Source organism: Acinetobacter sichuanensis, from assembly GCF_003024515.2.
GTDB lineage: Bacteria > Pseudomonadota > Gammaproteobacteria > Pseudomonadales > Moraxellaceae > Acinetobacter > Acinetobacter sichuanensis.
Window position 1 is genome coordinate 1 of sequence record NZ_PYIX02000013.1, and the last position, 57671, is coordinate 57671.

The following is a 57671-nucleotide window of genomic DNA, read 5'->3' on the forward strand; positions in this document are numbered from 1 at the left end:
ACGTTCATTTTGAAAAATTAAATTCAATCATCTTCTGATTTTTTATATTCATCATTTGAAGCTTTTCTTTCTGCCGAAATTTGATCGAGTGTTTTGAGTTGTATATTTAAATTTGGTGCTGCACTTGGTGAAATTTGATGTGTAATTTCGAGATTTCCTGAACAAGTGAAACCACATTTAAAATTACTACACTGAAAATATAGAATTCGAAATAGTGGATGAATATTTTTACTCGTTCGAATTGACATACTTGATGTGCAATGCGGACATTGATGATTACTCTTTCTCGCCATGACCATTTTCAACACAAATATTTAACCCATTATAAATAAATTGGTGAAATATTTGTTCTTTTTCTTTAGTTTTTATATCATTGCCTTGAATTTTTCCGTAGAAAAGTTTTATGCACAATTTAAAATGCAAATGTTGCTTTAAGCTATTAGCAAAAATAGGCAAATATGATCAGATTGAGATTAAATGCCCACGTTGTAAAACTTTAAATGAATTTCAGAGCACCTTGAGTGCCTTACCTGAACGCCCAGAGCGTCACATCGAAACAGGTAAGATCGATGACAAACATTTCTGTAATACCGCAATACAATCCTAAAAGTCATAGCTTCTCAGGTTGGCTGGGTGGAAAATCACAATTAGCACGAACCATTATTGACATCATGCCCGAACATAAAACATATGTTGAAGTATTTGGGGGTGCAGGTTGGGTACTGTTTAAAAAAGACAGAGTCTCCTGTTGAAGTAATCAATGACATTAATAATGATCTCATCAACCTATATCGGGTGATCAAATTTCACTTTGATGCTTTTCTAAGTGAGTTTGAACATTCATTCTTTTCACGTACGTCATTTAATGAGATGAAAAAAAATAATCGTGGTTTGACTGATATTCAACGTGCAGCCAAGTTCTATTATCTGATTCGTGCTGCATTTGGTTGTCAGTTGGATGGATCTTTTAGTTATAGTCGTGATCGTAAAAGTCGGCTAAAACTGGGCCAAGATCTGCGTAAGCATCTACAGTCGATTCATGATCGTTTGCAAAATGTTGTCATTGAAAATGCCAGTTATGATTATATGCTTAAACGTGTCGATGGTCCTGATACATTATTCTATTTAGATCCACCCTACTGGGACTGTGAAAATGTCTATGGCAAAGGAATTTGGTCAAAACAAGACTTTTATGATTTGAAAGATTATCTAGATAAAATTCAGGGTAAATTTATTTTAAGTTTGAATGACACACCTGAAGTTCGAGAGCTTTTTAAAGACTATAATATTCAACATAAGAAAATACGTTGGTCTGTCAATAATAAAGCAGCACATGAAGAACATAATGGGAATGAGTTAATTATTACCAATTATGTTCTCAATGAAAATTAATTCCTACTGAATTTAAAATATGAAAGGGTCATATTTTAAATTTGACCCTTTTTTTTAATTATCAGCTTTTACTTGCTGTAACATATCTTTTTTTGCATTCAAACGTGGATATTCACGATCTAATGCTTTTTGAGCAGCTAGTTTTGTTTTATAAACTCTATCTAAAATTTTGACATTTGATTGATCCCCAATCGTCAAAATCTGTCGTTTTGTACTACCTTTATTTGTATAAAATGTTTTTAATCCCGTATAGGGTTTAATTTCTAGTTCGTTGTGTGCTGTGAACTTACCCGTTTCAACATCTAATAATGCGTATTCACGGTCTAAACGAGCCTGTGCTCCATCTTTTGTTTTATATAAATATGTGAAATGTTTAGGGTTGGATTGATCACCTTTTGTAAGCTTTTCAGCTTTACTACCATTTTGATAATAAACAACAACTCCTGTCCATTTTTTATCTTTTTCTACCTCAAACTGATCTTCAAATAATTCTGAAACATCATCTGAGTCTGGAGTAAATACTTCTAATTCTAGATCCGTTGTATAACCACTATCTGCATGTAGTTTATGTACAACTTTTGTCCCTAGCCAATGGATTTCATCAATTTCTGCTTTTAACCCCCAAAATAAAAAAGTCATTTCAGGAACAAGATCAGGTTCACCATATGCAAGACTATAACTAAAAGAAAATGCTGATCTTTTAAGTTTATTCAGTTCTGCTTTAGCTGCTAATGTAGCAGACTGTTTATCCTGGTACACATGACGTAAAGTTTTGATATTTTGATTACTCGCATCCCCATATTTAACTTCAAGTTTTTTTGCTAAAGTTGCATCATAATAAAAAGCTTGTACTGCAGATATATCATCCCCACCTGTTACATCAGACCAATAATGTCCGTCCCCTTTATTTCTTGTAATATAATAGGGCTCAAACTCTTGACCTGAAATTGTTTGCCCCTTACCCATTGGCATAAATAATAAAGTACCATTTTTAACAGTTGTCAATGCGTCATGCTCATCTGCTAAACGTGTCAGTAAATTTGCATCTGATTCATTTTGTACCAAGTGAACCACTTTATGTTGCGCTAAATCTTCATGCACCATCACATCTAAGTTATGTGCTAAAGCAATCGTTTCAATGATTGCTTGTAGTGTTACATCACTAAAACTACGTTCTTTTTTTTGTTTTAATGATGTTTTTAAATCTGCTGAAGTAGCTTGAATTGTTAATGTGTCAGGTGCTCCAGAATAGTTTCTTTCTTTGACTAAGTATTTGCCTTTGTAAACTAAGCCTGTATTACTCCATCCAATCCATGCTTCAATTTCAGCTTCTTTAGGTGGAATTTCAAGTAAACCATCATAATCAGATAGTTCTATTTCAATTGAATCTGCCTCTAGACCTCTATTATCCGTAATAGTCATACTAAGTAAACGGTTTTGCAAAGGTGTACCAATATCTGTTCCATTCACGACCAAACGATAAATTGGTTTTGGATAACTATCTAGGGCATCGGCAACACCATTTTTTACACCTTTTGCTGTTTCAATAAAGTTCATAGAATATTACCCACAATATTACCCAAGACATTTCCAACCAAGACACCTGCCGTTTGGGTTTTAGTCAGTTTGAGCGAAAATTCAACTAAGCGTGGTTTGCCATTTTTAAAGAAATAAGTTTGAGTTTCATCAACTGATTCAAGTACCCACATGCCATAAATTTTTCCACTTCCTCCAATCAATGGGAATGATTTTCCTGTATCTCCCATTAACCGCAGAGCAGTTAATGAGAGCTGTGAACCAAACTCTGGAACAATAGATCCATCTAAAGTAATACTATCCTCACCTTTACCTGTATATTGATATGCAGGGGATGTTCCAAATCGACTGTTGTTTGCATGATTCCATGAAGTACTACGCTGCAAACTTTGATATGTTGCTGTGGGTATTGAAAAAACAAACATACCGAAGATCATCATCATTATTATTTTTCCTATTCAAAATCTTTAAAACTGCTACGAATACGGGCTTGTTTTTGTTGATCCCGTTTACTCATGATTTTTTCAATCATATTTTGCAGTTCTTGGATATTTTGTCCGGGTTGTGCGTGAATGTGCATAGTGATGGTGTCACCTGCAATAGTGATACCTTGCCTTGGTGAACTTGGACTGAGCAAAGCAGGAGCTTTCGGTCTAATCTTTTCCAATGCAGGAGCAACATCAATTTTTTGAATTGCAGCAGCTGCATTTGGGTTAAATACTTCAAGTACTTTGACAAATTTATCTTTGAGACCAGGGAATCCAGTTTCCAAACCTACGCCAATTCCGCTCATGATATGCCCACCCATTGCTGCCATCACTCGTGAAGGACTATGGATATCCATTTTCTGTTTCATAAAACTTGGCATATATGCATTAATTGTTCCCCACAGTCCTTTTAATTTTTCAAATCCAGTTTTGATCCCCTCAATCAATCCATCAATAATATTTGAACCAAGATATTTCATGCGGTTATAGAGACTAGATAAAAAACCAAATACCGCATTAAATGCATTTGTTATATAAGGCAAAATAGGGAGTGATGAAAAGATATTACAAATGCCCTGCCATGCTAATAAAACAATAGTTTTAATGCTGTTCCAAATACTGAACACCACATTTTTCGTTGTATTAAATCCATTGCCAACCAACAACATAATGAAGTTAACTGCTGTACTTGTTGCTGTACTGACAGATCCCCAAATCCCACTAAAAAATGCACTGATACTTGACCAATTCGCAATAATTAAACGAGGAATACCAATGATTGGCATAAGTAGATTCAAAATCGGGTTTTCAGCGAATACTGTGTCAATACTTTGAATAATGCTTTTGATAAACATGACACCCGTATTAAATGCATTTTTCACTCCATTCCATAGATCTATAAAAAATGCTTTGATCGGTGCCCAGTTCTTATAAATGACATAGGCTGCAACACCAATGGCTGTAATTAATAAGCCAATTGGGTTCATCATTAATGCTCGCCCAAGCCAAATAAAGACTCGTCCTACTGTTAATAATCCTGTTTTAAGTACATTCATAATGGCAGGCGCAGCTGCAAATACTCGCGATAAAACGGTTGCACCAGTTGCAGTACTTGCCATCATTAATCTTAGACTGAGCATGCTGAGAATTAGCGGTGAAAAAATAAATAATGCACCACCAATCGCCAATAAGCTTGTAGCAATAACAATTAAACCTGTGCCCAGAGCTTTGGCTAATGCAGGGTTCTTTTCCATCCATCCTGTAAATTTTTCTAAAGCATTAGCTGCCATGTCTAAAGCTTTGACATAAATTGGTAAAATAGTCTGACCAAAACGTAAATATGCATTATTTAGTTTTGCTTTTGTTTCTAGTTCTTGTCCTGCTGCTGTATTTCTAGCTTTATCATAAAGTTGATCAACATTATCAGCACCTGCATTCATTTTTGCACTTTTATTAATAATGTCTTGTTGTAAAAACATGTCACCAAATAAATTTGATGCAGTTCTGTTTGTAAAGATACTTCCGATTGCATCTAGTACAGCACCTTTCTCTGTAATTCCTTTTTTAGCTAAAGTTGGTAGAAGAATTTGCTCCATCCATGCAAATTGGTCTTTTTTAAAGATGTCTGCACCTTTAATTGCTCCTACATCTAAGAATGAAATTTGACCAGACTTATCATGTTTTAATTTACTTGGATCTTCAATTAAACCTAGTTTCAACATGTTATTTGCGGCACGCTTGGTGGTTCGACCCTGATAAATATTTTGATATGCAGACATTGCAGCAGTACCATATCTAAAACCACCCCATTCTTGAACAATGGACTCCATTTTGTAGTACAAGGCTTCATCTGAAAGCCCTTTTACAGCAATACCCCCTGTTTTAATTGCATTCAACCATTCGCCACCTTGTACACGTCCACCAGTTGCAGTAATAACTTGTTGAATCTTATTGGCTTGATCATTAAATGTTTTTTCACTCTTTAAACCACCACGCAGCTCAATAACTTTGAGCATATCCATAAACGCACGTTCATTTTCTTCACCTTTCTCATGACCAAACATCGCTTGGTTACCAAACTTCATTTTTGCCAATGTTGGTGCAACCATTTCAGCATGATGCAAGTCGGAAAAAATGGTCATACCATCACGGACTAAAACCATATTGTCATAAATAGATGTACCAAATGTTTTCATTCCCTGAGCGAATTTAATTGCTTGTTTACTGGTTTTTTCACCCAAACCTAATGCATGAATACGATTTCCTTCGACATCGACTCGTTTAGATTCTTCGATCGGTTTTCGCATTGCATATAATGCCCCTGCTCCACCCATTGCTGCAGTCATACCACCCATTGCTGCAGAGCGTAAACGTCCAGATGTTCGTTCATAGTTTTGCTGCATCTGTTGCATTCGTTTTAAACGTTGTTCTTGCTCAAGCATAGATTGATTGGCTTGATTCAGTTGATTTCGTAAACGTTGCTGATGTTCCGCCAAGCGACTGGTTGAAAGCCCTGCTTGGTTCATCTCTGTCCGCATACGTTGTAGTTCTATACGGTTTTTTTCATATTCTTCTTTGAGCTTTCGGGCTTTCGCAACAGACTTATCAAAATCACGTGTCAAATCTGCAGATGGATTTGTTTTCATCTGCTGTCGTAAGTTTTTAATATGATTTTGTAAGTCTTGAAGGGCTTTAGCTTGGTCTTGAACAGCTTTTTTTTGTTTTTGATAGCCGTCTATTTTCTTCTGTTGATCGTTAAGCGCACGGATCTCATCTCTTGTTTTTTTTAATGCCTTCGCAGCAGCATTACTGCTGCTGAGAATGGCTTTGAGTGCAGGACTTAAATTATTTTTTGAGCCAAAAATGACTTCTAATTTTAATTGCTTCATTCGGCATCTGATCCATTTCGTTCAATGGCTTTTTGATGCCATTGCATCAATTCACTGAGGGACATATCTTCAAAGGCTTGCGGTGGCCAGTGAAAAACCACCGCAATATTTGCCATCGCATCTTCTACTGTTGGAGTGCAATTTCCGCACGTACTGATTTCGGTTGCAAAAAAGTAATGATTGCACCACCCATTTGGATAATGTCGACTGGATCAATGAGAGTGTCGAGCTGCTGTTTAGTTAAGGTTGGATTTGTTGTACACAAAGGCAATAACGTACAAATAGAGTTCACATCGCCATTTAAAATGTCTGCAATACGCACTTTACGCAAAGCAGTAACGGATGGTTTTCGTACCTCTACTGATTTGATTTCTACCCCTGCTAATGTAAATGGCGAATCTAAAGTCACAACTTCAATATCTGAGTCTTGTTGGATTGATTTTAAGTTTTCGATTTGTTCTGGGGTTCGCATCGCAAATTCCTTTAATTAAGTTTTAAAAATAGAATGTAAAAAAGCCTTCTGCAGTACTTAACTACAGAAGGATAGGAAAACTAAAGACCAATGTTGGCGCGATGTTTTTCGAGTAAATCGACACCGTTGACCTTTTCGATCATGTTTGGAATATCAATTTCTACAACAACAATGTTGTCGATCGTCAATTTGTAATATGACCAAATTGTTTTAATCGTTTTTTCAGTGTCATCACCTGGTTTTTGATTACCAAAATCAATTTCTTCATGACGACCACGCAATGAAATTTCGAGTGAGCTGGTTTCACCTGTATCATCACGTTGATATGAACCTGCAAAACGTAAACCAATGGCATCAACCGTTGCTGCACCCCATTGGCTCAGAACCAATGGATCAATACCACCTAATTTCCAAGTGAACTCTGAAATATCATCTGCAAGACCTGCGTCCCATTTGATGTTTCCATTCATACCACCGCCACGCCAGTCTTCAAACTTACGTGCGATCTTTGGAATGGTGACTTCGCCTGTTTGACCTTGGTATGAGTTACCCTCATTAAACAGGTTCATCATTTTTAATTTTTTTGGTAAAGCCATGTGCTTTGTTCCTTATTTTTATATTTATTTTGGCTGTTTAAGCAGTCATACGTGATGCAAAGTCTGCTAAGTAGCGGTCAGTGATACGTTGGCGTAAGGTTAAGTCTTCAAGCGGTGGTACTGGGGTATAGTCATAGTCCAGTAATAAACGCCCTGATTTAAGAGATTCTTTGCTGTTTACTTCTGGATCAAACCAACATTCGCCATCAATGATGTAACCTTGATTTTTTAGACTACGGAATTTGGCGTTAATCCCTTCGACAATGTCTTTTGCAAGGCTTGGATGAAGCGGTTTATCGGCTGCCCACATGTGTCCTTCAGCCATCGTGTCAGCAAGGATCTGCGCTGTACGAGTATAGTTTTCAAAAGCAAATAATGGGTCAACTGAACAGGTACGAGAACCCCAGAAGCGAAAGCCTTCACGCTGAATGAGTGTAGTGACTTCGTTTGAGTTTAAATAACCTGCATCTGTGTCCATGCTTTGAAGTAGCCAGAACACATCTTTTGAAATACCTGTTACACCGTTGACAGGGATGTTTGATAAGGTTTTATGCCAACCGATTTCGTTGTCAATCTTTGCTCGTAAACCTAATGCACGTGCAGTCGCATCAAATGTTGTGGTTTTTGATTCAACTGTGTCCCACCCCAAAAAGTCTGGCCAAATGCACATTGTCTCACGGCTGCCAATAGCATCACGATAGGCTGTCGCTTCTTCTTTTGTTTCAGCACCAAAGCAAGAGATGTAGTTAAATGCACGGAGATTTTCAGCAATTGAACCCAAAGCCGTTGCTACTGGTGCTGTATCTAGACCAGGAACACCTAAAATACGTGGGCGTACTTTTAGGTTTTGCTCTGCTGCTAGTAAAGCTTTCATGCCTGTATAACGACCATTTTCTACGCCACCAATAATCGCTGAGTTTTGTTCTGCTTCAGTCGTTTTTTGATCGACACGAACAATAACTGTAACAGCATTGGTCTGGTCTGCAATCGCTTCTAAAGAGCGTGCTAAAGTACCTTTTTCACCTGCTTTGTTTAATGCAGTTTTAATATCGGTGGCAAGAACTGGTGTGTTAAGTGGTAAAGCTGCTGCATCTGCATCTTCTGCAGTTGCTACTAAGCCAATAACAGAAGTTGAAACTGTGCGAATTGGGCGTGTACCTTCATTGAGTTCATAGACTCGTACACCGTGATGATATGAATCTGTAGCCATAATAAGCCTGTGATCTGTTGTTATGTTTTCAGATCACAGGTTTGCAAATTATTTTTTTATTGTCAGCTTGTTTGAGTTGTATTATTGAGTTTTACAACAAGCTAAATTTTAAAAAGGCTAAAGTATATTGATTAAATTAAAATTTAATCAATTAGTTGAAACAATAAGGATAGACAACTTAAATTGTAGTTATAAAAGTCGAAGGATTTACATAATAATTCAAAGGTGACGGATAATTAGTAGCACCCAACCTTGCTCTGCAACCAATACTAAAAATTACATCACCACCTAGATTAGAAAATGCATTCTTATATTCACAATTTATCATACCTTTTTTAGATTCAACGTTTAATAATGCTGCATTTGATAATGTAGTATCATGATCAAATACTACATTTTTATAAATATATTCTGCTGTGCCGATTGGTACTGATATATTTACTTTATTATGTGCTATGACTTTTGAATCAATGACTTCTAACTCTTCAAAGAAAGATGCATCTGCTCTAATATGAACTTTGCCACAATTAGTTATACGCCCTTTGTATGCATACTGACTAACACCAGATTTGAAACCTCGACCAATAATATGTACATAGCCAGCTACATCAATATTTTCAAGATGGTAAGGTGCTGTTCTACCAAACTTATCTGCATTGTCTAATAAAACATTAGATAATGTTAAAACTTTAGAGTTTTGCGCTGAAATATTTTTTATAATCACACTTCGTGGGGCTACCATTTTAGAATACGGTGTAACTGCATAACCATACAGAATTTGCATATCTCCTGTACATTCGATGCCATCGATATCTATCACATCAAAAAGTCGTCTAGGCATTGTATAAAAATCAGCAATTGGTGCTGCACCAAATGATAAAAATGAAATAGACTTAGTTTTTATATTTCTTGCATAGAATTTACCAGAGGCAAAACAGAGATCGCCTCGCACAGAAACATAACCATGCAAATTAATATCTTCAAGTGATAAATTACGCCCATTGAAAGCAATATCTTGAATCTCACAATTTTCAAATTTAAAGTTATTTCCCCAGTGTGAGCCAGCTTTCTTCATTTTCGAATTAAATACAAAAACATTTGCTGCATGCCTTCCATCGAGCTCCGTTCTACACTTCGCTGCTTTAAAATCATAAATAAATGTGTCACAGTTGTATCCAACATTTATTCCGTATCCATAGCCGTCATACGTTGAATCCTTAGCTGTACCATAAATTTTGCAGTTATTTGCAAGAACAGAAAGTAATGTCTTAAACTGACTTGTTGTTGATACAGATCCAATCTTCATCACAGTTGAATCACGTTTAATAATAATTTGTCCTGCAGAAAAATCACCTGCACCAATTGTTCCAATGAACCCAATATTAATCGTAATTTCAGCTTCTTCAGGAATAATTTCTACAGTTGTGGAAGTATCCTTTGTCACATTAAAACTCATATCTAACTCAGGACTTATGTGCCCATCGCTATCTAAAACGTAAAATGTCGTATTTTTATAATATGGAATGTTGGTTGGTGGATTATATCGTTCAGTCAAAATATCACTATTTGAACTAAATCTAACATATTTACCAATTGCAGTTGTAGGTAAGCCAGCCACAGTTGAAGATCCTTCTGTAAGTCCACTTAAACTAGCCAAATCTATAATTTGTGGTATTTTTTTTGTATCAATATAAAGTGCTGGAGCTAGATCTTCAGAAGCTGGAAAAAACAATCCAGCAATATCACACGGGTTATAGACATATACCTTTTTTGTAATGTAATAACCTTTGTTTGACTCACCAACAATTCTTAAATTATTTGTATAAGCAAAATTAGCACATGTTTGAAATGCATTTGAATCATCAGTTATACCATCCCCTAGTGCTCCAAATTGCTCGGGTGATACAATCAGTCCATCTGGTTGTAATAACCATTCATTATTTGAACATTTATAAGTTGCACTTCCGTTACTATTATTTGTATCAGAGTAATATTGTAAAATTCTTACTAGTCGCCCTTCGACTTTTTCAACACTCAATAGATCTATATAGCTATTTTTAATTGAAATTTTTGTATTATCTGCATAGTTTTTAACCTCAAGCTTTGCTTCTTCTAGAGATTGTATCGTTGCCATAACGACAGATGCATCAATTTGTAGTTCAAAATTAGCTGTATTATCAATTTGTAGAACGATACGAATCGTTTTAATTTGTGCTGTACCTTGATCTGCTGACGGCTTAAAAGTGGGTGGATAGTTTGCATAAGCAACCATTATATTACCAGCCCAAAGCCCAACTTCACGAATATTGAAACCACCAACAGCACTTGGAATAACAGCATCTGCTTCTAACCAATTTGGATTGTTTGAAGATGGTGCAAGTCTGTTTAACTCAGTTTTATAAATTTCATTCACTAATGTTTTGAAATTAGCATTCGGCTCAGGTACTTCCCCATTACCATCACCAAATGACATGTGCGTAATTCCAAGTTTTGTGCCATTTTGTATTGCTTCTCTTAGTAAGTTTAAGCCATCTTCAGTAAAAAGAGAGTGATATTGTGCTGCCATATTTTTATGCTCTATTTTGGATAAACTGTTGTAATTTCATGTTCATAAAATCCGAATGCTGAATGAATCAAAGAGTTAGGATCATCAACTTTTGGATAAATCGTTATATCTTCACCGTCATACATCGCTGCTGCGACATTTGTATCACCATTAACTGCAATGACATTGATTTCAATGCCTTTTAATTCACGAGTCAGCGGTTTTGCATCATTTAAAAGCTCTACCAAAGTTTTATAAGTTTTTTCAGTTAAAGCTTTTGAATTTGTATCAATTGTGATTTGAAACGTACCTGGTGCATTCATCGGACTTTCTTGCCACCATTCATGAATGGTTAATGAATACCCAAAACTTTCAACAATTTGACGTAATGCAAAGTTGGTACCTTTGTATGTATGTACTTTGATGCTGTTTTTAATTTGCGTTCGTTTGACTTCATCTGGCCAGTCATCTTGCCAACGATCGACCGAAAACTGCCACGCTAAAATAGATAAAAAATCAGAAGGTGCATCATCGATACGAATCAATGATGTTAAATCTGTGTTGAGATCCGTTGCTTTTGATGTCGTTTCAACGATTTTATTCTCAAAATCAGTCGCATTAGAAGGAAGTAAATTCATCATTCATTCCTTACGCTGAGCTGAATTTTTGTGCATGATGCAGCTTGAAAACTGTTGATATGTAGCTCTGCAACAGGCTGTAAAAGCTCGACACGTTCAACACCTGATACTTTTAATGCTGAATAAATATCTGAAAAATAAACCCCTTTCCCAATTCGTTTAGCTTCTTTTGTATAAGCTTCAATATTTCCTGTAGCAGCAGCAAGTACTGGATCAGTTTCAGGAACATTTTTGGTGACGAGAACAGCCTGCACTTCATAACTGATAATTTCAGCAGACTGTACTTGTACACGATCCCCAGTAGGTCTTTTTTTGTCAGCAGATACATACTTCAATACAATGTTGTTGAGTTCTTCGGTTGAAGCGTTTGTTGGCGTATCACGTTGTAGAATCGTCAAAAGTGCATGTGCAGGTGCAGGTGATGAACATTTAACATCTGAGACACGCCCATCTGCACTGAGCGTATGATATTCATATGACGACTCAGGTCCTGCTGTCGACAATGCATCTAATTTCTTTTGAATACGATAACGAAAATCGTTGTCTAATTCATACACTGCAGGAATAGGTGGAACAACACTCAAGTCAGCAGCTGTAACAATAAGTCGTTGTACATCAAAGTTTGCACCCCACACGTCTAAGTCAGTACCTTTTGCAAATGCCAACTGTGTTGCTAATGCTTTTTCATTGATTTTTTGTCTAAGGATCATTTCTCGGTATGCATTTTCTTGTAAGTACTTATGCAGCGGATCTGACTCACGTTGAAGTTGCATGCGGATAACAGTTTGCTCGTCTTCAGAGTAAAGTGAAATCAAATATTCTTTTCGTTCAAACAAAATTTTTTCATAATCAATCTCTTCAATAAAATTTGGCTTAGGTAAAGATTCAAAGTTTACACTCACGCCTTCGCCCCCATATTTAATGGAATTCTTAAATTCATTTGTTCGCCTGAAACTGTTGAAAAAGCTTCAATGTCAAAAACAAGACCTGAATCTTTGACACTCGACATCACAATCGAACTAATACTGACACGGTCTTCCCAACGAGAGACCGCTGTATAAATTGCGCTGTAACATTTCAAAACTAAACTGTCACTAATTGGTTGATCTAACAATTCAAAAATGAGTGAACCGTACTCTCGACGCATAATACGAGAGCCAATTGGAGTCGTAATAATGTCATCTAGCGACTGTAAAATGGATTCTTGTTCATCCAGTAGTGTACGCCCATTATTTTTATTTATCATTTTGGCTTACCTGTTTCACCACCCGAATCACCAGGATGAGTATGATTCTTTAGACTCGTATTTCCTGCTCTTACATCTCCATTAAGAGAATCAATATTCCCATCCGCATATAGTCGTCCTCTAATAATTGTTTCTGCAAAACTTGCGTCACCTTCGGATCTCAATGTTCCACCAATTTTTGCGTTTTCGCTTATTTGGATTTTTCCATTAATTTGAGTATCTCCATTTACTTCTAAACCGCCATCCATTGCATTTAATGTCACACCGCCAGTAGCATTAACAGTAACACCGCCAGTAGCAGTCAGTGTTACAGTACCTGATTCTGGTAAAACAGCTTCTAAAGCATGTTCTTTTGTATCATAGCTAATCATGCAACCATCTGAAAAAATTGTGATATTTTTATTTAAATCTTCAGAAATTGCAGGAAACTCTGCATTATTAAAACCGCCAAACGCAACGCCCATCTCTAAAACACCATTTGGACTGAATACAATCACTTCCTCGCCAATGCTTGGTGGATTCCACGTTTGATCATCTCCTGATCTTAAATTTAAATAACGGATTTTTGCAGTCGTAATCTCGCCTAAATTGACGGTGACTGTTAAAAAAGGTTTAGACGGATGAATCGTCTTGATTATTCCTATACGGATCATATTTTCAAGACGTTGATGTATTGATAAGCTCATGCTGCAATCGTGGCGCAGTCTTTTTTTTATTGCATTTGAAATTAGTTGTATTATCTCTATTTACAACTTATAAAGATGCAATGTGATGAATTACTTCATCTTCGATCATACGAAACTCTTGTTCTGTAAAGCCTAATAATTCTCGACTTACGTATTTTACAGTAGGACCATCCTTGTTAACTTTATCTTTTAAACCATAATGATGAACTGCAGCAATAAATGCCACTCGTCCTGAAAAGCCAATAGCTATGCCCTGTGGTGTAGTTTGCAGACGCATATATTTGGCATTTTTAATGACATTGAACATCTTATTTTTGATTTTATTTTTTTTATCCCTGAGATGGTTTTTCCGAGGAACATAAGTAGAACCATCTGGGTTTTGTTGTTTAGTGATCCTAGTCTTTTGAGTTACCCGAAGTTTTCGCCCAATCTTTGAACCTAGCTTACGACGTTCAGCCTGACTCAACTGATTGAGCATGGTACCTAAATGTTCTGCTAGATATTCAAGTTCAGCCATTTAAAAATACTCATCAATCGCAGGTCGTGACATCCATTCTGCTAAAACATTTCCAGATTTATGATCGATCATTTTAAACAAAGTTGGATCTGCTGCAGTGTCGTACTGTGGTTCATCTGGAAATATGACATCTAAAGTCCCGTCATCCTTACGTTTAACAATGACTCGTTCAGTGATTGAAAGTATCATCGATAGATCAACAGTATTGTTATCTAATAAAACTGTTTCAAAATTGAATGCATCTTTATTTTTTTCTAAGTTTGCCATTTGTTCATGTTGATTTATACGCATCCAGTCCAGCAGTGGAATCATGACTGCGTCTAGATCACCTGCGTACTCTGTCAGAATAAAGTTGAGTTTGTACTCATATTCAAATGAAAGTCCTGCTGCTAAAGTGCATCGGACTTTGCCATTTTCTGTAAAAATCAGCATGCGGTCAGGATCACGCTGTAACTCAGTTACAGCGTTGATCATGTGAGTTCGTAAACTTTCAGGTTTTTTCATGTACAGTTTGAACTCCATAAATTGGTTCTAAGTGAGCACGTTCTTTTAGGAACTTCGCTTCATAACCTAGTTTTTTATAGTTTGGTCCATTGTATAGACGAAAAACCGTGTCCCAATCTTCTTTTTGAAGTGCAGGCAATAAGCCTTTTTTGGTTTCAATGAATCGGATGAATGCTTCTAACTGTAATGACTCACTGGTTTGCATCTGTTCAACAAATTCATGAATAGACTTGTAACCTAGATCTTGCCAGTTTTCACCCATAATCTGAAACTGACCCCATGAGCAGGACATAAGCGCAGATTCTTCGTGGATATTTTTTGCAAGCGATAATCGAGTATATTCAGCTTCATTACCTTTGTAGCCACCTTTCGCAGAATTGACCAAATTTGGAAGCTTTTTCATTTGCTCGTTTGCAAATGCTTTACCTTTGAATTTAACTAAATGAGCATACATTTTATGGCGTTCAAATAGAATTTTGGCTTTGCCATTATTTAAAAATCCAACGCCTCGAGCTTCGGTTGCACCAAATGCACGAATGTTCAATTCAGGTACATTTAAGCGAAGGGCAGCGGATTTATAATCACTATCTTTTAAGAACTTAGAAGTATTTCCACCGAACAAAGCGGTTCTGGTTTTATCGCCAACCTTACCATCTGCAATTAATCCAGATTTTTTTTGAAACTGAAGTACTGCATATTCAGTGTTAAATCCAAAATGCCCATCGACAACCAACGGCTTGCCCTTTGGATCTGTATAGCTAAGTTTTACCAATTGCTTTTGAATGATAATAACGGCATCACCCTTTCCACCAAATTTAATAATACTCATGATGCACTCCATATCATTTTTGCGACATTGCCTTTTGATTTATAAATAATGACTGCAAGTAATACAGCAAATACAGCATCCCAAAGCGTTACTGGATCTTTGAAATATAAAATATGTACGCTTTGCCCCATAAACGATGCGATCAAAATCGTGGCTAAAACAGAAAACCCTGGTCGATGACGCAAGCCGTTTGAGTTGAAGCAAATAATGCGTAAACCACAAAATAAATAAGCGATGAGAGCCACCGCTTGAAATAGAATTTCGATCATGATGTACCTCCACCACGAAAAAATTTGTTAATGATGTCGCTTAGGTTGGACTGATCCACCCAAACCATAATTTTTAAAATAATTGGTAATGAGAAAATCGCTGCAACCATGCCTGCGGTTGCATCATTACTGATAAATGTCCGAGCAATAATTTCAGGTGTAAGCAAGTAACCAATGCCTGTCGCTAAAATCATTGTTGATAATCGTTGTAATGGTTTTAAATCTTTTTTTGTCGTTGCAAAAAGTGCTGCGCCAAAGACTGCACCCAATAAAGCATTACCGTTGATAAACGGTAAAAGGGATGCTGCACTGAGTGTAAGTGCTGTTGCTGCAGCTGCTGTAGTTGGTTCTGCCATTTTTTATTAATCCCAGAGCTGAATGCTTTGTTTTATTTGTTGTGGTGTTTCAATATCGGGCAGTGTGATTTCTGTTCCCATCGGAATAAATACACCGAAGTCTGCAAGTTTTGGATTCGCTTCTAAAACCAATTCGACTACACCAGAACTGCGACCGTATTCACGCCAACAGATCGCATCGACAGTGTCATTTTGTAGAGCGGCGATTGTTTTCATATCAATTCCACCACAGTATGGTTTTCGCCTTTAAGTTGCTGAATTGCCCATTGCTTGTTGCGACGATAATCATCAACTGTGCATTCAGCTTGCTCAGCTTTTTTTACACCAGTATTTGAACTGTCATAATTGCGATAATTTTCATTGATTTTTGCTGCTAAACCATTCGCGACAGCAGAAAGATATAAATAATCGGTATCAGGTAAATCATCGATCATTGTTTTTGATAAATCTGACAGCTTTTCAACTTGGGTTTGCAATGAAATAAGCAAACGATTTACATCGATAACTTCTTCGATAATGACTTGTTTAAGTCTGTCGTTGGTGACGACCCCATCAATACGCACAATTTTTCGGATGTGATCAAGATCAATACTCGGATAAAACGGGTCACTCTTGATAATGATTTGGCTTGGTGTTGTATTGCCATTTGCGACGAATCCCATGCTATCCCCTGCCGTTGTTTTTATTGAATATTTAGTGCACTGGTGGGAACAATGGCATGGAATGTGTATTACTTTGTAATGACATCACCATTGTTCGCCAGTGCGGTGCGTGGGCACTCTTATGATGGAGACTGATCTCCAGCATTTGGTTAAGTACTTTTTTCTGATTCGCCGTTTTCTTCTAAATCAGGCTTAGGTAAACGATCTGCAAATTTATCAAGAAATTTCTTGGTTGCTTTGAGTTCGCTCAAGGCTCCAGACTTTTCATCTAATTCAAATGCAGTGGTTAAATAAACCAATGCAGATTGAGCATGTACGAGATCTGCATCACTTGGTTCGTCTTTGCTCTGAATCAATTTGACTGTTGCTTTACCTAGAGCCAAATATAGTTTTGCTTTTGCTTGACCAGGCATATCCAATACTTTTGCATCTAAATCGGGATTTAGAATCAATTTTTCAACTTGTTGGATAACCGTAATATCAACAATAGCATCGGTTTTCAGTTGTTTTAAAAACACTTCTGCAATGGTTTCTACAACATACGTTGCTGTATTGCGTTTGAATGAATCAGGCATGATCATGTTGTGACGTAATGCAAATTCAGATAATTGCAAAGCCTTAGCATAATCACCAACATCGATGTACCAAACCAAAACTGTCATAAAGACTTCATCTTGAATCGATTTATCAGCTTCAAGAATTCCTTCAATATATGGCAGATGATTTGGTAATAAAGCTTTTTTTAATACCACTTTGGCATCAGTCGCTTGGATCTGTTTAAGTCGTTGGCGGTCATTATTGAGTTGCATCATTTGCAACTCAAATGCCGTCATGTCTTGCATTGCACCAAACTCAGCAGCTTGTTCAGCTGCTGCACGGGCTTGATGCTTTTTGAAATGTTGACGCGCTAATGACATAATTACACCATTTCAATTTTTTCTGCTAAAGCAGCAAGACCTAAATCTTCGATGTAGTAATCTTCATTTGAAGATTCATAGTTTTCGATTTGGTCACGTTTAGGATTATCAATCACTGTACGACGACGAGAGCCCTCTTGAACATAGATCGAAAGATTGTCAAAAGTGGTTACCAAAATTGCGTCTTCAGGGAAGAATGGCACAGCAGCAACTGGTAAGTTACCCATCCGTTTTTGACTGATAATCATATCTGCAGCTAGTTTTTCAGAATTTTCCTGATCTTTATTGACCAATGGGAAATACTTGTCTGCCAATGTTTTACGATTACACAGTACAACTAGATCGGGATTATCCTGATGTACTTCATCAATCATTTCATTGGTCAGATCCATCACCAATGCATCAATATTTTTATAATCACCTGTTGCCCCAACCGTAATTTTGCCAACAGTTGCACCTGATGACATAACACGTTCAGGATTTTCTTCACGCATTTTTTGCAACCAACCTTTGTTTACATCTTGCAATTTTGGATTTGCAACAATGTCGGTTGTGGTTGCAATCGAAGTACCATTAAAACCAATCATGATACGATCAAGTGCTTGACGTTTTTGGATCTGCCCACTAAAACGTGCATAAAAGTCTTTGAACTTTGCCCATTGGTCTAATTTTTGATATTTGATTGCAGTATCAAAATCAGTTTTACGACACATATAAAAACGCTCATCCATTGAAGTTGGATCTTTGGCTTGGCGGTCTGTGTTGTCTGTGTTGGTACGTGAAGCGATTGGTCGAGAGATTCCAAGACCCACTGCTGAACTTGATTGTTCTTGAACAACGAAAATATTAATTTTCTGTAAAAAAGCAGATGACAATTGGATTTTATCTTCTAATTTTTGTTGTACTGATGGAACAACATTGAATTTTTGTGAAACTTTTTCAACGCCATTCAGTTCAGCCAATTTTGTCATTGCTGCATTGTATTTAAAACGTGTCTCTTTACGCATGATTTTTACTCTTTATATTTATAATTTGAATTAACAATCAACGTCTTCTGAAAAACTGCTGTTGTTAGACTTAGGGCGAGGATCTGAATCATGCTCAGCATCGAGCTTTTTTTTCAGATCGTTGAATTCTGTTTGCAGCTGCTCATGAGATGTATTTAACGTATTGAAATCATTCTCAAGTTTTGAAACTGCTTGACCTTGTGTCGAAGTCTCATCTGCAATTGCAAGAATGGCTTGTTCTTGCTCAGAAAAAGATTCCGCAGACTTCTGTTCTGATTTTTCTTGTTTTGAGAACAGGTTTTTTATTTTTTGTAATAAGCCTGCGGAATGGAATTGCTGTTCTTGAACTTCTTCAAATTCAAGTTTGGTTTCAACAGCAGCTGTAAATAAATTTTCAGGACGTTGTTTTTTATCAGCAAGTGGATTGACTTTTGCACCTGCCGCAAATGCCAACATTTCGGTACCTAACGATGCTGGGCTATCAGTGACAGCTAAGCCAACCAAATATGCAGAACCTTTACCTGCAAAATTTTCATCTACTTCTATCGATGTATAAACTTTTTGTTTTTGTTTATTAAGTTGGATCAAACTTTCAGTTGGTTCGATCTGAGCAAACAATGCATCTTTTTCTTCACCATCGATAGTGACTTTTTCAGTTTTAAGTGCAAGAACATCACCATATGCACCAAACAAACTACCAGGTAATGCACTGCGAATGTGCTCAACATTGATACGAGCACCATAAGTGTTGAGATTATAATTTTGTGCCATTTGGAGAATCCAAGCTGCTTGGATCTCACGGCCATCCGTCGTATCCCCTGCCACAGCTATACGAAACCATTTCGATTTATATTTTTTGTCTTCTTTGCTCATTTGCAAACCTATTCATTTAAAAATGACGGATAAAAATCACGTTTTGGAATAGGTGAAGCATGGACAATTATCTATTGCTCTATCAATCACAGTTGGTTGTATTATCTCTATTTACAACTCAGATAAACTGATTATTAAATTCTTAGCTGCCATCGTTTGCTCATTAAAGCAAACTACAGATAGCAATGAATGATTTATCCCCAATAGCTAATCTGCACTTGATTATGGACAACAAGCTCAAAGGGAAGTTTCTCTACTGGCTTGGTTGGAAAATTGTCGATATTGCAGAAGTACTCGAAGAAAAAGAAAGAACAGTTCAAGCTTGGAAAACAAGAGAAGAATGGGAAAAAGAGAAGCCTGAAAATCGAGTTGAAAGTGCACTCACTGTTCGGTTGATGACACTTATTCTCAAAAATAAAAAGACTTCTGGTGATATTAAAGAAATCGATATGTTGATGCGGACCTATAAAGAATTTGCCCGCATTGAAAAATATCGCTTAGATGGCAGTGAAGCAGATCTTAATCCTGAAATTAGAAAAAGAAATATAGCTAGACATAAAAAAGCACCTAATCATTTTTCTGAAGAACAAATCGAAGAAATGGTATTGGCATTTGAAGATCGTCTCTTTGACTATCAGTGGACATGGTATCGAGCAATGGACCAACGTTCACGCATGATTTTAAAAAGTCGTCAGATTGGTGCAACTTATTATTTTGCTTTTGAAGCTCTAATTGATGCAATTAAAACAGGTCGCAATCAAATTTTCTTATCTGCATCAAAAGCCCAAGCACATATTTTTAAACATTATATAAAAACCTATGCAGAAGAAATTTGTGGTGTGGAACTTACTGGAGATCCTATCGTTCTATCAAATGGTGCAGAGCTTCGATTCTTAGGTACAAACTACAGAACAGCCCAAGGGCATCATGGTAATTTATATTTTGATGAAATTTTCTGGACACATGGTTTTGCAGAACTGGAAAAAGTTGCTTCAGCGATGGCAACCCATGAAACATGGCGTAAAACTTACTTTTCGACCCCCTCCTCGATAACACATGAAGCCTATGAATTTTGGACAGGAACAAGATTTAACAAAGGTAGACCTAAGGATAAGCAATTAAAAATTGATGTCTCACATAAATCATTAAAAAATGGTCGTGTCTGTGAAGACTTGATGTGGCGACAGATTGTTACTGTCGAAGATGCGAAAGCAGGTGGATGTGATCTTTTTAATATTGAGCGTTTGAAATTTGAATATTCACCTGATGATTTTCAGAACTTATTCATGTGTGAATTTGTTGATGATGGTCAATCTATGTTTCCACTGTCAATGTTACAAACATGTATGGTTGACACATGGGATACATGGATAGATTTTAAACCATTCCATAATCGACCATTTGCAAATAAGCCAGTGTGGGTCGGTTATGATCCTGCTCGGACTGGAGACAATGCAGGTCTTGTTGTCGTTGCACCACCAAATGTCGCGGGGGGTAAGTTTCGGGTTTTAGAATGTCATCAATTTAAAGGTGATGATTTTGCACAACAAGCTGAACATATTAGAAATATTACAAATCGTTATAACGTCACATATATTGGTATTGACACAACAGGAATGGGCTATGGTGTTGCTGAATTAGTTCGTCAATTTTTCCCTGCACTAACAACATTCAATTACTCACCAGAAGTTAAATCGAATCTTGTTTATAAAACTTTAGATGTTGCTCGAAATGGACGTCTTGAATTTGATGCAGGAAATAAAGAACTTGCTCAATCTTTAATGAGTATCAAAAAAACATTAACAGCATCGCAAAAACAAATCACTTTTACTGCATGCCGTTCAGAAGAAATCGGACATGCTGATCTTGCATGGGCTCTTATGCACGCAATTTACAACGAACCGTTGGCAGGAATTACACAAACAAATACATCTATGTTGGAGATTTATTCATGAATCCGTTTTCTACTGCGAAAAATGTTTTTTCACAGGCATTAAATTTAATGCCACGGGCAGCTACTCAAAACACAATTTCTAATCATAAAACAGAAGCATTTACATTCGGTGATGCGGTACCAGTATTAGATGGCCATGATTTATCAAATTATATGGAATGTTGGTTCAATGGTCGTTGGTATGAACCTCAGGTCAGTTTAGAAGGTCTATCGAGAAGCTATAAAGCTACGCCTTATCTCAGCAGTGGAATTATTTTTAAACGTAATTTCTTGGCCAATTTATTTATTGAACATAAACATTTGAAAAGAAAGTCATTTGAACAAATGGCATTGGACTTCATTTGGTGCGGTAATACTTATGCTGAAAATATAAAGTCACGCTTAAAAAACACTATTGAATATAAACCTGCTTTGGCAAAATACACACGAGCAGGCGAACATGATGGGCAATATTTTTATATTTATAACAGCCATGAGGGTTATGAAGAATATGAATTTCAACAAGATCGAATCTGCCATATTCGTGAAACGGATATTGATCAGGAAGTCTATGGAACACCTGAATATATCTCAGCATTGCAAAGTGCGTGGCTAAATGAAGCAGCAACATTGTTCCGTCGCAAATATTATAACAATGGTTCACATGCAGGTTTCATTCTCTATGTGAATGATGCTGCGTCAGATCCGAACGATATTGAAAAGCTTCGAACAGCATTGAAAGAAAGCAAGGGACCAGGGAACTTTCGTAATTTATTTTACTACAGCCCAAATGGGAAAAAAGATGGCATCCAAGTTATCCCGACTTCTGAGATAGCCGCAAAAGATGATTTCACAAATATTAAATCTATTACTCGCGATGATACTCTTGCTGCACTTCGTATCCCACCACAACTCATGGGGATTGTACCAAGCAATGCCGGCGGCTTTGGTGATATCAAATCTGCAACAGAAGTGTTTTATCACAACGAAATGAAACCGCTTCAATCACGACTATTACAATTTAATGAGTGGGCAGGTGATGAAGTGATTAAGTTTAAAGATTATGAACTGATCATGCCTAAATAAAAGATCAATAAATAAACCTGCAATTGCAGGTTTATTTTGATTTTAAAAAATAATTAGCAAATGAGAATTTTATCATTTGAACTATCTTATCAGATGATGCCGCGCAGTTACCCGCCCCACCTGCCCGCTCTAAATGTGTCTGTTTTACTACAAAGACAAACAAATTGAAAAAAACTAGAAAGTACGTTGTTAATAGCATGTTTCAAAGCTTCGTCTAATTTTTTAATACTGCATTTCACTACAAGAATACAATTTAAGATAAATCCATTTGATGCCATCTTGTTGATCTCTTCCAGTACTTCTTCATTTGTTAATTTTGAAAATACATATACAAATTTAGATTCACCATTAAAACGAAATTTTTCCAAACGATAACGTTCGGCATTATATATAACTGGAGATGTCTGAGGAGTTGGATCAAAGCACAACTTTTTCGGTAGAGGCTCCAAAACAGGAATTGATATGAATGCATCCAAAAAAGAAATTAATACTCCATCATTTTGGCCACCAATACACATAATCATAAAATTACCAAGTATTTGCATTTTTGACAGTCTAACAAAAATTTCACCGCTCTTTTCAATAGCACATATATAAAACCGACTAATCGTTTAAAGCATATAAAAATGTTTTTTTATAGGATCTGTCTTCAACTTGGAGTAATAAAGTAATAAAAACAGATAAGTTATTGAATTTAAATATTAATAAAGATTACTTATTGAGGTAATTTTTTGTAATTTTAGAAGTAATTTTTTGTAAGTATTTGATTTTATTGATACAAATATTAAAGATATACTACATATTTATACAGTAACAAATTACATCAATATTACTTAAAAATTACTTTTGAAAATATCAATAAGCTATTGAAATATAATATATATTATTGAAATATTACTTTATTACTTAAAATTTTAGATACCCCATATTTATTTTTACTATTGATAAAAACCAAAAAAATAGTGTTTTTTCAATCAAATTGGGGTTTGAACTTGGGAATGAATTGGGAATATATATCAGATATTAATGCTATTAATTAATAATATTAAAAACTACTAATTGTCTAACCTTTGCGTCTATCGCAAGATTCGACCATAAATATTGTTATTAAAATCAATAATATGGTCGGAGCAGTAGGATTCGAACCTACGACCCCCTGGTCCCAAACCAGGTGCACTACCAGGCTGTGCTATGCTCCGAAATTGGGGTGAATGACGGGATTCGAACCCGCGACAACTGGAATCACAATCCAGGGCTCTACCAACTGAGCTACATCCACCATTACAACAAGCTTTAGATTCTACAACATCAAGCAGCAAATTGCGCGCCTGACAGGATTCGAACCTGTGACCATCCGCTTAGAAGGCGGATGCTCTATCCAACTGAGCTACAGGCGCATGACTGATAATTTACATTATCAATTAACCTTTGCCTTGAAGAATTGGTCGGAGCAGTAGGATTCGAACCTACGACCCCCTGGTCCCAAACCAGGTGCACTACCAGGCTGTGCTATGCTCCGATTCATCTCAGCTTTCGTATCGAACATGTCGTTCGGTACGGTGTGCATTCTAGGCGTGACGCCCTTAGACGTCAACACCTATATTGAAAAAAAATCAAAAAAATACGTCAAATGTATATTTATCAAACATTTCTATTATTTTTTATACAATTTTAGCGTTTTAAACTCGCACTGAAGTTCAACATACGATCTAATGGTAGCTTCGCTCGCTCTGCTAATTGAGCATCCACAAAGATTTCTTGATCATTTTTTTGTAAAACGTCTAAGATGCCATCTAATTCATTCATTGCCATCCATGGACAATGTGCACATGAACGACATGATGCCCCTTCTCCTGCGGTAGGTGCTTCAATCAGTGTCTTATTTGGAACAGCTTGTTGCATTTTATAAAAAATACCGCGATCTGTTGCCACGATCAAAGTGTCGTGTGGCAAAGTTTGTGCAGCTTTGATCAGTTGTGATGTACTCCCCACCGCATCTGCAACATCAATAACTGATTCTGGTGACTCAGGATGAACCAATACAGCAGCATTTGGATAAATGGCTTTCATATTGGTAATACCACGTGAGCGAAACTCTTCATGCACAATACAAGAGCCATCCCAAATCAACATTTCTGCGCCTGTTTTCTTTTGGATATAGCGCCCTAAATGCTGATCAGGTGCCCAAATGATTTTTTCACCTAAACTATCTAAATGTTCAATAATCTCAACAGCACAACTTGAAGTCACCACCCAGTCTGCTCGAGCTTTTACAGCAGCTGAAGTATTGGCATAAACAACCACTGTATGATCAGGATGAGCATCACAGAACGCAGTAAACTCATCTACAGGACAACCTAAGTCAAGTGAACAAGTTGCTTCTAAAGTTGGCATTAAAACCTTTTTTTCAGGTGATAAAATTTTAGCGGTTTCCCCCATAAATTTTACGCCTGCCACCACCAATGTTGATGCAGCATGATCTCGTCCAAAACGCGCCATTTCAAGTGAATCAGAGACACAGCCACCTGTTAGCTCTGCAAGTTCTTGTACTTCAGGGTCACAATAGTAATGCGCTACTAAAACAGCATCACGTTTTTCTAGCTCTGCTTTAATTTGTGCAAACTTCGCTTGTTTTGCTTCTTCAGTTAACACATTACTCTTAGATTCACCCAAACGATCTAAATGCGCTTGTACAATTGATTTTGCTTCGTTGGCAATTAAATTGGTCGCATCATTCATAAAACGTATTCTCTATCCGTATGCTTGTGATTAAACAAGCGTTTCATGTCATACACTGGCAATTTTGGCGTTGGCTCATTTGACCAGTTATTAAAAAAACATTGACTTATAAAAAAACCTCACAACGGAGGTTCTTTAAAATTTTTTAATTTTAAGAGCGATAGTCCGCATTGATCTTGACATAATCATATGACAGATCACAGGTATAAACTGTATCTTTCGCTGTACCACGACCAAGATCAATACGAATATTAATCTCTTTTTCAGCCATCACAGCAGCTCCAGCCTCTTCGGTATAGTCAGGATTTGCACCACCATCTAAGCAAATTTGCACATCACCTAACCACACCTGAACCTTGCTAGCGTCAAGGTTTGGCACACCAGCTTTACCAATTGCCATGACAATACGTCCCCAGTTTGGATCTGAAGCGAACAATGCTGTTTTAATCAAAGGTGATTCGGCAACACTATAAGCAACATCACAACACTCTTGTGTGTTTTCACCACCTTCAACATGTACAGTAATAAATTTTGTCGCGCCTTCACCATCACGTACAATCAATTGTGCAAGACGATTCATAATACCTGCAAGTACATCTAATACTTTCTGATAACGAGCATCACTTTGGCTTTGAATTTGAGTACCACCTGCCAAACCAGTCGCAACAAAGATACAAGAATCATTTGTTGAAGTATCACCATCAATAGTAATACGATTAAATGAGTGGGTTACTGTGGTTTGTAATAATGCCTGTGTCATTTCTTGGCTAATAGGTGCATCTGTTGCAACAAAGCTCAACATGGTTGCCATATTCGGGCGAATCATACCCGCGCCTTTAGAAATACCTGTCATCGTATAAGTAATGCCATCTAGCTCAAACTGCTCAGATGCGCCTTTAGGCGTGGTATCTGTTGTCATAATCCCTGATGCAGCATCAGACCAAGCATTTTCATTTAATGTATCTAAAGCAGGTTGTAAACCTTGTGTTAAACGCTCAAGTGGTAATTGCTCACCAATAACACCTGTTGAAAATGGCAAAATTTGATTAACTTGTACACCTGTTAATTCTGCTAATTTTGTGCAAGTTGCTTCGGCATTTTGATAACCAATCACACCTGTTGCCGCATTTGCATTACCTGTATTAATCACTAAATAACGCGGTGTATTTTCAGCTAAGTGCTTTTTACTGATTAAAACAGGAGCAGCAGCAAAGGCACTTTGAGTAAATACGCCTGCGACCGTTGTTCCTTGTGCAAACTCAAAAATAACTAAATCTCGTCGATTTGGATAACGTACATACGCCTCTGCTGAGCCAATTTTTACACCTTGCACCACATGCATGTGTGGCATAGTTACGTCACCAACTGCCATTTTCAAATATCCAGAATGAAATTAATAAAACAACAGCTTATTAGAAAATAGACAAAAAATCGAGTCTATAACGGAGTGAATTGATTTTTATTGTGATAGATCTTAAAAAAAGAAAAAACCAGCGTCCGACAACAACTGGTTTAGATATAGATTTATAACTTTTCAAGCATTATTGCGTAGCGACTTGATTTTGAGCGACCGTACTTTCTGAAACTAAAAGCGCCTGTTTTACTTTTTCTTGACTCGATGCTGATAAAGCTGGATTAGAAGCAACCACACGATTGATCGTTGCAGGTGTTACCGCAGCAATTGCTGCTGTTTTTAGAATAATTGGACGACCACCTGTATTTCCTAAAGTATAGCGAATACCTGTGCGAGGACTGATGACTGTTGTTGAATCATTTTTAATTTCTGCCTGCGCCGTAGTTACACCTGTTGCTGCCTGAACATTGGCAACCGTTGTAGTTTGTGGCTGAGTATCTGCAAAAGTCAGCACTGGCATTGCTAAAGCTGCGACAAATAATGCTTTGAATTGTATTTTCATTATCTTTCCTAAATCTTTAAACATGGACTGAGCAAGTAAATAACATTTAATCGTGAAAGGTGCAATAAATATTCACCTCCTGTAATAACTTGTAAAAAAGCAGAACATTTGCCCTGCTTTTTTTAAAGATTACGCTAACGTTGGTAAATGTTAAATTTTACCGTGACATTGTTTATATTTTAAACCTGAACCACATGGGCATGGTGCATTACGGCTTTCAGGTGGTGTAAATATTTGAGGCTTTTGTAAATTTAAAGGCTCATTTTCAGCTTGAGTACTCGTACTCAACTCACCTGTTAAACCATCAAATTCATCATGTGCAAAGTTCAAACGCATTGCTTCTGCTTGCGCTTGTTGTTGTGCTTCCATCTCTGCTAACTCTTCCGCAGTTGGAATATGCACACGAGAAAGATCAGTCACAACGTCTGACTTAATCACGCCAAGCATATTTACAAATAGATTAAACGCTTCTTTTTTGTATTCTTGCTCTGGATTTTTCTGCGCATAGCCGCGTAAATGAATACCTTGACGTAAATAATCCATTGCAGCTAAATGGTCTTTCCAGTGGCGATCTAATGAACCCAACAAGAAATGACGTTCTAAAGTTGCAGCAGACTCAGCCCCCATATTTTCACGACGTTGGCGATAACGTTGCACGACTTCATCACTGATACGCTCAACCAAAGCTTCTTCATCTAAACGACGATCTTCTTCAAGCCACTGTGATACAGGTAGCTCAATCCCTAAGTCAACACGCAAAGCATTTTCTAGACCTTCAATATCCCACTGATCATGAATTGATTCAGGTGGAATATAAGTTTCGATTAAACCTTTCATGACTTCTTGATGCATTTCTTCAATATAATCTTGAAGAGTTGCTTCTTCTAAAATCTCATCACGTTGTGAATAAATGATTTTACGTTGTTCATTATTGACATCATCGTATTTTAAAAGATTTTTACGAATGTCAAAGTTACGTGCTTCAACTTTACGTTGCGCATTTTCGATTGAACGTGACACCATTTTATGTTCAATGGCTTCATTTTCTTGCAAGCCCATTGCGCGCATCATCGCAATCACACGATCACCTGCGAAAATACGCATGAGGTCATCTTCAAGTGATAAGAAGAAGCGTGATACACCAGGGTCACCTTGACGACCTGAACGACCACGTAACTGGTTGTCAATACGGCGTGATTCATGACGTTCTGAACCGATGATATGTAAACCACCTGAGCTCAACACCATTTCATTGTTTTTTTCCCACTCTGCACGAAGTCGTGCACTATCTTCTGGAGTTGGATTTTCAATTTTTGCAAGTAAGGCTTTCCAGTTACCACCAAGCAAAATGTCTGTACCACGACCCGCCATGTTTGTTGCAATCGTTACAGCATTTGGTGCGCCTGCTTGAGCAATAATATCAGCTTCACGCTCATGTTGTTTTGCATTGAGAACTTCATGGTGAATACCTGCATCGCGCAGTTTATCTGAAAGAATCTCAGAAGCCTCAATCGTCGCTGTACCAATCAAAATTGGCGCTACGCCTGCCGCATGAATTTTTTGAATTTCTTCAATAATTGCATTGTATTTACCCTCACGATTTAAATAAATTAAATCATTTAAGTCCTTACGCAACATTGGGCGATGGGTTGGAATTAACACTACATCTAGGTTGTAGATTTCTTTCATTTCCGCAGCTTCAGTATCAGCAGTACCTGTCATACCTGAAAGCTTTTTATATAAACGGAAATAGTTTTGGAATGTTGTGGTTGCTAAAGTTTGGTTTTCTGGTTGAATTTCTAAACCTTCTTTCGCTTCAACTGCTTGATGCAAACCTTCAGACCAGCGACGACCAGGCATAGTACGACCTGTATTTTCATCAACAATGATCACTTCGCCATCATTGATAATATAATGCACATTACGTTGATATAAGAAATGCGCACGAATTGAAGCAGTTACATGATGAACTAAGTTTAAATTTGCTGCTGAATATAAACTTTCACCTTCAGCCAACAATCCCATTTGAATGAGTTCTTGCTCTACTGTTTCATAACCGACTTCAGTCATTTCAACAGAGCGTTGCTTTTCATCAATCCAGAAATGCCCACCGTCTGCAACTTTTTCTTCTTTCTGTGGAGTTAATTTTGGCGGAATATTATTCATTAATTGATAAAGTTGCGATGAATCTTCGCTTTGACCAGAAATAATCAAAGGTGTACGTGCTTCATCAATTAAAATAGAGTCCACTTCATCAATGATGGCATAACTTAACCCACGTTGTTTTTTCTCTACCATCGAGAAAACCATATTGTCACGTAGATAGTCAAAACCAAATTCGTTATTTGTACCGTAAGTAATGTCTGCACGGTAAGCTTCAGCTTTTTCCATTGGTGCTTGCATGGAATAAATCACACCAACAGTTAAACCTAAGAACTCATACAGTGGACGGTTTAACTCTGCATCACGCTGTGCCAAATAATCATTGACCGTGATGACATGAACACCTGCTTCACTGATTGCATTGAGGTAAACAGCTAAAGTACCCATTAGGGTTTTACCTTCACCTGTACGCATTTCTGCAACTTTACCTTCGTGTAAAGTAATACCGCCAATCAATTGCACGTCATAATGACGCATGCCCATGACGCGTTTACCCGCTTCACGACAAACTGCAAATGCTTCTGGCATTAACTTATCAAGGCTTTCACCCTTTTTATATCTTTGTTTAAATTCTTCAGTTTTTGCAGATAAGTCAGCGTCACTTAAAGCAGATATTGTCGGCTCAAGCGCATTGATCTTATCGACAATTTTACGCATGCGTTTTAGTTCACGCTCGTTTTTAGTACCGAAGATTCCTCCGATCAGGCTTGCCAACATGTATAGACTCTCTAAAACTTGCTTATCAAAATAAATTTTTCTCAGACGTTATTATGGTGTTAGAAATTTGAAGTACAAGGTTTTTACACAAAACCAATTAAAAAAAATCTGTGCACCGACTTTCGCGTGTATGAGCTAAGGCGAACTAATGTAGCAAATTTGCACGATAGACAGATAGAACTATTCAGCAGAAATCGTGAATTTTTACATCTTGTTCAGGTTTTATATCTTATTTTCTCATAAAGAAATACAAAAACACTATTTTTAATTATAAGAAATTTAAGCCATAGTGATTTTGACGAGCTAAACAACAACTTTAAACATTCTAAATTTTGAGGACAATATCATGACAATTCGTTTGGGTGATACAGCACCTGACTTTGAACAGGACTCTAGTGAAGGGAAGATTAATTTTTACGAATTTTTAGGTAATGATTGGGGTATTTTATTTTCTCATCCCGCAGATTATACACCTGTGTGTACAACAGAGCTGGGTTATACAGCAAAACTCAAAGATGAATTTACCAAACGTGGTGTAAAAGCAATTGCGCTTTCTGTAGATGATGTGGAGTCACATCAAGGTTGGATTCAAGATATTAATGAAACACAACATACAACGGTAAATTTTCCAATTTTAGCGGACAAAGATCGTAAAGTTTCAACACTTTATGATTTTATTCATCCCAATGCCAGCGAAACAACCACTGTACGCTCTTTATTAATTATTGATCCTCATAAAAAAGTCCGTTTAATTATTACTTATCCCGCTTCAACAGGACGTAATTTTAATGAAATTCTACGAGTGATTGATTCATTACAACTTACAGACAACTATAAAGTTGCTACACCAGCAAATTGGCAAGAAGGTGAAGATGTTGTTATTGTGCCTTCAATTAAAGATGAAGCTGAACTAAAAGAACGCTTCCCAAAAGGTTATACGGCGGTTAAACCTTATTTACGCTTAACGCCACAACCGAATAAAGACTAAATTAAACTGCAAAAACAAAAATTGTGCTTTCTCCATTGAACTCCACCTTTTTCAGATGGAGTTCTTTTTTTTCAAAAATAGCCAGACACTTTCATCCTTACACTTACACTTGGTACTGAGTGAATTGCATTGAATCACGTGCCTTCACTTGCTCAAACCATGCTGCAAGTTGGCTATATTTTATCTTCCAATCTTGTTCAGGAAATCTAAAATCAATATATGCCAACAAACACGCCACAGAAATTTCACCTATCCCAAAGTTTTTGGTGAAATTATCTAAATGTTGTTCCAACCAAATCAGTGTCGCTACCTGTGTTGCTTGAAAGCGTTGTAACATATCTTGTGATTGTAAATGTTCAGGTTTTTTTAACTCTGCATAGCATCGCCCTACGGCTGCCATAGCACCATCAGCTAATGCTTGTAACCTTAAACTTTTAAAATATTCAACACGTTCAGTGGGATAAATCAGTGCTTTATCTTTTAAGGTACTTAAATATTCACAAATTAATGCCGAATCAAATAAAACTTCTTTATGATTTAAAACCAAAGTTGGAACTTTTGATAATGGATTGATCTGCCTTAAATCTGGGTTTGTCCAAGGATCAATCTTAATCATTTCAAATTGATCCTGAATTTTTAACTCTTGAATCAGCACACAAACTTTACGCGCAAAAGGCGATGTTAAAGAATAATAAAGCTGCATCCGTATTCTCCTTATTATGTTTGTTATATTTATGAGTATGCTATAGAAAATCATAAACATTGCAGCATTAATGACAATGTTTTGTAAGCATTGGTTGATTTGCAAAAATAAGGTATAAGAGATGTAGAATAATTTAACAATCAAAATAGTATGATTTATAAAATCCACCATTTACATTGTGGTAGTTTTTGCCCACTCTGCGCACCTCTCTTTGGGCAAACAGGCTTAAAAGCACACTTTGTCTGTCATTGTTTATTGCTTGAGACAGATCGTGGCTTAGTTTTAGTTGCTACAGGTTTAGGCATACAAGATTATTTACATTCTAAAAAGCGTTTAGGCAAACTCATTCACTATTTTGCCGCAATTGTACCTGATCAACATTTATCTGCTTTCCATCAAATTCAACAACTGGGGTTTAAGCCCAATGATGTTTGGCATATTTTAGTCACGCATTTAGATTTTGATCATGCAGGAGGTATTGCAGACTTTCCAAATGCCACAGTACATATTTTATCGAATGAGTTTAATGCAGCACAAACGCTCTCTGCTAAAAATAAATTACGTTATCGTCCTCAACAATTTCAACAACATGCGTATTGGCACTTTTTAGAACACGCTGCGGGTGAAACTTGGTTTAATTTTCATCGTGTACAAGGTTTTAATATTTTTAAAGATGAAATTTTAATGATTCCATTATTAGGACATACGGCAGGACATTGTGGTATTGCGATAAAACAACAAGAAGGTTATTTACTTTTTTGTGGCGATGCCTATTACTCTCACTTAGAACTTAACCCCAAATATCGTGTCTGGGGTCTAAATTGGGCTGAACAATTACTTGCTTTTGATAATCAACAACGTCTTCAAAGCTTACAAGCATTACAAACCCTTGCCCAAACTCAACCACAAATTGAGATCATTTGCGCACATGACCCATTGGACTTAAAGAAATATCAAATATGATAAAACAATATTTTTTGGCGACTTTAATTTTAAGCAGTACGCTAACAGGATGCATAACAACTTCAACGCTTCCTGCCGACCAAAGACCCCAAAATTGGGGACAAGTCATTCAGTCCGATTATAATTTTTATAAAATGAGTGATAGCATTTTTCGTAGTGAGCAACCCAGTAAGCAATTAATTCCATTATTAGCTCAACATAATATTGATGTTGTGATCAATTTACGTAGTCGTGATAAAGATAGCTCAACACTTGCAGGTCAAAATTTAGAGTTAGTCCATATTCCCATTCATACATGGGCAATTAATGAACATGATTTATTACAAGTCATGCGCTCTATTCAAACTGCACAACAAAAAGGTCAAAAAGTATTAATTCATTGTTATCATGGCTCTGATCGTACAGGTGCTAGTATTGCAATGTATCGTATTATTTTTGAAAATTGGTCTACGGCGGATGCTTTAAATGAAATGAAACATGGCGGTTATGGTTTTCATCCCATTTGGGGCAATATTGAAAAGTTATTTAGCCCTGAAAAAATAAAATGGATTCGAGAACAACTCTCAAATCCATCTTCAACTCAAGGATAAGCTAAAACTTAACGCCTATCTAAAGGCACCCAATCAATCACCCATGCAGACTTCATACCTAAACTATCGTCTGAATTGATTTTTTTGCGTGTTGCATCAGCAGAATCACGATCTTTTGACGGTCCAACCATGATGCGAATACCTTTAGATGTTGGACTTTTTGTCACTTTATAGCCTTTTGCGCGTAATTTTGCAGCAACAGCATCTGCATTGGCTTCATTGGCAGCCAGTGCAACTTGTACCATCCATTGCTTGTCACCATTTTCCAACAAATCACGTGCTTTATCTGCTTCAGCCTTTTTCTTAACATCCTCTTGGGCTTTACGCTTTTTTTCTTCCGCGGCTTTACGATCTGCTTCAGCTTTTTTCTCTGCTTCAGCTTTGCGGTCTGCCTCTTTTTTCTTGTCAGCTTCTAATTTACGCTTTTCTTCCTCTTGGGCTTTACGCTTTTTTTCTTCTGTAGCTTTACGATCTGCTTCAGCTTTGCGGTCTGCTTCTTTTTTCTTATCAGCTTCTGCTTTACGTTTTTTCTCTTCTGCAGCTTTTTTCTCTGCCTCTGCATTATTTTGTTGACGCTTCTGCTCTGCTAACTTTTTTTCAGCATCAGCCTTTTGTTGCTCAAGCTTCTTTTGTTCAGCAGTTTTTTGCTGAGCTTTGGTTTTATCATCTTGATTGAGTTCAGGAGGAATATTATCCGAGCTTTCTTGAGCTGCTTTACGACGCGCATTTGCAGCTGCATATTCTTCTGCTGCCTTACGTGCTGCATCTGCTTCCGCCTGTTGTTGCATACGTAAAAAATCAGCTGCTTTCGCTTCTTGTTCAGCAACAGCCTTTTCACGCGCACGGCGTTGCTCTTCAAGTAGGCGTTTTTCTGTTGCAACATCTACAGTTAAAGGTTCAAGCTGCACGGACTCTAATGGTGCTGCTTTTTCCTTTTGCTGCACATTTGCAACAGGTGTCGTTGGTACTTGAGTTTGATATATTTCTTCTTTGCCTTTTAGAAGGAGGGCTGCTAATAACACACCACCACCTAATAAAACAACGCCACCCATCCAGCGCTGTTTGTTATTCATTGACATTCTTCTAAATACTCCCAGACCGCTTCTAAGGTATGGAACGAACCACACACCAAAATCAGCTGATTATTATTGGTTTCTGCAAGCGCTGATTGAAATGCTGCTTGTACACTCTCAAATTTTTCAACTGTCTCATTTTGTAAGCCAGCAACCAATTGTTCCATTGGTGCTGCACGAGCTACAGTCAATGGCGCAATTTTCCACTTTAATACAGTATTTTTCAATAACTTGACTACAGATTCTATATCTTTGTCAGACAACATTGAAAATACGGAGACAACTTCTGTGTACTGTTTATTGTATTCTAAGAATTTTCGCAATTGCTTTAACAAAAATTCAACACCGTGCGGATTATGTCCCGCATCGAAAATCACTGTTTTTTCTTGTGATTTATAATGAATTTTTCTAATTTCAAAACGACCTTGTAACTGTGCTGTTTCGATACCTTGCGCCATCGCTTGTTGTGATACATTCAAACCACTGGCTAAAATCGCTGCGACAGCCGTTGAGATATTATCTAAGGCTAACTGTCCCAAAGGTAACTTTAACGTCACACCTGAACTGGCAAAATCCCATGTTTTACCATCTTGGGTATCATGATAAAAATAATCACGATTCAGCGCATAAAGCGTTGCATTACATTCTGTCGCTTTGTCCTGAATAGCTTGTGGCAAACTTTGCTGTCCACCAAAAACTACAGGAATATTTGCACGAATAATGCCTGCTTTTTCAAAAGCAATTTTTTCAATGGTATCGCCGAGCCAATCAGTATGATCTAGCCCAATATTGGTAATCACAGCTACATCAGGATCAATGACATTGACCACATCCAAACGACCACCTAAACCTACTTCAAGCACCCAGACATCGCACTGTTTTTGTTTAAAAATAACAAAAGCAGCCAAAGTAGTGGCTTCAAAGAATGATAAAGATAAATCACAGATACGGCGCGCTTGATCAACCTCAACAAAAGCATCAATCAAGGTTTGATCATCAACCTCTTGCCCTGCAAGTTTGACACGCTCATTAAAACGATAAATATGTGGAGATTGGTATAGCCCAACATTGAGACCTTGTGCATTTAAAATTGCCGCAAGTGTTGTTGTAGTTGAGCCTTTACCATTGGTTCCAGCCACCGTTAAAACTTTAGCATTGGGTCGCATGACGCCCAATTGCTCTGCAACAGGAATGACGCGCTCTAAGCCCAAATCAATTCCTGTAACATGAACATGGCTCCAATAATTGAGCCATGTATTTAAATCATCTGTTTTTAAAGGTGCTGGATGGTTGTTCAAGGCAAATTCATCAGTTTCGCTACAATACGGTATACAGTATCACGTAATGCATGACGATGAACAATTTGATCGATTACACCATGATCAAGCAAGAATTCAGCACGTTGGAACGGTTCTTCAAGCTTCTCACGAACAGTTTGTTCAATAACACGTTTACCCGCAAAACCAATCATGGCTTTCGGTTCAGCGATATGAACATCACCCAACATTGCCAATGATGCAGTCACACCACCGTAAACTGGATGCGTCAACACCACAATATAAGGCAGATGTGCATCTTTCATTTTTTGGATTGCTGCAGAAGTACGTGCCATTTGCATCAAAGACAACATGCCTTCTTGCATACGTGCACCACCAGAAGCTGCAAAACAGACTAAAGGTTGTTTCAAACTAATGGCTTTTTCAGCAGCTTGAACAAAACGGTCACCCACAACCGTACCCATTGAACCGCCCATAAAATCAAATTCAAATGCGCATGCAATCAATGGAATATTTTTAAGTTGACCTTGCATGACCACTAAAGCTTCAGTTTCGCCTGTTTTATCTTGCGCTTCTTTCATACGCTCAGGATAAGGTCGACTGTCTACAAAGTGTAATGGATCTTTTGCTACAAATTCTTGACCGAGTTCTGCACTCACATTATCAAAGAACCAATTTAAGCGATCACGTGCTTTCATTTTCAGATGTTCATCACATGATGGACAAACATAAGCATTAAAAGACATCGCAGTACGAGTAACCAATGCGTGACATTCAGGGCACTCAATGGTTGGTTCTGTAAATGTTGCTTTGAGTGTTTGTTGTTGATCAGGCACCTCAATCCCTGGAACAGAACGATCTGTCCACGGTGTTGATGCACTCAGGATTTTCCCTGATTTCACTTCTTGATTCATACTAACTCATCGAGCGCTGCTCGAAGCTCCTTGACTTTATTCACCGCTGCTTCCACAGCTTGTTCTGGTGCTAAGTTTGCAAAAGGTTTGACAAATGCACTGCCGACAATGACAGCATCAGCAACTTGCCCAACAGCTTTTGCTGAAGCTGCATCACTGATCCCAAAACCTACACCTACAGGAATATCTGTATATGACTTGATTTTTTGAATGCGTGTTGCGACTTCAGTTGTATCCAGTGTTGCAGCACCTGTTACCCCTTTTAATGACACATAGTAAATAAAACCACTGGCTTGTTTGACTACATGCTGAATACGTTCATCTGTCGAAGTTGGTGCAAGCAAGAAAATTTGATTCATGTCGTATTTTTTCAATACTTCATCAAAATCTTTTGCTTCTTCTGGTGGTAAATCTACGAGAAGAACACCGTCTACACCACATTCGTTGGCATAAGCGACAAATTTTTCATATCCAATCACTTCAACAGGGTTTAAATATCCCATCAAGACTACAGGTGTTGTGCTGTCTTTTTGACGGAATTCTTTCACCATGTTTAAAGCATCAAGGGTATTGGTTCCTGCTGCTAAAGCACGCTCTGCGGCAAGGGCAATCACTGGACCATCTGCCATTGGGTCTGAAAATGGCAAACCAAGTTCAAGTACATCTACGCCCGCTTCAACCATTTGATGCAACAAGGGTACGGTTACATGTGGTTGAGGATCACCCGCCATGACATAAGAAACCAATGCTTTACGCTGTTGTGATTTAAGCTGTGCAAATCGAGTGGCTAAACGTGACATAGGGTTGTACATTCCTTGAATTGTTAAACTTGAGGAGTTGGTTTTGTATAAATACAAGACGTTGCATTGTAACGCTATTTTTTACTCATTGGATAGAGTAACGCTGTAGCACAATGGTATCTCATATTAATACAAAATAACGAACAACCTATGACATACATTTAGCGCTATTTTATTTTTTTGGACAATGATCAAAGTTACCTATTTTTTGCTTTTTTAAAATTCGTAAATAAATTGAAAAACTTAAATCAAATCATTTAAATAACATCAGAACATGAACAAAATCTAATGCATTTTAATTTTTAAGAAATTGCAAAAGCTGTTTATACTATAGAAGCTACTCTTTTTTATTTTTTGAATATGACCACTCCCCCACACAGTAAAGTTCAAGCTCGTGGGCTTGCGCTGCTACCACTTATTGTCTTTTTAGCCATCTTTTTAGGCAGTGGTATTTACCATTCTATTCTTGGTACTGAATTTGCGTTTTATCAAGTCAAAGCACCTGTTGCTGCCTTACCTGCAATTATTTTAGCAATTGTGTCGTATCGTGGAAAATTAAATGCAGCAATTGATGAATTTTTACAAGGTGCAAGTCATCCCAACCTCATTTTAATGTTTATGGTGTTTATGCTCGCCGGTGCTTTTGCCAGCGTATCGAGTGCCATTGGCAGTGTGGATGCAACAGTTCAGTTTGGACTATCCATCATTCCACCTGAGTTTGTATTGCCCATGCTGTTTATCATCTCAGCATTTGTGGCTACAGCAATGGGAACTTCGATGGGTACCATTGCAGCTTGTGCGCCCATTGCTTTTGGTTTTTCTCAAGCGACGGATATTCAACCGATTTATGCCATTGGTGCGGTGGTCAGTGGTGCCATGTTTGGCGATAACCTGTCCATGATCTCAGATACCACCATTGCAGCAACACGCAGTTTAAATGTTGAATTAAGAGATAAATTTCGGGTCAATATCTGGATTGCATTTCCTGCTGCTATTGTCACCATTGGTATTTATATATTGACCAACCATTCACCACAATCTATTGAATATAAAGATTATAACTTATGGTTGATCTTGCCTTATGTGGCAGTATTTCTTTTGGCTTTTACACGCTTACATGTTTTAGCAGTCTTAGCACTTGGCGTTGTGTTATCAGGTTTAATGGGGCTATTTGTCACGCCATCATTTGACTTATTAAAATTAAATACATCTATCTATTCAGGCTTCGAAGGCATGTTTGAAGTGGCATTATTGTCGATGTTCTTGGGGGGACTCTCTGCAATTATGCAAAAAGAAGGTGGCTTAGAGTGGTTGATTCAGCGGATTTATAGTATCACTCGATTATTTAAAGTTGGCACTCAACGCGCAGGTGAAATCGGCATCAGTTTTCTAGTTATTTTCTCAAATTTATTTGTAGCAAATAATACCGTTGCCATTATTTTATCAGGTGATATGGCACGAGAAGTTGCTAAAGAATATGGTGTAGACCCAAAACGCGCTGCTGCATTGATGGATATTTTTTCTTGTGTGGTGCAAGGGATCATTCCTTATGGTGCTCAATTACTGCTTGCATGTTCTATTGCAAAACTATCACCAGTTGAATTGATTGGCTCAATTTATTATTGCTGGATTTTGGCAATTTTTGCGGTATTGGCGATTATTTTCAGATTTCCAAAACTCAAAATACGATAAAAAGACTGCCTCTTTGTCTCAGACAAAGAGGTTTTTTCTTACTGTTTAATGATTAAATCTGTGGTATTGACCATAAAATATTATTCAAAACTATCACTATATCGACTAAATACCCATACCACTGCACCAAGTGAACCACGCCCTACACCATGATCTTGTCGTATAAATACTTGATAATCATTACAACGATATTGATATGCTTCTTTGTCCTGACTTAATACCCAACCCTTTTATGGAAGTTTCGAGTTTTTTAAAATACTATTTTTGAACTGATTTAAAGGTGTTTCAAGTTGTGCATATTTTCCTTCATTGTAAGAGAGCGTAAAACCAATAATACGGTTTTTTACTGGATCAAAATCTATACTTCCGACTGAAGTGACTCCTGCATTTTCAAAAGCTTGATCAACATCTAAGATCTGAATTCGATCTTTATCAGGCTTAGCATTGCTATGTATTTTTTTAAATTGATCAAGACTTTGCATCAAAGTCATACTACCTACCGCCACTTGATTGAGTGGAATTTCACATACATTGGCTTGCACATTTGTATAAGTCATACATATAACAGCCGCTAAAATTAATTTTTTCATTTTAAATCCTCGTTATCCTTTTCTTTTAAAAATTATTTCATCTACAAACTTTCATATTTTGATGGATTGAGAATATTTTGAATAGAAAAGATACAATTTAAAACTTTTATTTTAATTGCTGTTTTTTCTGCAATAAAGTCTGCCCACTATATGCCTTATAGGCTCTTGCCAATGCCGATTGGTCAGAATAACCCAAACGCATCGCGATCTCAGTCAGTTGCAGGTCACTTTCGAGTAATAACTCACAACGCTGCATGCGTTCGATTTCCACGATTTTTTTAAATGATTGACCAAATTCATTCAACTGACGTTGCAAAGTTCTCGCAGAAATATTTAATTCTTGTGCAATATCTTCAATTTTAGGAGCTTGTTCTTGCAGCCGTAGATATTCTGCAACAATAAAATGTAGTTTTTGAGGCAAAGTTTCATAGCGCGTTTTTGAGGCAATGGCTTCCTCAGCTTGTTTAACCAAAAGTTGCATCAATGAAGGATCTGCTTGTTGAATTTTTGCATTTAATCCTTCTAAACCCAAAACAAAGCTATATTCAGATTGATTAAAATGAACATCACACGCATAAAATTTTTGATAATGATAAATCGCCATTTGTGGTGGATGAGCAAAATTTACCTCTAATAATGGAAACTGATGAAGCACAACAATTTTTCGTGCTAAATGCATCATTAAAGCATTGGTCAATTCATTAATGACAATATATTTTTCATGATGAAAAGGCCAAATAAGATGAATATGTTGCCCCACCTGCTTCATTTTCATCGGAATAATATGATCACCATCAATCACTAAACGACTAAAACGTAGAATATTATGTAAGGCTTCAGCAACTGTGGTACTTCGTGTTGCCATATAGCCTAAAACCCCAAAGTGTTCAGGGCGAACATACTGCGCCATTTCAAAAATAATCTGTGGGCAATCTAAAGCAAGTTCAGTTTTTTTAAGAATTTGCTGAAAAAAAAGATAAGAAGACTGAGTATCAATTGGCTGAAGTAAAATTTTTTTTAAATGTGAATAGTCATCTTTTAAAAAATCAGCAGTAAAAATGTCGATTCCCTGTTCAAACAAATAAGTCTGCCAAAGATGAAAATATCCATTCGGTATATGTAATTCCTGCATGATTGTCACTTAATCCCAAATCCATATTTGACATACTAAATTTTCATTCTGTCGTAAAATGTATAAAAATTGGCAAGATCTGTCAAAACAAAGTTGTAAAACACCGACATACTGAAAGCATCGAAGTAATGCAAGTAAAACAACATGAATGCATTGGTGAAATATCAAGCCGAACCTGTCGTTCGCACTCAACTCAATTTTAAGCTAGATGAGATCCCACGTTTTTGGTTTGGTGGAGATCCATTTAAAACCCGTATGTTCGATGCTTTGAGTCTGACTTTTCCAGATGGTGAACGTTACTTTATTGAATGTGTACGTCTATTTCGCAATCAAATCAGTGATCCTGAATTACAACAACGTGTTGCTGACTTTATTCGTCAAGAAGCCCAACACGGCATTGCACATGACAAAATGAATGAGGAGATGAAAAAGCAAGGCATGCCAGTTGACCAATTTATCCAATTTCTAAATCGTTTATTTAAATCTGAACTGAAAAATCGCTCTCCCCAGTACAATATTGCCATGACGGCTGCGGCTGAGCATTTGACCGCACTGATGGCAGAAACATTTTACAGTCGCAAAGAAACACTGGCAGACGCGCATCCCTATGTACGTGCTTTATTTGCATGGCATTCCATTGAAGAAATGGAACATCGCGATGTCGCTTTTGATGTCATGCAACAAGTGGGTGAAGTGCCTGAATCTTTAAGAAAATTTACCTTAGCTTTGACCACAGTTGCTATGTTTGGTTTCACCTTTTATCGTGCCAATGTCATGCTTAGTTATGATGGCTTTAGTCGTCTTGATCGTATCAAACTTGCTGCTCAAGGCTTGCCTTGGTTCTTTGGCAAACACGGCGTAATGACTCGCATGAAGAAGCAATATTTTGACTGGTATAAACAAGGCTTTCATCCAAGCCAACATCCGATCATTGCACAATATCAGGTCTGGATAGACACCTTAGAACAAACTAATGATCCTATTTTGGCAGGTGAGGCATTTTGGCAAGCAGGTCAATAACCATTTGATCTACCTAATCATTCTATAAATTTAATTTGCGAGAAATAAAACAATGAATGCATATGTAAAACATCAGGTTGACCCTGTCGTCCGAAGCAATCTAGATTTTAAACTCAATGAAGTACCACGCTTCTGGTTTGATCAAGATCCTTTTCGTACTCGTATGTTTGATGCGCTAAGTCTAACTTTTCCAGTCGGTGAACGTTATTTTATTCAAAGTGTACGTGCCTTACGTGACAAAATCAGTGATCCCGATTTACAGCAACGGGTCAGTGATTTTATCAAACAGGAAGCACAGCACGGACTGGCGCATGACAAAATGAATGAAGAAATGAAGCGTCAAGGCATGCCTGTTGATCAGTTTATTAAATTCCTTGGCGGGCATTTTGAGTACATTCTAAAAAACCGCTCTAAACAATATAACATTGCGATGACTGCTGCTGCCGAACACTTAACGGCACTGATGGCTGAAACCTTTTATAGTGAAAAAGCAACTCTGGAAAATGTCCACCCTTATGTCAGAGCATTATTTGCATGGCATGCCATTGAAGAAATGGAACACCGTGATGTTGCCTTTGATGTGATGAAAGAGGTTGGAGAAGTACCTGAGTATCTTCGGAACTTTGCCCTCGCCTTCGTTACCTTACAAATTTTCGGCTTTACGTTTTATCGTACCAATGTCATGTTGAAATATGACGGCTTTGGCTTAAAACAACGCGCCCAAATGGCAGTTAAAGGTTTACCATGGTTTTTTGGTCGTCAAGGTAAACTCTCTGCGATGCGCCATCAATATTTAGACTGGTTTAAAAAAGATTTTCACCCAAGCCAACACCCTGTCATTCGTCAATACCAAACTTGGGTAGATACACTGGCTGCAACGAATGACCCAATTCAAGCTGGTGAGGCATTTTGGCAAGCAGCGCTTTGAGTTTATTTTAGAACAGCATTATTGAGTAAAATTATTGAGCAGAACTATTAAGCAAAATATTTTACCATTTCGCATAATGCTGTTCTAAAAGAGCGTATTCATTTTTTAAAACAATAGTTTCACCTGTTTCAGTTTCGATCGTACCACTCACTTTTGACTGCCACTGACTAAATTGACTACCCACTAAACGTAAATTTAAATTTTCAAAGCGACGCCAACCTGTTTCAACTTGAAGTTTTAATTTGTCATCTAAAGAACGAATCGTCCAGTGTTGTTCTGATTGTTTTTCAAATAATACATCTGCTAATGGAAATAAAATGCCATTTATCCATAAGCAATTTTCATTACCAAAACTCTCATTCACACCTGATGCTAAATTTAACCCAATTCGCTGTCCTTGACTGTCCCAGAAATTACTGGATAACCAAAACCAAGCTGTTTCTGGTCTTAAAAAGCCACATGTATCATCTAAAGAAGCAAAGGTCTTGTCATTAAAATGTATAGTTTCTTGCTTTTTATTAATGAAAAAACCTTCTACACCAAGTGTGGTGAGCTTCTGTGTATATGACCAACCATTAATTCCAGTCGGACTACACATACTTAAAGCATCTGTTGCAGCACAAAAAATGCGAGCTTTTAATTTTACATCACCATGCTTACTGATATTGATATAGCGCACACCATTGGCGTGTTGTATTTCAATATGAAAAGGTGATTTTTTAAAAGAACTCTGATTATATAAAGGTTGTTCATCGACAATGGTGTGATGCCCTAAAACATTATTTGAATTCCACTCCAATACCTCATGAGTGTGATGGTTATAAATATAGATAAAACCATGCCCAGCCCAACCAATATCAACCACAGCAAAACCAATACTATAATGCTCATGTTGAATGCTGCAAAATTTAAATTTCTTATATTTTAGACTCTTACGCCAACCTTTTAAGGTTTTACCATAAGGTGTTTTATAAATATAACGCTCTACCGAAATCGAGGTAGGTAATTGACTAAAGCGACCATAACGAGGTAATCCATTCGTTTGTATTAAATCCATTTCACCCCAATCCTTCATTTTTAAAATTCTTAGACTTTAGTCTACATTTGGATTATTACCCATTTTAAAGGACATACACAATCATTCTCAGAACTTTCTCTTTTTATTTCTCAACAGCTTCAAAATCATTTTATTTTTTGTGAAAATTACTCAAATTTAATCCATTAAAAAAGCCCAAATCATCAGGCTTTTTATAAATAGATTATGAATAGACAATGTCAGTTGTGACTTAAATCACCATGTTCCTTCACCTAATTCTTGACCAATATAATCATATCTCATCTGTGAACGAGAAAACTTAATTGGACAAGCAAGTTGAGGTTCTGCTTGTTCTGCATTGGCTTTTAGAGGAACATTGACCACCCAGTTTCGTTCCTGAGCCAATGGCGAACTGAGTGCTTCATCAAGGCTTAGTACAGGTTCAACACAGAAATCAAGTTGAGCAAAAATCTCACTCCATTCTTCCCATGTTTTTGTCAGAATTTTTTCCTGAATAGCCTCTTTCACCGTTTTACGATCTTCCGCATCAAACGATGCACCTTTTTGTAAAATAATCGGTAATTCTAAAGTAGCCGCTAAACCACTCATAAACTGCGGTTCTAAGCTACCAATCGACAGATAACGACCATCCTGAGTACGATAATAATCGTAGAATGTTCCACCATTTAATTGTTCATTTTCAGCATATTGTTTTTGTCCACCCGCAATACTTGCAGCCGCAGCCATATTGTTCATACTGACCACACAATCGGTCATGGAAATATCAATATATTGTCCTAAACCGCTGCTGTATCGCTCTGTCACGGCTGCCAAGATGCCAATCACTGCATGTAAGGAACCGCCTGCAACATCCGCGATTTGGATTCCCATGGGTGGTGGACCACTGTCTTGACGCCCACTATGCCCCGCGATTCCTGACAAAGAAACATAGTTAATGTCATGCCCTGCTTTATCTTTATAACGACCTGTTTGACCATAACCAGTGATTGAGCAATAAATCAATTTAGGATTAATTTCTGCCAAAGTTTGATAATCTAAGCCAAGACGTTGCATAACGCCTGGTCTAAACTGCTCAATCACAATATCAAAGTCTGAAATTTTTTGTTTGATCAGTTCTATGTTTTTAGGGTCTTTTAAATCCAAAGCAACAGACTGTTTATTTCGGTTTAAATAACTATGTGAAGTTGCTTGTCCATTGGCATATGGAGGGAACAAGCGTACCAGATCTGGACGGGTTGGAGATTCAATATGGATCACTTCTGCACCCATATCAGCAAGGTACATTGTTGCAAAAGGTCCAGGTAACAAAGTTGAAAAATCGAGTACTTTCAATCCTTTTAAAGCAGTTGTCATAATCGTTTTTACCAAATTTAGGTTGATTTTTATCTCATATTAGAAATATAAAACTAACATAACAATGTCATGTTCAGCCATTTACCTTGATCATTTCGGCAATTTAAGATGTAAAAAGGTGATATACAGTGTTGTAAATCGCCAATTAAATATTTTTTAGCGTCATTTAGGTCAATTTTTAGTGAACATCAAAGAGACTGAAGGATTTAACATGAGTCGTGATACGATTAGTATCCATTTCGTGAATGCAGCCCTAACAGGCGTAAAACGCCTAGGAATGGATGTTGACACCCTACTTTCACACGTGGGCATAGAAGCAGAATTACTCCGTCAACCTAAAGCACGTATTTCACCAGAGCAATATACACGCTTTGTCAAAATGTTATGGATGGTGACACAAGACGAGCATGTTGGCTTTGATATTCAGCCACGACGCTTGGGTTCTTTTGCCATCATGTGTCAATTGATCATTCATGCCAAGACCTTAGGTGATGCTTTAGAACTTTCTTCACAGTTTTATAAGCTATTTGGCGATGAGTGGTCTGTTGCGGTTGAACGCGATAAACATGAAGCGCGTTTAGTTCCATTGATACCAAAAACGATGGATCCTGATCATTTTATTACCGAAAGTATGCTCATGATTTGGCATGGTTTAGCATCATGGCTCATTGAACGTCGTATTCCGTTAGAACGTGTGCATTTTGGTTATCCGCGTCCAAATCATGCAGATGAATACGATGCGTTATTCTTTGCGCCAGTAATGCAATTTGACATGCCGCGCACTGAAATTACTTTTGCTGCGGATTATTTAGACTTGCCAATTCGTCAAGATGAAGCATCATTAGAAGAATTTTTAAAAGCTGCACCTGCACAACTTTTGGTCAAATTCAAAAACACCAACTCGCTCACTTCACGTATTCGTGAAGTGTTAAAGAGCCAAATTGGTGAAGAAATGCCAACTTTAAATGATGTAGCATCGATGTTGTATTTATCACCACAAACGCTACGTCGTCGTTTAGCGGCTGAAGGTAAAAGTTATCAGGGCGTGAAGGATGCTTTACGCCGTGATGCTGCCATTCATTTACTGTTAAATCCTGATTTAACTTTGGAAGACGTTGCGCAACAAGTTGGCTTTAGTGAAACCTCAACATTCCACCGTGCATTTAAGAAATGGACAGGTGTCACTCCTGGTTTATACCGTCAGTTGCATGGGTATCATTGATTGATTTAGATTTTTTACTCGCAAAGCCTAATCTGATTTAGGCTTTGTTGCTATGATGTATTTTCATTTGAAATGACCAAATATTCAAAATATAATCAGCACCATAAAGAAAATAAGTTTTTAAAATCATCATTATTTCATTCAACTTAGATTCTAAAGAAGAACGTTATATAAAAAGTTCACAACAAACAAAAAAGGAAAACTATGTATTTATTACTCAGAACAATTTCAGACTATGTATTCTCAGATATTATTTTAGGTGTTTTTTCGACATTAAAAAATGCTGAACAAGCCAAAGCCTATTATATTCAACATCGAAAAAATAATGACCCGTGGTATGACCAACCTTATCGGGAAACCATTTTAGAAAATGATGTCAACATAATTGAATTAAAAGATTCTTTTCAAAATGGTCAAATCATCTTCGAAGTCAGTGAATATTCTGAAGGATTTGGGCAAGATTGTAGGGATTTACATTCGTTTCATCGTTCACGGGTCGAAGCAGAAAAATGTATAGAAGACTTAGGAAAAAAGGAAGAACTAAAAAATATGGAAGAAGATTTCTCTTTCCCTTATTTTGCTGCAATTGACTATTTAGTCGTTGGTGAGCTGCATTCAGATATAAGTACAGACCAACCTGTAGACTTCATGACAGATAGGGATGAAACGCTTTTAGAAAAAACTGGCAAAAGAAAATTTGCTGAAATTATTGATATCGCTTTTCCGCACAATCAAGAGTCCTGATTATTCATCTGACATGGGTATTTGATTATTCATGTTTTCATCAAGTTAAAGTTATTTTTTAGCATTTTTTCAAATGCACTGATTTTTGCTACGATTGACCAAAACTATCAATTGACTTTCCCGTTCTCGTCATTGCACTATCAAGCTTATAAAGTACACTCGAAACACATAACAATTTTAGAAGTCATAAAAAGGAATAGCTATGAGCGAGGCTTACATCATTGATGCCATTCGCACACCACGCGGAAAAGGAAAGAAAGATGGTTCACTCTACAGTGTGAAACCCATTACTTTGCTCACAACATTACTCAATGAATTAAAAGATCGTCACCACCTAGACACCTCAAAAGTCGATGATATCGTGCTGGGATGCGTTACCCCAATCGCTGACCAAGGCGGTGATATTGCTAAAACTGCCGCAATTGCAGCAGGTTGGGACAATGATGTTGCAGGTGTGCAGATCAACCGTTTCTGTGCATCAGGTCTTGAAGCGGTCAACATGGCAGCACAAAAAGTCCGTTCAGGCTGGGAAGATGTGGTTGTTGCAGGCGGTGTCGAGTCAATGTCTCGTATTCCAATGGGTTCCGATGGCGGACCTTGGGCACTTGATCCTGAAACCAACTTAAAATCAAACTTCGTTCCTCAAGGCATTGGTGCAGACTTGATCGCGACTTTAGATGGCTATAGTCGTTCCGATGTTGATGAATTTGCGGCAAACTCACAGCGTAAAGCGGCTGCGGCACAAGCAGCAGGTCATTTTGACAAGTCCATCGTAGCGGTAAAAGACAAAGCGGGTGTGGTGATCTTAGATAAAGACGAATTTATCAAACCAACGACAACTGCTGAAGGCTTGGCAAAACTCAATCCAAGTTTTGAAATGATGGGCAGCATGGGCTTCGATGCAGTCGCATTACAGCAATATCCTGAAGCACAAAAAATCAATCATGTACATCATGCAGGAAACTCATCAGGTATTGTCGATGGTGCTGCGGTTGTTCTTCTTGCTTCTGAAAAAGCAGTCAAAGAACAAGGTTTAAAACCTCGTGCCAAAGTTTTGGCTACTGCACTCGTGGGAACAGATCCAACCATTATGTTGACAGGTCCTGCACCTGCTGCACGTAAGGCATTGGCAAAAGCTGGTTTAACGATTGATGATATTGATTTATTTGAAGTCAATGAAGCCTTTGCTTCTGTGGTGATGCGCTTCATCAATGAACTGAATGTTCCTGTAGAAAAAGTCAATGTCAATGGTGGCTCAATTGCCATGGGGCATCCATTGGGGGCAACAGGTGCAATGATTTTAGGAACTTTACTTGATGAATTAGAGCGCCAAGGCAAAAAACGTGGTTTAGCAACATTGTGTGTGGGTGGTGGCATGGGTATTGCGACCATTATTGAGTTGGTATAAGGAGAATAAGAATGAGCGCAATTCAATTTGAAAAAAATGCGGACGGCATTGTTATTCTGACTTTAGACTCTCCAAACCAATCTGCAAACACCATGAATGCTGACTTTCAAAAAGCATTGACGGAAACAGTTGAAAAATTAAAAGCAGAATCTGGCATCACAGGCATTATTTTCCGTTCAGCGAAAAAAACCTTCTTTGCAGGCGGTGATTTGGATGATTTGATTCAGGCACGTCCTGAAGATGCCAAAGAATTCATGGCTGTCGTTGAACTGATGAAAAAAGAACTACGTTACATCGAAACTTTAGGTGTACCTGTGGTTGCAGCACTCAATGGCACAGCGCTTGGTGGTGGTTGGGAAATTGCGCTTGGCTGTCATGCCCGTATTGCATTGAATGATCCGAAGTCTAAGTTTGGTCTGCCTGAAGTGACTTTAGGTTTACTTCCAGGCGGTGGCGGCATCGTGCGTATGGTACGCCTGTTAGGTCTACAAAATGCATTCCCATTCTTAATGGAAGGCAAACAATTTGGTGTCGATAAAGCCAAATCTTTAGGTCTGATTCATGACACTGCGGACTCACTTGATGAGTTGCTGGAAAAATCCATCGCATGGGTCAAAGCCAATCCAAAATCACAACAACCATTTGATGTAAAAGGTTATAAAATTCCGGGCGGTGACCCTAAAACACCTGCAGTGGCACAGATTCTTGCGATTGCCCCTGCAATGCTGCGTGACAAAACCAAAGGTTGCTACCCTGCACCTGAAGCGATCATGGCAGCAGCGGTTGAAAGTGCTCAGGTCGATGTCGATACTGCACTCACCATCGAATCACGTTATTTCACTTATCTTGCAACAGGTCAAGTGGCAAAAAACATGATCGGTACGTTCTGGCATGGTCTGAATGCAATCAAAGCAGGTGCAAGCCGTCCGAAAGATGTCGCAAAATGGCAAGCCACCAAAGTCGGTGTATTGGGCGCAGGGATGATGGGTGCAGGTATTGCTTACTCAACGGCGACCAAAGGCATTGCTGTGGTACTCAAAGACGTTTCTGTTGAAAATGCAGAAAAAGGCAAAGCATACAGCCAAAAACTTTTGGACAAAAAAGTTTCACAAGGTCGTATGACGGCTGAGAAACGTGACCAAGTCTTAAGCCTGATCACTGCAACTGCTGATGCAGCCGATCTACAAGGCTGTGATTTGATCATTGAAGCTGTTTTTGAAAATCAAGAACTTAAAGCCAAAGTGACCCAGGAAGCTGAAGCTTTCCTTGCGGATGGTGGTGTATTTGCATCAAATACCTCGACATTGCCAATCACAGGTCTGGCAAAAGCGTCTAAAGATGATAAAAACTTCATTGGTTTACACTTCTTTAGCCCAGTCGACAAAATGCCTTTGGTTGAAATCATCAAAGGACAAAATACCTCTGCTGAAACTTTAGCAAAAGCCTACGATTACGTTCAGCAAATTGGCAAAACGCCGATCGTAGTGAACGATAGCCGTGGCTTCTTCACCAGTCGAGTCTTCGGTACATTTGTCAATGAAGGTCTGCGTTTGCTTGCTGAAGGTGTGCATCCTGCACGTATTGAAATGGCAGCGCTTAAAGCGGGTATGCCTGTTGGTCCACTCGCGATTCAGGACGAAGTTGCTTTGACGTTATCTGAGCATGTCACCAATGAAACTCGTAAGGCACTCCAAGCTGAAGGCAAAGACTTAGCACATTCTCCTTCTGAAGATGTGTTGAAAACCATGATCCATGAGTTTAACCGTAAAGGTAAAGCAGCAGGTGCAGGTTTCTATGATTATCCAGAAGGTGGCAAAAAGCATCTTTGGGATGGTTTAAGCCATTGGAAACAAGACGTTGATATTTCTGAACAAGAAATGATTGACCGTATTTTGTTTGTTCAGTCACTCGATACTTTACGTTGCTACGAAGAAAATGTATTAGAATCTGTGGTGGATGCCAATATCGGTTCAATTTTCGGTATCGGTTTTGCGCCATGGACAGGTGGTGCAATTCAATTCTTAAATCAATACGGTTTAGACAAAGCCCTTGCCCGTGCCAATGAACTCGAAGCTAAATATGGCGAACGTTTTAAAGCACCACAGTTGCTCAAAGACAAAGTAGCAAGTGGTAAAATTGATTAATCATTTAAGTTCTTAAAAAAGAGGTATTTATACCTCTTTTTTGTTTTTAAAATTAAAGCATTTAGAAACCCATAATAATTTTAAGGTCTTATTTAAAAAACTCGTCGGATAATTTCATATTTTGTGTTATAACATTACATAGATTCTCATTTTTTAAATTTGGAATACTCCCATGTCAAATGCTGTTGAGTCTCAAAAAATCGCAGATGAAAAAAAAGGTTGGAAAGGTCTTTTCGTTGCCTTTATTCTAAGTATTTTATTTCTTGGTATTTTTTATTTAGCCATGGAAAATGAACCAGACTATATGCCAAGCAAACAACAGGCTGTGAGTAATCAAACTGCTTTTAAAAATGCACCTGTAATGTCACAAGAAGCACTCGCTGAAGCAGAAAAACAAAGAAACGCTGCATCGGGTGAAATGTCTCATATGCAACATGGCAATGCAGAGGCACATTCAGAACATAATTCTCATTAAAAAAAATATCATGGTTTTATCTTAAAAGACTTCTCTTTCACTAAGATAAAACCTTTTTTGTTCATTTTATCTTTTTCAATATCGCAATAAGATCAGAAAAATGGTGTAAATTTTCATCAGCATAATTAGAATTTATATTGATATCTTCATTAAAAAAGATCGTTTTCATTTTGGCTCTTTTTGCACCTAAAATATCTGCTTGCTCATGATCACCAATAAAAATGCATTGTTCAGGTTTTACACCCAGTCTTTGACTTGCCAAATTAAATATTGCAGTTTCTGGTTTCCGTATGCCTACCGCCTCAGACACAATAATGGTTGAAAAATACTCATTTAACCCTAAAGCCTTAAAGTTATGCTCTTGAAAAGGTGTTTTGCCATTTGAAACCAAAGCAAGTTGATAACCATCCTGATACAGTTATTGAATACTGTGTTCAACACCCTCAAAAGCCAAACAAAAACGATTAAAATCATGCAAATATAGATCTAATAAAAATGCTACAGAAAACTGTGTAATCTTAAACTCAATGATTAACTGTTGATAAACCACATCTTTCCATACTGAACCATTGGCATCAAGCTCAATAAAGCGTTGTATAAACTGTTATTTTTGAGCATTTGGTACAAGTTGCAAAAAATTGATTTGCCAGTTTAAAAATCGCTTGAGTGAACCTATTCGGTCTAAAAGAGTTTGATCTAAATCAAAAATAATGGCTTTTATCACCTTTCTACTCCTTTGTTCATGTTTAAAAAACAGGTTACAATTTTTAAATGGCACTCAAATTTTAAAACCATCCAATCAATTCATAAAAAACATATCAACATGTGGAATCCCACAATCGAGATACTCCTCACCTTTCACTTCAAAAGCTAAACTTTGATAAAAACCAATCGCATGAACCTGTGCTGATAATTTTAAATAGGGTCTTTTTTGTTGTTGCCCAACATCCATAATATGGCGCATGAGTATTCGCCCTATTCCTTTGCCACGATATTGATTTAATACAGCAACTCGTCCAATACTATGATTTTCAAGTAATCGTGCTGTTGCAATAGCTTGATTTTGATCATATACAATAAAATGTAAAGACTTTTGATCTTCTAGATCCCATTCATCGGCTGCCGCAATATTTTGCTCTTTAATAAAAACCTCTGTACGAACCATTTTCGCTTCAGTTTCTAACAATGCCCAAGAACCACTACGAATGACATAATCTGACATCAAACTTTTTACCTTGTGTTTAATTTTCGATATTTTAAAACAGCTTTAACTTAAATCTATTTTTTATTTACTGTTCAATTTCTTCAATTAATTCTGTTTCAAACGTCTGATTTAAAAAGATGCTTCATTCAAAGCATCTTTTTTTTCATCTCATTAACACTTAGAACCAATACCTTGTTGATCCCATTGATCGTTGAGTAAGAGTTCTAAAGAATGTTTTTGAATGCTATACATGTCTTTTAAAGCTGAAATTTGCGCTAAAATCTGTTCATCAGGCGCAGTAAAATTCTGACGTTTGGTCGCCAAAATCATTTTATTTTTACTGGTATGTTCCAAAGCAACAAATTCAAAAACTTTGGTGTCATAACCATAAGCATTGAGCAATAACGCGCGAATAGTATCTGTCAACATTTCCGCTTGTTGTCCTGCATGAATGCCAAACTGCAACATCGGTGCAAGCACTTTGGGGCTGTGTAATTGTGGGCGCAACTCTTTATGACAACATGGTGCGCACATGATCATTTGTGCATTCAAACGAATTCCTGTATGAATCGCAAAATCTGTTGCAACATCACAAGCATGTAAAGCAATCATGACATCTAGTTTTTCAGGTGCATAAGTACGTACATCACCTTGGAAAAAATCTAAATGTTTAAAAGCTGATTGCGTCGCTACTTTTTGGCAAAACTCGACCATTTTAGGATTGAGTTCAACACCTGTAACATGAGGAATAATCTTATTTTTTTCTAAATAATCATATAGTGCAAACGTTAAATAACCTTTACCAGAACCAAAATCGACCACTTGCAAAGCTTGATCTTGATGATCAATTTTATCTAAAGCACCTGAAAAGATTTCAACAAATTTATTAATCTGCTTCCATTTTCTTGCCATACTTGGAATAAGCTGTGCTTTGCTGTCGGTAATGCCTAAAGGCTGTAAAAAGTAGCTGTCCTGATCTACATAACGATGTTTTTGACGATCATGCTGTTGCTCCTGTTGCTTCACTTGAGGTGCAGTTTTACTATAAGTTAATAATGCTTTTTTCTTATTTTTTTTCAGTTGAATTTCTTGTTCGGTGCTAAATAGATTGGCTTGTTTACATTGTGCAAAAAGTTGCTGAATGACAGCAAAACTTTCATCCATGGCGTAGTTTTTAGTCACATCTTGGGTTTTATAACGATATAAACAACTCATCATGAACTGATCTTGTAAAGAAATGATACGAAAAGTCATTTTTTCTAATTGTGCTAATTCACCTTTATATTGACTTAAAATTAGTCTATCAAAATCTTGTGTTTCAATGGCTTGCTGTACAGCATTGATAAATTGTTGTTCCTGCTCGGACATCGAAGCCAACTGTGACATAGTACAAACTCGTATAGATTCAAATTAGCATTTTAAATGTTCTTACTTTAAAGGTAAAACTCCATTATTATACAAATGTATTTTTAAGAAAATTATAACCATGAATTCAGATCTAATTCACGTCTATGCTCCCCAAGAAGAACGTATTAATGCAATTAGTCATGCTATTGGTGCAGTATTTGCGGCGATTGCGATGATTTTTATGTTGGTCAAAGGCAGTTATTTACCTTTTTGGCAATTTTTTGGCTTAGTTGTTTATGGCTTAAGCATGGTTTTATTATTTTCAAGTTCTGCAATTTATCATTTTTCCGTCGATGAAAAAAAACGTCAATGGTATAAAAAATTAGATCATACTGCCATTTATTATCTCATTGCTGGAACTTATACACCTTTCTTGGCAATTGCCATTCCTACAGCAAAAGCACATTACCTGCTTATTGCCCTTTGGATCATTGCAGCAATTGGTACACTATTCAAGTTAGTTTTCATCCATCGTTTTCAAAAAATTTCACTGGTCGCTTATTTGGTGATGGGATGGCTCGCTGTGCTTGTAATGGATGATATGCAACGCTTTCTGACCAATGGAGCTATTCAATTATTGGTCGCTGGTGGGCTTGCTTATACGATTGGCGCATTGTTTTATGCCTTAAAAAGAGTAAGATATACGCATGCTATTTGGCACATATTTGTGTTGATAGGGGCAGGATTACAATTCTTTGCAATCTATCTTTACGTTATTTAATCCTTAAACATTCACATATCAGCGACCCTGATCGAGTGTATTTGGATTGATCCCGTTGTTTTTTTAAGAAATTACGCCTTTTTTAAAAAGATTACGCTTTAGAAACTAGTTTTACTTTTAAAAGTGTAAGGTCTACCATGGCGTCATCTAATATTACTGCGACTGAAGAAGTTCAGACAAATTCAAAAACACGTGTACTTTTTGCAAGTCTCGTAGGTACAACAATCGAATTTTTTGATTTTTATATCTATGCAACAGCAGCTGTCATCATTTTCCCTCATCTGTTCTTCCCTGCAAGCACAGATCCAACTACCGCAACTATTCAATCTTTAGCAACTTTTGCCATCGCCTTTATTGCTCGTCCTATTGGTGCAGCTTTATTTGGGCATTTAGGTGATCGTATCGGGCGTAAAGCCACACTGGTTGCTGCACTCCTCACCATGGGGATTTCCACCGTTTGTATTGGTTTACTCCCAACCTATCATCAAATCGGAATCATGGCACCCTTATTACTGGCACTTTGTCGCTTAGGTCAAGGTTTAGGTCTAGGTGGTGAATGGTCTGGTGCTGTACTTTTAGCGACTGAAAATGCCCCTGAAGGTAAACGTGCTTGGTATGGCATGTTCCCTCAACTTGGTGCTCCAATTGGGTTCATTCTTGCTACAGGTTCATTCTTAACACTCGGCGCTTTTATGTCTGAAGCTGAGTTTATGCAATGGGGTTGGCGTATTCCATTTATTGCCAGTGCTGCATTGGTGATAGTCGGTTTATGGATTCGTTTAAAATTACACGAAACACCTGCATTCCAAAAAGTTTTAAACAAACAAAAAGAAGTGAATATTCCATTTAAAGAAGTGTTAACCAAACACTGGGGTATGCTCATTCTTGGGACAATCGCAGCGATCTGTACCTTTGTTGTGTTCTACTTAACAACTGTATTTGCTTTAAACTGGGGCACAACTCAACTCGGTTATTCTCGTGCAGAATTTTTAGAACTGCAATTATTTGCGACACTTTGTTTTGCTGCCTTTATTCCACTTTCAGCAATTTTTGCAGAAAAATTTGGTCGTAAAGCAACGTCTATAGGTGTATGTATTGTTTCTGCATTATTTGGTTTAGTCTTTTCAACTATGTTGGAATCTGGCAATACGCTCGTTGTGTTTCTATTCTTATGTACAGGTCTTGCCATCATGGGTTTAACCTATGGTCCAATTGGTACTGTACTGTCTGAAATTTTCCCAACTTCTGTACGTTACACAGGTTCAGCGTTGACTTTTAACCTTGCAGGTATTTTTGGTGCATCTTTTGCGCCATTGATTGCAACGAAACTGGCAACAACTTATGGTTTATATGCGGTGGGTTATTATTTAACGGCTGCGTCGATTCTTTCACTGCTTGCCTTCTTAGCAATTCGTGAAACAAAAAATGATGATGTAAATAACCAGATTTAATTCGTTGATTAGTAATAAAAAGCCTGCAACTATGCAGGCTTTTTATTTACTTTATTTTTTTTCAACTCAGATCATGAATAACAAATGATTTAGCTTTTAAATGATTTATTCAAATCAATACTGAACGTCCTGATCCAAACTGAACTGCCTAACATTTTTTCAAGCAAACTTAGCCTAGCTTAGTTCAACTCAATAATATCAATGGTTGGCGGCACACAAAAACGAAAAGGTACACCCACCATTCCTGTACCAACACTGACAAACACAGCGGCATTTTCATGCTGATACAAACCTCTTTTATGCCCCAAAATCGATACTTTTTTCATGACATAACTGGTGAGCCAAGGCAATTGTACCTGTCCTCCATGCGTATGCCCTGCTAGCATTAAAGGACGTGTTGGTAACTTCGGCACCATATCAACCGTATCAGGGTTATGCGACAAAATTAGCCAAGGTTTATCTTGTGGTAATAAAGGCATACTGCGCATATCAGTTTTACCTGCCCACAAATCCCCCACCCCAATTAAACGAAAATCGTCAAACTCAACCATCTGCCCTTCGATATCCATAACATTATTCACTTTCAAAGCATGGGCTAATAAGTCTTGAATGGGTGGACCGGGATATTGCTCATCATGATTGCCATTTACTGAATAAATAGGGGCTTCAATCTCTTTCAAAACTGCCAATTCTTCGGCAAGTTTATTTTCAGGTTCATACGTCCAATCACCAGCAACCACGACTATATCTGGTTTTTGTTCATTGATTTTACGTACAATTGTTTTTAGCTGGCGCTCGTGCCCTGAAAATAAACCAATATGTAAATCTGCAATTAAAGCAACTTTAAAAGGTCGCTGAAAAGCTTGATCAGGACTTAATTTATATTGTTGATAGTCTACACGAACCAAATGTGGTTCAATAAAGCGTGCATATATCAATAAACTCGATAACAAGAAAACAAAAATGCTTTGATGCAAAGAGAAATAATGAACCCAGCCTGCATATAAACTAAAAAAGAACAACGGAAATAATAAATAAGATAGGTAAAATGCCAATAAATGCACAAAGGATTTAAAAGGATGGATGGTTTCAGTACGTGATTGGCTCAGCCAAGCCTGTGCGATACCCCATAAAGCAACAAGGATAAAACATAGGTAAAAATAAAAAATGATTGAATTGTTCATCAACATACTAAATCTCAAAAGGCGATTAACGCCTACTCGCTTTATTTATCTTTTGTACATTGCCAATTATACTCTAGCTCTGTTAATTCTTAGATTAAATTATGACGCAAACCAGTAATACGATACGACAAAGCCACCAAATGGCGAACAAACACAAAATTTTTAATACAAAAATGTTGTTACTTTCTGCCGTCATCGTTTGCGGTTTACCAGCATGTAATACTTTACCTAAACAGCAAATTACACATCCTGTTTATGCCAAAGATACCGACACTACAGCAACCACATTATCTAAAATTGTCAGCCCACTCAAAACTGCAAACCCAGATTTAACAGGTTTCCATATACTCTATGATCCTTTTGATGCAATAGCAGCACGTATACATCTGATTGATAAGGCAGAAAAAACCTTAGATTTACAATATTATATTTGGGACAATGACAAA

At 37.3% G+C, this 57671-nt stretch carries 57 protein-coding genes, 4 tRNA genes and 2 pseudogenes (1 of these 63 running past the window's edge); 18 read left to right on the forward strand and 45 right to left on the reverse strand.

Going from position 1 to position 57671, the window contains the following annotated elements; translation table 11 throughout:
• Positions 1-23: 23 nt before the first annotated feature.
• Positions 24-293, reverse strand: a complete 270-nt coding sequence (locus tag C9E89_RS09515; RefSeq protein ID WP_107008179.1) for an ogr/Delta-like zinc finger family protein — start codon at positions 291-293, stop codon at positions 24-26.
• A gap of 110 nt (positions 294-403) precedes the next feature.
• Between C9E89_RS09515 and C9E89_RS24145 the strand changes: the two genes are divergently transcribed.
• A complete protein-coding gene (locus C9E89_RS24145; RefSeq protein ID WP_107008176.1) occupies positions 404-607 on the forward strand; it encodes a Com family DNA-binding transcriptional regulator in 204 nt (67 codons plus the stop codon).
• Positions 570-1392 (forward strand): annotated as a pseudogene (locus tag C9E89_RS09525) (DNA adenine methylase). Before C9E89_RS24145 ends, C9E89_RS09525 begins: the two are co-directional and overlap by 38 nt.
• A 54-nt stretch (positions 1393-1446) precedes the next feature.
• On the opposite strand, the gene C9E89_RS09530 reads toward C9E89_RS09525, so the two are convergent.
• The 22 genes from C9E89_RS09530 to C9E89_RS09635 form a co-directional block, all read right to left on the reverse strand.
• Complete coding sequence (locus C9E89_RS09530; protein ID WP_107008175.1) at positions 1447-2949, reverse strand: contractile injection system protein, VgrG/Pvc8 family; 1503 nt, start codon at positions 2947-2949, stop codon at positions 1447-1449.
• The gene (locus C9E89_RS09535) at positions 2946-3371 is read right to left on the reverse strand and encodes a phage tail protein (RefSeq protein WP_107008174.1); all 426 of its coding nucleotides are present in this window, start codon (positions 3369-3371) and stop codon (positions 2946-2948) included. The genes C9E89_RS09530 and C9E89_RS09535 overlap by 4 nt, the downstream gene beginning before the upstream one ends.
• An 11-nt stretch (positions 3372-3382) precedes the next feature.
• Positions 3383-6304, reverse strand: coding sequence for a phage tail tape measure protein (locus tag C9E89_RS09540; protein ID WP_107008173.1), 2922 nt, complete (start codon positions 6302-6304; stop codon positions 3383-3385).
• A complete protein-coding gene (locus tag C9E89_RS09545) occupies positions 6301-6420 on the reverse strand; it encodes a GpE family phage tail protein (RefSeq protein WP_107008172.1) in 120 nt (39 codons plus the stop codon). Before C9E89_RS09545 ends, C9E89_RS09540 begins: the two co-directional genes overlap by 4 nt.
• An 8-nt stretch (positions 6421-6428) precedes the next feature.
• Positions 6429-6776: a phage tail assembly protein gene (locus C9E89_RS09550; protein WP_107008171.1), complete on the reverse strand. Its 348-nt coding sequence runs from the start codon at positions 6774-6776 to the stop codon at positions 6429-6431.
• 80 nt (positions 6777-6856) lie between these two features.
• Positions 6857-7372: a phage major tail tube protein gene (locus C9E89_RS09555; RefSeq protein WP_107008170.1), complete on the reverse strand. Its 516-nt coding sequence runs from the start codon at positions 7370-7372 to the stop codon at positions 6857-6859.
• Between the two features lie 37 nt (positions 7373-7409).
• Positions 7410-8582 (reverse strand): phage tail sheath protein, encoded by a 1173-nt coding sequence (locus tag C9E89_RS09560; protein ID WP_107008169.1) that lies wholly within the window; start codon positions 8580-8582, stop codon positions 7410-7412.
• Positions 8583-8760: 178 nt separating this feature from the next.
• Positions 8761-11148 (reverse strand): phage tail protein, encoded by a 2388-nt coding sequence (locus C9E89_RS09565; RefSeq protein ID WP_107008168.1) that lies wholly within the window; start codon positions 11146-11148, stop codon positions 8761-8763.
• A gap of 11 nt (positions 11149-11159) precedes the next feature.
• The gene (locus C9E89_RS09570) at positions 11160-11765 is read right to left on the reverse strand and encodes a phage tail protein I (RefSeq protein WP_107008167.1); all 606 of its coding nucleotides are present in this window, start codon (positions 11763-11765) and stop codon (positions 11160-11162) included.
• Positions 11765-12667 carry a baseplate assembly protein gene (locus tag C9E89_RS09575; RefSeq protein ID WP_107008166.1) on the reverse strand — a complete coding sequence of 301 codons (903 nt, stop codon included), beginning with the start codon at positions 12665-12667 and terminating at the stop codon, positions 11765-11767. The genes C9E89_RS09570 and C9E89_RS09575 overlap by 1 nt, the downstream gene beginning before the upstream one ends.
• Positions 12664-13011: a GPW/gp25 family protein gene (locus C9E89_RS09580; protein WP_107008165.1), complete on the reverse strand. Its 348-nt coding sequence runs from the start codon at positions 13009-13011 to the stop codon at positions 12664-12666. Before C9E89_RS09580 ends, C9E89_RS09575 begins: the two co-directional genes overlap by 4 nt.
• Positions 13008-13697 (reverse strand): phage baseplate assembly protein V, encoded by a 690-nt coding sequence (locus C9E89_RS09585; protein WP_107008164.1) that lies wholly within the window; start codon positions 13695-13697, stop codon positions 13008-13010. The genes C9E89_RS09580 and C9E89_RS09585 overlap by 4 nt, the downstream gene beginning before the upstream one ends.
• 67 nt (positions 13698-13764) lie before the next feature.
• Positions 13765-14214, reverse strand: a complete 450-nt coding sequence (locus C9E89_RS09590; RefSeq protein WP_107008163.1) for a phage virion morphogenesis protein — start codon at positions 14212-14214, stop codon at positions 13765-13767.
• The gene (locus C9E89_RS09595; RefSeq protein WP_107008162.1) at positions 14215-14718 is read right to left on the reverse strand and encodes a phage tail protein; all 504 of its coding nucleotides are present in this window, start codon (positions 14716-14718) and stop codon (positions 14215-14217) included.
• Positions 14705-15547: an N-acetylmuramidase domain-containing protein gene (locus C9E89_RS09600; RefSeq protein ID WP_107008161.1), complete on the reverse strand. Its 843-nt coding sequence runs from the start codon at positions 15545-15547 to the stop codon at positions 14705-14707. The genes C9E89_RS09595 and C9E89_RS09600 overlap by 14 nt, the downstream gene beginning before the upstream one ends.
• Positions 15544-15816 (reverse strand): phage holin family protein, encoded by a 273-nt coding sequence (locus tag C9E89_RS09605; protein WP_107008160.1) that lies wholly within the window; start codon positions 15814-15816, stop codon positions 15544-15546. Before C9E89_RS09605 ends, C9E89_RS09600 begins: the two co-directional genes overlap by 4 nt.
• Positions 15813-16172 (reverse strand): putative holin, encoded by a 360-nt coding sequence (locus C9E89_RS09610; protein ID WP_107008159.1) that lies wholly within the window; start codon positions 16170-16172, stop codon positions 15813-15815. The genes C9E89_RS09605 and C9E89_RS09610 overlap by 4 nt, the downstream gene beginning before the upstream one ends.
• 6 nt (positions 16173-16178) lie before the next feature.
• Entirely contained in the window at positions 16179-16388 is a 210-nt protein-coding gene (locus C9E89_RS09615) for a tail protein X (RefSeq protein WP_107008158.1), read from the reverse strand.
• A complete protein-coding gene (locus C9E89_RS09620; protein WP_107008157.1) occupies positions 16385-16834 on the reverse strand; it encodes a head completion/stabilization protein in 450 nt (149 codons plus the stop codon). The genes C9E89_RS09615 and C9E89_RS09620 overlap by 4 nt, the downstream gene beginning before the upstream one ends.
• Positions 16835-16983: 149 nt before the next feature.
• Positions 16984-17751: a phage terminase small subunit gene (gpM, locus tag C9E89_RS09625; protein WP_107008156.1), complete on the reverse strand. Its 768-nt coding sequence runs from the start codon at positions 17749-17751 to the stop codon at positions 16984-16986.
• A 2-nt stretch (positions 17752-17753) separates the two neighbouring features.
• Positions 17754-18758, reverse strand: a complete 1005-nt coding sequence (locus C9E89_RS09630) for a phage major capsid protein, P2 family (protein ID WP_107008155.1) — start codon at positions 18756-18758, stop codon at positions 17754-17756.
• A 30-nt stretch (positions 18759-18788) separates the two neighbouring features.
• Complete coding sequence (locus C9E89_RS09635; RefSeq protein ID WP_107008154.1) at positions 18789-19631, reverse strand: GPO family capsid scaffolding protein; 843 nt, start codon at positions 19629-19631, stop codon at positions 18789-18791.
• Positions 19632-19816: 185 nt separating this feature from the next.
• Between C9E89_RS09635 and C9E89_RS09640 the strand changes: the two genes are divergently transcribed.
• Together C9E89_RS09640 and C9E89_RS09645 are read left to right on the forward strand one after the other, a co-directional pair.
• Positions 19817-21586, forward strand: a complete 1770-nt coding sequence (locus C9E89_RS09640; protein ID WP_107008153.1) for a terminase large subunit domain-containing protein — start codon at positions 19817-19819, stop codon at positions 21584-21586.
• Positions 21583-22650, forward strand: coding sequence for a phage portal protein (locus C9E89_RS09645; protein WP_107008152.1), 1068 nt, complete (start codon positions 21583-21585; stop codon positions 22648-22650). Before C9E89_RS09640 ends, C9E89_RS09645 begins: the two co-directional genes overlap by 4 nt.
• A 107-nt stretch (positions 22651-22757) precedes the next feature.
• Here the strand turns inward: C9E89_RS09645 and C9E89_RS09650 are convergent, their stop codons facing one another.
• From C9E89_RS09650 to secA, 9 genes are all read right to left on the reverse strand, one after another.
• Entirely contained in the window at positions 22758-23195 is a 438-nt protein-coding gene (locus C9E89_RS09650; protein ID WP_107008151.1) for a hypothetical protein, read from the reverse strand.
• 577 nt (positions 23196-23772) lie between these two features.
• A tRNA-Pro gene (locus C9E89_RS09655) sits at positions 23773-23849 on the reverse strand.
• Positions 23850-23853: 4 nt separating this feature from the next.
• A tRNA-His gene (locus C9E89_RS09660) sits at positions 23854-23929 on the reverse strand.
• Positions 23930-23973: 44 nt separating this feature from the next.
• A tRNA-Arg gene (locus C9E89_RS09665) sits at positions 23974-24047 on the reverse strand.
• A gap of 45 nt (positions 24048-24092) precedes the next feature.
• Positions 24093-24169: transfer RNA gene (locus tag C9E89_RS09670), tRNA-Pro, on the reverse strand.
• A 152-nt stretch (positions 24170-24321) separates the two neighbouring features.
• The gene (nadA, locus tag C9E89_RS09675; RefSeq protein ID WP_107008150.1) at positions 24322-25389 is read right to left on the reverse strand and encodes a quinolinate synthase NadA; all 1068 of its coding nucleotides are present in this window, start codon (positions 25387-25389) and stop codon (positions 24322-24324) included.
• 151 nt (positions 25390-25540) lie between these two features.
• Positions 25541-26761: a bifunctional glutamate N-acetyltransferase/amino-acid acetyltransferase ArgJ gene (argJ, locus tag C9E89_RS09680; protein WP_107008149.1), complete on the reverse strand. Its 1221-nt coding sequence runs from the start codon at positions 26759-26761 to the stop codon at positions 25541-25543.
• A gap of 169 nt (positions 26762-26930) precedes the next feature.
• Entirely contained in the window at positions 26931-27305 is a 375-nt protein-coding gene (locus C9E89_RS09685; protein ID WP_107008148.1) for a hypothetical protein, read from the reverse strand.
• 150 nt (positions 27306-27455) lie between these two features.
• Positions 27456-30185 carry a preprotein translocase subunit SecA gene (gene secA, locus C9E89_RS09690; protein ID WP_107008147.1) on the reverse strand — a complete coding sequence of 910 codons (2730 nt, stop codon included), beginning with the start codon at positions 30183-30185 and terminating at the stop codon, positions 27456-27458.
• 346 nt (positions 30186-30531) lie between these two features.
• On the opposite strand from secA, the gene C9E89_RS09695 reads away from it, so the two are divergent.
• Positions 30532-31173, forward strand: coding sequence for a peroxiredoxin (locus C9E89_RS09695; RefSeq protein WP_107008146.1), 642 nt, complete (start codon positions 30532-30534; stop codon positions 31171-31173).
• A 103-nt stretch (positions 31174-31276) separates the two neighbouring features.
• Here C9E89_RS09695 and C9E89_RS09700 read toward each other — a convergent pair whose 3' ends face one another.
• Positions 31277-31876, reverse strand: coding sequence for a glutathione S-transferase family protein (locus tag C9E89_RS09700; RefSeq protein WP_171405117.1), 600 nt, complete (start codon positions 31874-31876; stop codon positions 31277-31279).
• A gap of 150 nt (positions 31877-32026) precedes the next feature.
• Here C9E89_RS09700 and C9E89_RS09705 point away from each other — a divergent pair, with 150 nt between their 5' ends.
• Together C9E89_RS09705 and C9E89_RS09710 are read left to right on the forward strand one after the other, a co-directional pair.
• Positions 32027-32839 (forward strand): MBL fold metallo-hydrolase, encoded by an 813-nt coding sequence (locus C9E89_RS09705; RefSeq protein WP_107008144.1) that lies wholly within the window; start codon positions 32027-32029, stop codon positions 32837-32839.
• The gene (locus C9E89_RS09710) at positions 32836-33429 is read left to right on the forward strand and encodes a dual specificity protein phosphatase family protein (protein WP_107008143.1); all 594 of its coding nucleotides are present in this window, start codon (positions 32836-32838) and stop codon (positions 33427-33429) included. Before C9E89_RS09705 ends, C9E89_RS09710 begins: the two co-directional genes overlap by 4 nt.
• An 8-nt stretch (positions 33430-33437) precedes the next feature.
• On the opposite strand, the gene C9E89_RS09715 is transcribed toward C9E89_RS09710, so the two are convergent.
• From C9E89_RS09715 to trpA, 4 genes are read right to left on the reverse strand one after another with little or no spacing between them, the layout of a single operon-like run.
• Positions 33438-34508, reverse strand: a complete 1071-nt coding sequence (locus tag C9E89_RS09715) for an SPOR domain-containing protein (RefSeq protein ID WP_107008142.1) — start codon at positions 34506-34508, stop codon at positions 33438-33440.
• Positions 34499-35800 carry a bifunctional tetrahydrofolate synthase/dihydrofolate synthase gene (gene folC / locus C9E89_RS09720; protein ID WP_107008141.1) on the reverse strand — a complete coding sequence of 434 codons (1302 nt, stop codon included), beginning with the start codon at positions 35798-35800 and terminating at the stop codon, positions 34499-34501. The genes C9E89_RS09715 and folC overlap by 10 nt, the downstream gene beginning before the upstream one ends.
• Positions 35797-36693 (reverse strand): acetyl-CoA carboxylase, carboxyltransferase subunit beta, encoded by an 897-nt coding sequence (gene accD / locus C9E89_RS09725; RefSeq protein ID WP_107008140.1) that lies wholly within the window; start codon positions 36691-36693, stop codon positions 35797-35799. The genes folC and accD overlap by 4 nt, the downstream gene beginning before the upstream one ends.
• A complete protein-coding gene (gene trpA, locus C9E89_RS09730; protein WP_107008139.1) occupies positions 36690-37493 on the reverse strand; it encodes a tryptophan synthase subunit alpha in 804 nt (267 codons plus the stop codon). Before trpA ends, accD begins: the two co-directional genes overlap by 4 nt.
• Positions 37494-37853: 360 nt before the next feature.
• Here trpA and C9E89_RS09735 point away from each other — a divergent pair, with 360 nt between their 5' ends.
• Positions 37854-39185, forward strand: a complete 1332-nt coding sequence (locus C9E89_RS09735; RefSeq protein WP_107008138.1) for a Na+/H+ antiporter NhaC family protein — start codon at positions 37854-37856, stop codon at positions 39183-39185.
• Positions 39186-39415: 230 nt separating this feature from the next.
• On the opposite strand, the gene C9E89_RS09740 is transcribed toward C9E89_RS09735, so the two are convergent.
• Together C9E89_RS09740 and C9E89_RS09745 are read right to left on the reverse strand one after the other, a co-directional pair.
• Complete coding sequence (locus C9E89_RS09740; protein ID WP_107008137.1) at positions 39416-39775, reverse strand: hypothetical protein; 360 nt, start codon at positions 39773-39775, stop codon at positions 39416-39418.
• A 106-nt stretch (positions 39776-39881) separates the two neighbouring features.
• A complete protein-coding gene (locus C9E89_RS09745; protein ID WP_107008136.1) occupies positions 39882-40907 on the reverse strand; it encodes a helix-turn-helix transcriptional regulator in 1026 nt (341 codons plus the stop codon).
• A 144-nt stretch (positions 40908-41051) separates the two neighbouring features.
• Here C9E89_RS09745 and C9E89_RS09750 point away from each other — a divergent pair, with 144 nt between their 5' ends.
• The gene (locus C9E89_RS09750; protein ID WP_107008135.1) at positions 41052-41927 is read left to right on the forward strand and encodes a metal-dependent hydrolase; all 876 of its coding nucleotides are present in this window, start codon (positions 41052-41054) and stop codon (positions 41925-41927) included.
• Positions 41928-41979: 52 nt separating this feature from the next.
• A complete protein-coding gene (locus tag C9E89_RS09755; protein ID WP_107008134.1) occupies positions 41980-42855 on the forward strand; it encodes a metal-dependent hydrolase in 876 nt (291 codons plus the stop codon).
• Positions 42856-42916: 61 nt separating this feature from the next.
• Here the strand turns inward: C9E89_RS09755 and C9E89_RS09760 are convergent, their stop codons facing one another.
• Together C9E89_RS09760 and C9E89_RS09765 are read right to left on the reverse strand one after the other, a co-directional pair.
• Entirely contained in the window at positions 42917-43912 is a 996-nt protein-coding gene (locus C9E89_RS09760; protein WP_107008178.1) for a DUF2804 domain-containing protein, read from the reverse strand.
• Between the two features lie 234 nt (positions 43913-44146).
• Positions 44147-45265 (reverse strand): CaiB/BaiF CoA transferase family protein, encoded by a 1119-nt coding sequence (locus C9E89_RS09765; protein WP_107008133.1) that lies wholly within the window; start codon positions 45263-45265, stop codon positions 44147-44149.
• A 211-nt stretch (positions 45266-45476) separates the two neighbouring features.
• Between C9E89_RS09765 and C9E89_RS09770 the strand changes: the two genes are divergently transcribed.
• The 5 genes from C9E89_RS09770 (at position 45477) to C9E89_RS09790 (ending at position 51258) form a co-directional block, all read left to right on the forward strand.
• The gene (locus C9E89_RS09770; RefSeq protein ID WP_004724010.1) at positions 45477-46487 is read left to right on the forward strand and encodes an AraC family transcriptional regulator; all 1011 of its coding nucleotides are present in this window, start codon (positions 45477-45479) and stop codon (positions 46485-46487) included.
• Positions 46488-46691: 204 nt separating this feature from the next.
• The gene (locus C9E89_RS09775; protein WP_107008132.1) at positions 46692-47231 is read left to right on the forward strand and encodes a hypothetical protein; all 540 of its coding nucleotides are present in this window, start codon (positions 46692-46694) and stop codon (positions 47229-47231) included.
• A gap of 202 nt (positions 47232-47433) precedes the next feature.
• A complete protein-coding gene (locus C9E89_RS09780) occupies positions 47434-48639 on the forward strand; it encodes an acetyl-CoA C-acetyltransferase (RefSeq protein ID WP_107008131.1) in 1206 nt (401 codons plus the stop codon).
• 11 nt (positions 48640-48650) lie between these two features.
• On the forward strand, positions 48651-50783 hold the full coding sequence (locus C9E89_RS09785; protein ID WP_107008130.1) for a 3-hydroxyacyl-CoA dehydrogenase NAD-binding domain-containing protein: 2133 nt from the start codon (positions 48651-48653) through the stop codon (positions 50781-50783).
• Between the two features lie 172 nt (positions 50784-50955).
• On the forward strand, positions 50956-51258 hold the full coding sequence (locus C9E89_RS09790; RefSeq protein ID WP_107008129.1) for a hypothetical protein: 303 nt from the start codon (positions 50956-50958) through the stop codon (positions 51256-51258).
• Between the two features lie 61 nt (positions 51259-51319).
• Here the strand turns inward: C9E89_RS09790 and C9E89_RS09795 are convergent.
• The 3 genes and pseudogenes from C9E89_RS09795 to C9E89_RS09805 form a co-directional block, all read right to left on the reverse strand.
• Positions 51320-51982, reverse strand: a pseudogene (locus tag C9E89_RS09795) (HAD family hydrolase).
• Between the two features lie 75 nt (positions 51983-52057).
• A complete protein-coding gene (locus tag C9E89_RS09800; protein ID WP_107008128.1) occupies positions 52058-52480 on the reverse strand; it encodes a GNAT family N-acetyltransferase in 423 nt (140 codons plus the stop codon).
• A 153-nt stretch (positions 52481-52633) separates the two neighbouring features.
• Positions 52634-53848, reverse strand: coding sequence for a class I SAM-dependent methyltransferase (locus C9E89_RS09805; protein WP_107008127.1), 1215 nt, complete (start codon positions 53846-53848; stop codon positions 52634-52636).
• 100 nt (positions 53849-53948) lie between these two features.
• Between C9E89_RS09805 and trhA the strand changes: the two genes are divergently transcribed.
• Both trhA and C9E89_RS09815 read left to right on the forward strand, forming a co-directional pair.
• Positions 53949-54590: a PAQR family membrane homeostasis protein TrhA gene (gene trhA / locus C9E89_RS09810; RefSeq protein WP_107008126.1), complete on the forward strand. Its 642-nt coding sequence runs from the start codon at positions 53949-53951 to the stop codon at positions 54588-54590.
• A gap of 137 nt (positions 54591-54727) precedes the next feature.
• On the forward strand, positions 54728-56041 hold the full coding sequence (locus tag C9E89_RS09815; protein WP_107008125.1) for an MFS transporter: 1314 nt from the start codon (positions 54728-54730) through the stop codon (positions 56039-56041).
• Positions 56042-56220: 179 nt separating this feature from the next.
• On the opposite strand, the gene C9E89_RS09820 is transcribed toward C9E89_RS09815, so the two are convergent.
• Complete coding sequence (locus tag C9E89_RS09820; RefSeq protein ID WP_107008124.1) at positions 56221-57231, reverse strand: metallophosphoesterase; 1011 nt, start codon at positions 57229-57231, stop codon at positions 56221-56223.
• Between the two features lie 95 nt (positions 57232-57326).
• On the opposite strand from C9E89_RS09820, the gene C9E89_RS09825 reads away from it, so the two are divergent.
• Positions 57327-57671: the 5' end (the start) of a phospholipase D family protein gene (locus C9E89_RS09825; RefSeq protein WP_107008123.1), read on the forward strand. The gene runs 1287 nt beyond the window's last position; the window shows 345 of its 1632 coding nt (coding positions 1-345); the start codon lies at positions 57327-57329; its stop codon lies beyond the right edge, outside the window.

Coding starts and splice junctions, on each gene's coding strand:
- C9E89_RS09745 (WP_107008136.1), bottom strand. CDS start 40,907: ATGCAGGAATTACATATACCGAATGGATATTTTCATCTTTGGCAGACT.
- nadA (WP_107008150.1), bottom strand. CDS start 25,389: ATGAATGATGCGACCAATTTAATTGCCAACGAAGCAAAATCAATTGTA.
- C9E89_RS09775 (WP_107008132.1), top strand. CDS start 46,692: ATGTATTTATTACTCAGAACAATTTCAGACTATGTATTCTCAGATATT.
- C9E89_RS09610 (WP_107008159.1), bottom strand. CDS start 16,172: ATGGCAGAACCAACTACAGCAGCTGCAGCAACAGCACTTACACTCAGT.
- C9E89_RS09760 (WP_107008178.1), bottom strand. CDS start 43,912: ATGGATTTAATACAAACGAATGGATTACCTCGTTATGGTCGCTTTAGT.
- C9E89_RS09695 (WP_107008146.1), top strand. CDS start 30,532: ATGACAATTCGTTTGGGTGATACAGCACCTGACTTTGAACAGGACTCT.
- C9E89_RS09790 (WP_107008129.1), top strand. CDS start 50,956: ATGTCAAATGCTGTTGAGTCTCAAAAAATCGCAGATGAAAAAAAAGGT.
- C9E89_RS09580 (WP_107008165.1), bottom strand. CDS start 13,011: ATGATAAATAAAAATAATGGGCGTACACTACTGGATGAACAAGAATCC.
- C9E89_RS09570 (WP_107008167.1), bottom strand. CDS start 11,765: ATGAATTTACTTCCTTCTAATGCGACTGATTTTGAGAATAAAATCGTT.
- C9E89_RS09800 (WP_107008128.1), bottom strand. CDS start 52,480: ATGTCAGATTATGTCATTCGTAGTGGTTCTTGGGCATTGTTAGAAACT.
- C9E89_RS09595 (WP_107008162.1), bottom strand. CDS start 14,718: ATGAAAAAACCTGAAAGTTTACGAACTCACATGATCAACGCTGTAACT.
- C9E89_RS09560 (WP_107008169.1), bottom strand. CDS start 8,582: ATGGCTACAGATTCATATCATCACGGTGTACGAGTCTATGAACTCAAT.
- C9E89_RS09700 (WP_171405117.1), bottom strand. CDS start 31,876: ATGCAGCTTTATTATTCTTTAACATCGCCTTTTGCGCGTAAAGTTTGT.
- C9E89_RS09685 (WP_107008148.1), bottom strand. CDS start 27,305: ATGAAAATACAATTCAAAGCATTATTTGTCGCAGCTTTAGCAATGCCA.
- C9E89_RS09540 (WP_107008173.1), bottom strand. CDS start 6,304: ATGAAGCAATTAAAATTAGAAGTCATTTTTGGCTCAAAAAATAATTTA.
- trpA (WP_107008139.1), bottom strand. CDS start 37,493: ATGTCACGTTTAGCCACTCGATTTGCACAGCTTAAATCACAACAGCGT.
- C9E89_RS09705 (WP_107008144.1), top strand. CDS start 32,027: ATGATTTATAAAATCCACCATTTACATTGTGGTAGTTTTTGCCCACTC.
- C9E89_RS09650 (WP_107008151.1), bottom strand. CDS start 23,195: ATGCAAATACTTGGTAATTTTATGATTATGTGTATTGGTGGCCAAAAT.
- C9E89_RS09740 (WP_107008137.1), bottom strand. CDS start 39,775: ATGAAAAAATTAATTTTAGCGGCTGTTATATGTATGACTTATACAAAT.
- C9E89_RS09780 (WP_107008131.1), top strand. CDS start 47,434: ATGAGCGAGGCTTACATCATTGATGCCATTCGCACACCACGCGGAAAA.
- C9E89_RS09765 (WP_107008133.1), bottom strand. CDS start 45,265: ATGACAACTGCTTTAAAAGGATTGAAAGTACTCGATTTTTCAACTTTG.
- C9E89_RS09600 (WP_107008161.1), bottom strand. CDS start 15,547: ATGAGTATTATTAAATTTGGTGGAAAGGGTGATGCCGTTATTATCATT.
- gpM (WP_107008156.1), bottom strand. CDS start 17,751: ATGTCATTAGCGCGTCAACATTTCAAAAAGCATCAAGCCCGTGCAGCA.
- C9E89_RS09530 (WP_107008175.1), bottom strand. CDS start 2,949: ATGAACTTTATTGAAACAGCAAAAGGTGTAAAAAATGGTGTTGCCGAT.
- C9E89_RS09645 (WP_107008152.1), top strand. CDS start 21,583: ATGAATCCGTTTTCTACTGCGAAAAATGTTTTTTCACAGGCATTAAAT.
- C9E89_RS09640 (WP_107008153.1), top strand. CDS start 19,817: ATGAATGATTTATCCCCAATAGCTAATCTGCACTTGATTATGGACAAC.
- trhA (WP_107008126.1), top strand. CDS start 53,949: ATGAATTCAGATCTAATTCACGTCTATGCTCCCCAAGAAGAACGTATT.
- C9E89_RS09710 (WP_107008143.1), top strand. CDS start 32,836: ATGATAAAACAATATTTTTTGGCGACTTTAATTTTAAGCAGTACGCTA.
- argJ (WP_107008149.1), bottom strand. CDS start 26,761: ATGGCAGTTGGTGACGTAACTATGCCACACATGCATGTGGTGCAAGGT.
- C9E89_RS09820 (WP_107008124.1), bottom strand. CDS start 57,231: ATGTTGATGAACAATTCAATCATTTTTTATTTTTACCTATGTTTTATC.
- C9E89_RS09635 (WP_107008154.1), bottom strand. CDS start 19,631: ATGAGCAAAGAAGACAAAAAATATAAATCGAAATGGTTTCGTATAGCT.
- C9E89_RS09630 (WP_107008155.1), bottom strand. CDS start 18,758: ATGCGTAAAGAGACACGTTTTAAATACAATGCAGCAATGACAAAATTG.
- C9E89_RS24145 (WP_107008176.1), top strand. CDS start 404: ATGCACAATTTAAAATGCAAATGTTGCTTTAAGCTATTAGCAAAAATA.
- C9E89_RS09715 (WP_107008142.1), bottom strand. CDS start 34,508: ATGTCAATGAATAACAAACAGCGCTGGATGGGTGGCGTTGTTTTATTA.
- C9E89_RS09590 (WP_107008163.1), bottom strand. CDS start 14,214: ATGGCTGAACTTGAATATCTAGCAGAACATTTAGGTACCATGCTCAAT.
- C9E89_RS09515 (WP_107008179.1), bottom strand. CDS start 293: ATGGCGAGAAAGAGTAATCATCAATGTCCGCATTGCACATCAAGTATG.
- C9E89_RS09550 (WP_107008171.1), bottom strand. CDS start 6,776: ATGCGAACCCCAGAACAAATCGAAAACTTAAAATCAATCCAACAAGAC.
- C9E89_RS09555 (WP_107008170.1), bottom strand. CDS start 7,372: ATGGCTTTACCAAAAAAATTAAAAATGATGAACCTGTTTAATGAGGGT.
- accD (WP_107008140.1), bottom strand. CDS start 36,693: ATGAATCAAGAAGTGAAATCAGGGAAAATCCTGAGTGCATCAACACCG.
- C9E89_RS09755 (WP_107008134.1), top strand. CDS start 41,980: ATGAATGCATATGTAAAACATCAGGTTGACCCTGTCGTCCGAAGCAAT.
- C9E89_RS09615 (WP_107008158.1), bottom strand. CDS start 16,388: ATGAAAACAATCGCCGCTCTACAAAATGACACTGTCGATGCGATCTGT.
- C9E89_RS09620 (WP_107008157.1), bottom strand. CDS start 16,834: ATGGGATTCGTCGCAAATGGCAATACAACACCAAGCCAAATCATTATC.
- C9E89_RS09565 (WP_107008168.1), bottom strand. CDS start 11,148: ATGGCAGCACAATATCACTCTCTTTTTACTGAAGATGGCTTAAACTTA.
- C9E89_RS09545 (WP_107008172.1), bottom strand. CDS start 6,420: ATGGCAAATATTGCGGTGGTTTTTCACTGGCCACCGCAAGCCTTTGAA.
- C9E89_RS09585 (WP_107008164.1), bottom strand. CDS start 13,697: ATGAGCTTATCAATACATCAACGTCTTGAAAATATGATCCGTATAGGA.
- C9E89_RS09785 (WP_107008130.1), top strand. CDS start 48,651: ATGAGCGCAATTCAATTTGAAAAAAATGCGGACGGCATTGTTATTCTG.
- C9E89_RS09535 (WP_107008174.1), bottom strand. CDS start 3,371: ATGATGATGATCTTCGGTATGTTTGTTTTTTCAATACCCACAGCAACA.
- secA (WP_107008147.1), bottom strand. CDS start 30,185: ATGTTGGCAAGCCTGATCGGAGGAATCTTCGGTACTAAAAACGAGCGT.
- C9E89_RS09770 (WP_004724010.1), top strand. CDS start 45,477: ATGAGTCGTGATACGATTAGTATCCATTTCGTGAATGCAGCCCTAACA.
- C9E89_RS09750 (WP_107008135.1), top strand. CDS start 41,052: ATGAATGCATTGGTGAAATATCAAGCCGAACCTGTCGTTCGCACTCAA.
- C9E89_RS09605 (WP_107008160.1), bottom strand. CDS start 15,816: ATGATCGAAATTCTATTTCAAGCGGTGGCTCTCATCGCTTATTTATTT.
- C9E89_RS09815 (WP_107008125.1), top strand. CDS start 54,728: ATGGCGTCATCTAATATTACTGCGACTGAAGAAGTTCAGACAAATTCA.
- C9E89_RS09735 (WP_107008138.1), top strand. CDS start 37,854: ATGACCACTCCCCCACACAGTAAAGTTCAAGCTCGTGGGCTTGCGCTG.
- C9E89_RS09805 (WP_107008127.1), bottom strand. CDS start 53,848: ATGTCACAGTTGGCTTCGATGTCCGAGCAGGAACAACAATTTATCAAT.